Genomic DNA, 57671 nt, shown 5'->3' with positions numbered 1-57671 from the left:
GATTACCAGCGCTGGGTGGCCACGTTCGACCGTGCCATGGCCACGCCGCAGTTTGCCCAGTGGCGCACGCAGGCAGGCATGTATCCGTTCGCGCTGACGGGCGACAAATTGACGCAGTACGTGAACCAGGCGGTCGAACGCTACTCCAGGCAGGCGGCCGAATTGGGCCTGATGCGCTGAATCCAATAGCCAACCATACAACAATCACAGACGGAGACAAACCATGCAAACCAAGACCATTCTCGCCATCGCCCTGGCCGCCGCTTTCGCCGGTACCACCGGCGCCGCTCTCGCCCAGGTACCGGCAGGTTATCCGGCCGATTACCAGAAGATCATCGACGCGGCCAAGAAGGAAGGCAAGGTGGTGATCTACAGCGCCACCGACAGCAAGGCCGCCGCGCCGCTGATCAAGGATTTCAGCGCCCTGTATCCCGGCATCTCGGTCGAATACAACGACATGAATTCCACCGAAGTGTACAACCGCTTCATTTCCGAAGTGGCCGCCGGCGGCAACACGGCCGACGTGATGTGGTCGTCGGCGATGGACTTGCAGATGCGCCTGGCCTCGGACGGCTATGCGCTCAAGTACAAATCCGTGGAAGCGTCCAAGATCCCCGGCTGGGCCATGTGGGACGACCAGGCGTACGGCACCACGTTCGAGCCGGCCGCCATCGTCTACAACAAGCGTTTGCTCGATCCGAAGGAAGTGCCGAAGAACCACGACGACTTCGCCAAGCTGATCGCCACGCCGAAGTTCAAGGACAAGGTCACCACCTACGACATTGAAAAGTCGGGCGTGGGTTTCATGTTCATGTCGCAGGACGCCAAGGAGTATCCGAAATTCCTGGCGCTGCAAAACGCGTTTGGCGTGGCCAAGGTGCGCGTGCAGTCGTCGACGGGCACCATGATGGAGCGCATTTCGTCGGGTGAAAACCTGATCGGCTATAACGTGCTGGGTTCCTACGCCCTGGTGCGCGCCAAGACCGACCCGTCGATCGGCGTGGTGCTGCCCAAGGACTACACCCTGATCCTGTCGCGCGTGCAGTTCATCAACAAGAACGCGAAGAACGTCAACGCCAGCAAGCTGTGGCTCGACTACATCCTGTCGCACCGTGGCCAGACCATCATCGCCAATGGCGCCAAGCTGTACGCGATTCGCGCCGATGTCACGGGCGAGACCACCTCGGCGGACCTGATCAAGGAAATCGGCGCGGCCAACGTCAAGCCGATTCCCGTGCATCCGATCATCCTGCAATTTTTGGGGCCTGCCAAGCGCATGGCCTTCTTAAAGCAGTGGAAAGAAACAGCCGGCAAAAAATAGGAACATCCGAAAAACCTACTGCGCGTCGCGATTTGCGGCCTCCGATGCTCACTGTGCATTCGCACAGCTCCGCTTCTCAGCCACAACTCACTGCCGCTCGCTACGGTTTTATCGGAGTTCCTTGGCCAGCCGCGGGCGTTCGCCGGCGGCTGGATGCCGCACCCTTCATTCATTGGATTCATCATGCAAACTGCTATCTTGCCGCTGCCTGCACGGTCGCGCTCTCCCTTGTCGCGCCTGAACTGGTCGCGCGGCGTGGTCGTGGCGATTACCCTGGTCGCCATCTTCCTGCCGCTGTTCCTGATTTTTTACCAGAGCTTTTTGAACGCGCCCTTCTTCATGCCGGTGCGCGAATTCGGCTTTGACTCCTACCGTTTCATCTTTGATGATCCCGATTTCTCGATGGCCTTCAAGAATGGCCTGATGCTGGCCTGCGGCCTGACCGTGATCGCCGTGCCGCTGGGCGGCATGCTGGCCTTCCTGATGGTGCGCACGGATTTGCCGGGCCGCGGCTGGGTGGCGCCCATGCTGCTGGTGCCGATCTTTGTGTCGCCGATGGTGATGGGCTTTGGCTACGTTGTGTCGATGGGGCCCGTGGGCTTCTATTCGATCTGGGCCAAGGAGCTGTTCGGCTTCGTGCCCTGGAATATCTATTCCTTCACCAGCATCGTCATCATCGCCGGCCTGACGCACGTGCCGCACGTCTACCTGTATGCCTCGTCGGCCCTGAAAAGCCTGGGCTCGGACGTGGAAGAAGCGGCCCGCGTGGCCGGCGCTTCGCCGATCCAGGTGATGCTGAACGTGTCGCTGCCGATGATCATGCCGGCGCTCGCATATGCGGGCGTGCTGGTGTTCTTCCTCGGCTTCGAAGTGTTCGGCCTGGTGCTGGTGCTCGGCGATCCGGAAGGCCACCTGGTGCTGCCGACCTATCTGTACAAGCTGACGAACAAACTGGGCACGCCGTCGTACCACCTGATGGCCGCCGTCGCCGTCTGCCTGGTGATGGTGACCATGCCGCTGGTGATGATACAGCGCTGGCTGCTCAAGTCCGCCAACAAGTATGTGTCGATCAAGGGCAAGGGCGCGCGCAGCAAGGCCATGCCGCTGGGCCGCTGGAAGTGGCTGGCGTTTGCCTTGCTGGCCGGCTGGCTGATCTTCACCATCATCCTGCCGTTGACAGGCATCGTGCTGCGCTCCTTCGTGCAGTACTGGGGCGAAGGCGTGCACCTGGCCGACGTGCTGACCCTGCAGCATTTCCGCGACATTTTTGACCAGCCATCGCTGGTGCGCGGCATCGTCAACACCATCCTGATCGGCGTCGTCGGCGGCGCGCTGGCCGTGGGCTGCTACAGCTTCATCGCGCTGGCCATGCACCGCAAGCAGGACGGCATCACGCGCCTGCTCGATTACAGCGTGCTGGTGCCGCGCGCCGTGCCGGGTCTGCTGGCCGGCCTGTCGTTCCTGTGGGTGTTCCTGTTCGTGCCGGCCTGGCTCGACGGCATATTGAAAGGCATGGACAACGGCGTGGCCTTGTGGCTGAGCGGCCATGTGATTCCCGTGCTGCGTGAAGTGCGCTCGACGATCTTCGCCCTGTGGCTCGCGTATTCGGTGGTGTGGATGGCTTACGGCATGCGCCTCATTTCCACGGCGCTGCTGCAAGTGGGACCGGAGCTGGAAGAGGCGGCGCGCGCCGTCGGCGCCAGCCGCGGCCAGGTGACGCGCGATGTGACCCTGCCGCTGATCAAATACGGCTTGCTGGGCGCCTGGCTGATGGTGTTCCTGATCTTCGAGCGCGAATATTCGACGGGCGTGTACCTGCTCTCGCCGGGCACGGAAGTGATCGGCGCGATGCTGGTATCGCTGTGGGCTGGCGGCTCGACCGACCTGGTGGCGGCGCTGTCCTTCATCAATATCACCCTGGTAGCCATCGGCCTGGGCATCGCGCTGCGCTTCGGCGTGAAGTTACACAACTGAGTTGCATAACTAAATACAAGAACTGAGACCACATCATGAATGAATTGACCGTCAATGAGCTGTACCTGGACTACGGCACCGGCGCCGCCGCCAACCAGATCCTGAAGGGTGTCTCGATGCACCTGAAAAAAGGCGAAGTGGTCGCCTTGCTGGGGCCTTCGGGCAGCGGCAAGACCACCTTGCTGCGCGCCGTCGCCGGCCTGGAAAGCCCGAAGGCGGGCACCATCCAGATCGGCGAGCGCAATGTCTTCGACGGCGCGCAGCATTTCGAGATGCCGGCCGAACATCGCAACCTGGGACTGGTGTTCCAGTCGTATGCGCTGTGGCCGCACAAGACCGTATTCGACAACGTCGCCTACGGCCTCAAATTGCGCAAGATGGGCAGCACGGAGATCGCCGCGCGCATCAAGGAAGTGCTGACGCAGCTGGGCCTGGGCCACCTGGGCGAGCGCTATCCGCATCAGCTGTCCGGCGGCCAGCAGCAGCGCGTGGCGATCGCCCGTGCGCTGGTGTACAACCCGCCCGTGATCCTGCTCGACGAACCGCTGTCGAACCTGGACGCCAAGCTGCGCGAGGAAGCGCGGGCCTTCCTGCGCGAACTGATCGTGCGCCTGGGCCTGTCGGCCCTGATGGTGACGCATGACCAGGGCGAGGCGATGGCCATTTCCGACCGCATCCTGCTGCTCAATAACGGCAAGATCGAGCAGCAGGGCACGCCGCAAAGCATGTATGAAACGCCGGACACCCTGTTTACGGCCGAATTCATGGGCAGTAACAATCGCCTGCCCGGCAAGGTGTTGCAGCGCGAAGGCAATCAGGTGCGCCTGCTGGTCGATGGCGCGTCCATGCAGGGCGTGGCGCGCGGCGCCAACGTGGGCACGGAAGTGACCACCATGATCCGCGTCGAGGAAGTGAAGATCAGCGCCACGCAGGTCGACAACGCCATCGAGCTGCCGCTGCTGACGTGCATGTACCTGGGCGACCGCTGGGAATGCCTGTTCGAGCGCGGTGGCGCCGAGAACATCAGCCTGCGCGCGTACTCGCGCCACAAGCTCGAGGCGGGCAAGTACTGGCTGCACATGCCGGCTGATAAGCTCTGGGTGTTTTAACGGTGACGAGGTGGCCATGCTGGCCACCTCATCCGTGCTGCCGCGTCCTTAATTCCCCCGCACGACGATTTCCTGCACCTTCGGTTCGCGCTGGCGCATGAAGCGCACGATGGAGTCGACGGTGACGACATCGATCTGGCGCGTCATGCGGCGTTCGAACGGGTGATCGTCAAAAGCGATATTGGCGCGGAACATGCGCGCGCCCAGGCGCGTGGCGGCGGGTATGCTGAGCGTTTGCGGCGCGTAGCTGGCGCTGCGCAGCCAGCCTTGCGCTTCGGCGCGCGTTTCGATCTTGCCCGGCTCGTTGCTGGCGGCGGCCAGGGTTTCCAGTACCCACTGATTCGAATTCTGGTACTTGGTGGAAAAAGGGTAGGCCAGCATATTGTAGTGCGGCTCATGCAGACGCTTGGGCGTGTTCGACGTCAGCAGGCGCACCAGTTGCTGCTGCGTATCCTGGCCGGGAATCAGGATCAGGGTTTCATACATGAACACATCATCCATGAAGAAATTGCCCAAGCCTTCGTTGTACAGCGACGATTGCGCCGTGCCGCATTCATTGAGTTCATGCACCACCAGCCAGCGGCCTTTCGGGTGGTCGCGCCAGGCCAGCGCCATGTGCGAATAGCGCAAATTGTACTTCGACAGGTCTTGCCCGGCGCGCGCCACCAGCGCCACCTGCGCGCCCGAGCCATCGAGCGCCTGCAGGGTCTTTTGCGCCAGGTCCATCGATTTGACGAGGGTGCTCGCATCCGTTTGCTTTTCCTCGCACGAGCGTCCCGCATGGGCGGCGCCGGCCAGGGCCAGGCTGATGACAATCACGGTCAGACGTTTCATGGGGTTTACGCTTTCGAATGGTAGAGGATGGCCTGGCCGGCGGCGTTCGGCACATAGGCGATGGTCTTGCCCGACAGCACCAGCATGTGGCCCGTCGAGACGGCCACCACGTTGACGACCGTGCCGGCCGCCAGCGACAGGCCTTGCATGGCCTTCTGGCTCAGCTTGACGGACGCCGTGGCCGCCTGCGAGGCGCCCTTGGCCGTGCTTTTCAGTACGAGGACGCTGCCGTCGGCCACGTCTTCCACCTTGTCGATGACAATTTCACCGGCGGCGGCCAGCACCGACATGGAGCCGACCAGCACGATGGCCGACGCCATGCTGGCGTTGTCGGACGCGTTGGTGGTGTCGGAATTGGCGGCCTGGGCCAGCGGCGCCATGGCGGCGCACAGCAAGGCGGTGGCGAGCAACTGTTTCATGGGATGTCCGTTCTTCATTGGTACTTACACTTTGGAGTGGTGCAGCAGCGCCTTGCCCAGTTCATTCGGGATGAAGGCGATGGCCTTGCCAGACATGACCAGCATGTGGCCGGTGGACAGCGCCACCACGTTGACCACGGTGCCGGCCGCCAGCGACAGGCCCTTGGCCGCTTGCGTGCTCATCTGGATGGATGCGCCGCCAGCCTCAGAGGCGCCTTTCAGCACGATGACGATGCCTTCGCCTACCGTTTCCACGCTGGCGACGACCACCTGTCCGGAGGCGACCAGCATCGACATGGAACCCGCGACGACCACGGCGGAACCCTGGCTGAGGTTTTGCGAGCCTTTCGACAGGTTCTCGGAGGCGGCGGCGTGAACCAGGCCGGGAGCGGCCACGGAGAGCGTCAACAGCGACAGGGACAGGCAGAGGGGCAGCAGGCGTTTCATGTGTTTCTCCTTCAAGTGTGCCAAGTGGCAACGCCATCATTGTAGACTGTGGGCAATTGGTCAATGAAAACGCTACTCGTAGCGGGCAGGCATACCGCAGGTAGCGTATTGCGCTACTTTTTTGCCGCTGGAACCGATGCTATTTATATAAAGGAAGTGCATGCCGCAAACCCACGCCTTGATCGAAGCCTTGAAACGCCTGTTGAAAGCGCGTTCCGTCACGTATGCCGAGCTGGCCCAGCGCATCGGCGTATCCGAAGCCAGCGTCAAGCGGATGTTTTCGCAGAAGCAATTTACCCTGCAGCGGCTGGATCAGATCCTGGTGGCCATCGGCAGCGATTTCCAGCAGCTGGCGCTGGCCGTGCAGTCAGCCCAGGCCGCGCCCACCCTGATCACGGGGCTGACGTATGCGCAGGAAAAGGAAATCATCGAGGATACCCGGCTGTTCGTGGTGGCCGTGTCCGCCCTGAATCTGTTGCCGCTGGAACAGATCGTTGCCATCTACGACATCAGCGAAGCGCAAGCCGTGAAATACCTGCTGCGCCTCGACAAGATCGGTTTTCTGGAACTGCTGCCGAATAACCGGGTCAAACTGTTGGTGGCGCGCACGTTTGCGTGGATACCGAACGGTCCCATCCATACGTATTTCAAAAAGGAAGCCTATGGCGACTATTTGAATTCGCAATTCGATGGCGAAACGGAATTGCTGCGCCTGGTGAACGTGATGCTGTCGAAAAAGTCCACGGCGGCCTTGCTGGAGCGCCTGAAGCAAGTCGCGGTGGAATTCTCGCAGCAGCACCAGGAAGACGCGCGCTTGCCTGGTGAGGAGCGCCTGGCCATCAGCTTCATGCTGGCGGCGCGGCCGTGGATGCCGCAGACGTTCAAGGCGCTGCTGCGGCAATAAGGCAGCGATATCGCGGCCAACCGGCTAATGTTGCTGCTTGTCGGTACTGCCTTGTTCCTCTTTCATCTGCGTCAGCAAACGCCAGGCAAAAAAGCCCAGCACGCCTACGCCCAGCAGCAGGGCCGCCCATAGCGCGGCCAGGCGCCATGGCGCACTGGTGCCAGCCGGTGCCGGCGCGGCGTCGCTTGCGCCAGCGCGCGCCGTCAACGCACCCAATGTGGCGATCGGCAGCGCCTGCAGTTCGCCGTCGCGATAGCCTGGTGCCACCTGCGCCAGCGGCTGCGCCACCGGTTGCGCGTCGGCTTTGCCGAACACCAGATGATATGGTCCCTTTCCGCCGGCCAGGAAAACCAGCGTTTCCGGCGTCCAGCCAAGACGCAACAGCGGCGCGCTGGTCGGCATCGCCGTACTTTGCGACTCGGGCCGCAGCACCCATTGCGTGGTCTGCACCACGGGCATTGCCAGGTCGCCGGAGACGCGTTCCTTGCCAGCCTCGCTGATGCGGTAAAAACTGGTGGTCAGCAGCGGCTCAAAATATTCGCCATTTGCCGGTCGTGTTTGCCGGTGCAGGGACAGGCGGCGCTGCGGCACATAATGACTTTGGCGATACACGCCCAGCGTGACGGGCAGCACCACATTGCGCTCCTTGAATTGCAGCGCAATGCTGTCGGCGGGAATCGCGATCGGCGTGGCATATGCCCAATCGCCAGCAAGTTTGCCTGGCGCACCTCGCAGCACGATGTTCGCGCGTGGCGGCGCCGCCTCGGTTTCGCTGACGGCTTGCGCCGCAATCGATGCAAACACCAGCGGCTGGCCTTCCTGCCAGCTCAGGCGCGCGTAGCGGAAAGCGCGCGGCGCAAAGGCGATGCTGTCGTTGGCCAGGGTTTGCGTGTCACTGTTGCTGAGCCAATTCAAGGTGGTGGTGCCGATGGCATCCCATTGCTTCAGGTCGTCGCTCACTTCCAGCAGTACTTGCGCACTGTAATTTTGAATGCGCTCCGGTGGCGTGAAGCGCAAGGCGGCGATGCGCCTGTCTTGCGTCTGCTTGCCCAGGTCGAGTATCAGCGCTTGCAGCGCCGCCGTGGCCGCTGCCGTGCCGGCGCGGGTGCTGACCGACAGCAAGCGGCCATCGTCCGCCGTGCGGATGTCGATGCCTTGCAAACCGTCGCCAGTTGCCGGCGCGCCCGTCACGGGGAAAATGCGGACGGGAATGGCTGTCCGCTGCGTCGCCGATTGGGCGGGCGGCGCGCCGATGGCATAGGCCAGGCGCTTGCCGTCGGCATCGAACAGCCGCACGTCGGCCAGGCTGGCCGAGCTGGCGTGCAGGTAGACTTCTCTGGGCAATGCCAGCTTGACGATGCCCGCGCCGGCCGGCGCGGTCACCGGCATGCTCCAGCCGTAGTCCTGTGGCCTGTCCTGGCCAGGGGCGGCCAGCGCGGCGCCTGCCAGCAGCAGGCTGCAGCAGATCAATGAGTGTTTCATGCTGCTCCTTGTTGCGGTTCGGCCGGCGCTGGCGCGGCAGCTTTGGGGAAGGGCGCCAGGTAGCCGATCAAGACCATCAGCAAGCCGACACCGACAAAGGAGATGATGCGTTCGATGCCGCCCACGTTCGACAGATCGATCAGGAACAGTTTCAAGACAACCAGTCCCAACAGCACAGCGCCCATGCTCCATTGCTGGCGCCGTTGATGGCGCGCCGCGTGGCGCATCAGCAGCAGGGCCGTGATGCTCCATACCAGCGACAGCATCGCTTGCACGAATTGCGAGGCCAGCATGGCGTCAAAGGTATACGGCACGCCGACATAGTGCGATACCGTGCGCAGCAGCATCAGGTTGAACCACACATACACGCAGCAGGCGGCCACGGCAGGCAGACGTGCTTGCCACAGGGCAGGCAGGGGCAACTGCTTCGCCGGCAGCAGGCGGTAGCTGGCAATGGCCAGCAGGATGGCAAAGCCCGTGCTCAAGTCCAGCGGATTGAGCAGCGGCAAGTAGGGCAGCGGTGCCATGGCGCCATCGTCGAAGATATTCCAGGCGGCAATCAGCAGCAGCGACCAGAGTGCGCCCAGCGGTATCAGGGTGCGCTGGTACCACTCTGCAATCGGCGCCACCGGCCAGGCGCCCGCGCGGCAGCGGCGGATCAGCAAGGCCAGCACCAGCATCATGGCCCAGGCCGGCAAGTAGCGGGCCCAGGCCGGGCTGACGCGGTCTTCATGCTGTGCCAGCCAGGCGTTGACATGCATGGCGCCGACCGGCCACAGCATCAGCCATGGCGCGGCAGTGCGCAGCGTATGCAGCAGGCGCTGTGCCCGCAGGCCGAGTTGCCAGCCCGCTTGCGGCCAGGCCAGCAGCAGGTATTCGCCGGCCGCCAGGGCGCTGGCCAGCGCCAGCCAGCTCAAGCCGGTCGGCAGGTAATCGCGCAGGTACAGCGCCAGCAGCATGTTGGCGCTCCACAAGCCCAGACCGAGCCAGGTAGCGACGGTGAACCAGCGCAGCTGCGGCCAATCGAGGCGCCGCGCCAGGATGGCGAACGCGGGCGTCGTGACGCACACGGCGATCAGGTACAGCGCCAGCCAGTGTTCGCCCGCGTGCGGCTGCAGCTCCAGGTCGCCGTCGATCAGGCGCAGCAGCCAGCTGACGAGCGGCACGAGGATGGCGGCAAACCACAGCAAGCCGCTCCAGACCAGCAGGGGGCGTGCTGCCAGAGCCAGCAGTTCGTCGCCGCCGCGCGCGCGCAGCGCAAGGAAACGGGCGCTGGCAAAGGCGGCGGCGCCCAGCAGCAGCGCGCTGAGGAAGGAACCGTCGAACAGGCTGGCCGGGTGCTGGTCCCAGGCCCAGCTGGCGCGGCTGAGCATGACCATGCCGGCCAGCACCTGCACGGCCAGCAGCAGCGCGCGCGGTGCATGCCATTGTTCGCGCCGCGCCAGCACCGCCAGCAAGGCGGCCACAGCCAGCGCGCTGACGGTGAGCAGGTTCAATTGCGTGGTGGCATCCGTGCGCAGCAGGATTTCGCTCCAGATGCCGCCCAGCAGCCAGGCTGCGGCGGCCGTCAGGAAGAGCACGGACAGGCTGCTCATGAACTCCGGATGCAAATGGCTGGCGTGGCGGCGGAAATTGTAGGCCATCACCAGCGCGGCGGCGGCCAGCAGCGCGCAGCCGAGCCAGATGTTGGCGTGCATGGCCGCGGCCGTATCGAGTTCCTGCATGGCGATCAGGAAGGCAATCCAGGCGGCCCCCTGCACCAGCAGGCCGAAGGCCCAGGCCAGTGTCTGGCGCTGGCGCAAGCCGACCCAGACGATGCCCGCGCCTTCCAGCGCCCAGGCGGCGGACGTCCACCGGCCATCGAGGGCGAACGGGATGGCCAGGGTGCCGAAGACGATGCCCAGCGCGAGGAAGGCTTCGGCCAGCAGTTTGAAACCTGCGCGGCGCCACAGTGCCACGGCCAATCCCGTGTAGCCCAGGCCGGCAATCAGCGCGGAAAAGGCCAGGCCGAAGTGAAAGTGCTGGACCAGGCCGTATTGCAAGCCCATGGCCGCCAGCGGCGTGCCAAAGACGAGGGTGCCATCCACGTAATGCTTGAGGCGCGGCGCCTGGCGCGCGCAGTAGGCGATGGCGATGCCGATATAGAACAGCACGAAGAGGATCAAGAACAGCTGCGTCGACAGGTAGTGCTCGGGCGTGTAGCGCAGCAGGCCCCAGGTGGTGGCGACGACGAAGGTAAAGCCAAAGCTCAGCACATTCAGGACGCGCCAGGCGCGTTTCAGGGCGATGGCGAAGACGCCCGCATTGAGCAGCGCGTAATAGCTGAACAGGCCGATATGGTTGCCGCTGCCCGTCGACACGAGCAGGGGCACGGCAAAGCCGCCGACGATGCCGAACACGGCCAGCCAGACGGCGTTTTGCAGCACGGCCAGCAGACACGTGAACGCCGTCAGCACGAACAGCACGGCAAATGCCAGGCCGGCCGGGATCAGTTCATACAGGCGGAAGGCGCCAAACGTCACCAGCATCAATATCGCCAGCGCCGTGCCCTGCAGCGGCAGACTGATGCCGGGACGGCTGAGGCGGATGCGCCAGGCCCAGGCCAGCAGGGCGATATCGGCCAGCACGATGCCGGCCAGGCGCAGTTCGATGGGCAGCGTGACCTGCGCCGACACATATTTGAGCAGGAAGCTGACGCCGAGGAAGAGGATCAGCAAGCCCAGCTTGGCGACCAGGTTGCCCGTGAATAGCCAGTTCTTTGCCTTGGCAACGAGACCGTCCGGGTGCGCGATCCAGGAAGGGGTGTTGGGGACGGCAGGAGCGGGCCGGGCTGGAATCGGCGGGGCTGGTTTTGGCGGCACGGGCGCGGCGGGTGCGGGAGCTGCTGCCGGCGCGGCCTGCGCCACTTCGGCCACCTTGAGTGCGGCCGCTTGCGGCACGGGGGCGGGCGTGGGCGGTGGCATGGGTGCCGGCACTGCCACCGGCGCCACGCTAGCGGGCTCGGCGGGTGCTACGGCAACGACGGACGTAGCCGCGGGCGCTTCGGCCTGGCCTTCCAGCGCCCGCAGGCGCTGCTGGATACTGTCGACTTCCTTGCGCAAGCGCGCCGTCAGCAACTCCAGATCCGCTACTTTCCTGCGGTGCTGCAGCACCAGCACGAAGGCGGTGACCAGCAAGGCCAGGATGGTCAATGATGTGAATCCAGACATGGAGGCAGCTTTCCGGAAGGGGCGGGCAGGGGCGCCAGCGGTATGCGCACATTACCTTATTATCAAGAAACAAGCGATTTCTGTTGTGTCAGGGTAAGTGCCAGCCAGCGCATGGAGCGGCAAGGCGAGCATGACGCGGCATGCCGTTTTCCATATTGACGCCAAGCAAGATGTCGACATTCAGATTGTCGTGCGCAAGATAGTGCTGTATTTTAGCAATTCCTTAATTGCCAGTTCCCCATGCCATGAGTCAAAGCAGCCAGTTTTCCTTATTGTCGCAGCGCCGTTTCGGGCCCTTCTTCTGGACCCAGTTCTTTGGCGCCTTCAACGACAATCTGTTCAAGACGGCCTTGATGGTGATCCTCGCCTACGATGCGCTGAGCTGGACCACGCTCGATCCGTCCACCATCACCAACCTGATTCCCGGCCTGTTCATCCTGCCCTACGTCGTGTTTTCAGCCACGGCGGGCCAGCTGGCCGACAAGTTTGAAAAGGCGGGCCTGGCCCGTTTCGTGAAATGGATGGAACTGGCCATCATGGCCGTGGCCGCCGCTGGGTGGATGACGCATACGCTGTGGCTGCTGGTGGCGGCCGTGGTGGGCATGGGCGTGCATTCGACCCTGTTCGGCCCCGTCAAGTATGCGTACCTGCCGCAGCAGCTCAAACCGGAAGAGTTGGTTGGCGGCAATGGCCTGATCGAGATGGGGACGTTTGTCGGCATTTTGCTGGGTGAAATCCTCGGTGCCGTCCTGATCGTGCACAAGCCGCTGGGCGTGGAACTGGTGGCTGGCGCCACCATCGCTGTGGCTGTGTTCGGCCTGGTCGCCAGCTACCGCGTGCCGCGCACGCCAGCGCCCGAGCCGGACTTGAAGGTGAGTTTGAACTTTGTTGCCGAATCGTTCCGCAACCTGAATTTTTCGCGCAAGAACCGTCCCGTCTTCCTGGCCATGCTGGGCAATTCCTGGTTCTGGTTCTATGGCGCCCTGATCCTGGCGCAGTTCCCCGTGTACTCGAAGGATTTCCTGCATGGCGACCACAGCGTGTTCGTGCTGCTGCTGACCGTGTTTTCCGTCGGCATCGGCACGGGTTCCTTGCTGTGCGAACGCCTGTCCGGCCACAAGATCGAGATTGGCCTGGTGCCGTTCGGCTCCATCGGCCTGTCGCTGTTCGGCATCGACCTGTATTTCGCCAGCAATGCGTATGCGAATACGCAAGTGGTCGATGCGCTGGCGTTCGTCAGCCAGGCGGGCGTGCCGCGCATTTTGATCGACATCGTCATGATCGGCGTCTTCGGCGGCTTCTTCATCGTGCCCTTGTTCGCCCTGATCCAGACGCGCTGCGACCCGAAACACATTTCGCGCACGATCGCCGGCATGAATATCCTCAACGCGCTGTTCATGGTGGCGGCGGCCGGCGTGGCCATCGTGCTGCTGGGACAAGGATTTACGATTCCGCAGCTGTTCCTCGTCACGGCCATCCTGAACGCGCTGGTGGCCGCCTACATCTTTTCGCTGGTGCCGGAATTCCTCATGCGTTTCCTCGCGTGGATACTCATCCAGACCGTGCACCGCGTCAAAGTGGTCGATGGCGAACGCATCCCGACGGAAGGGGCTGCCGTTCTGGTATGCAACCACGTCAGCTATGTGGACGCCATCGTCATCATGGCGGCCAGTCCGCGCCCCATCCGTTTCGTCATGGACCACCGCATCTTCAAGATGCCGCTGATGGGCTGGATCTTCCGCACGGCCAAGGCCATCCCCATCGCGCCGGCCAAGGAAGACCCGTTCCTCATGGAAAAGGCTTTCATCGATATCGCGCAAGCGCTGCACGAAGGCGAGCTGGTGTGCATCTTCCCGGAAGGCAAGCTGACGCGCACGGGCCAGATCAGCGAATTCAAGGGCGGCATCGCGAAAATCGTCGAGCGCAGCAAGGTACCCGTGATTCCGCTGGCGCTGCGCGGCTTGTGGGGGCATCTGCTGAGCCATCGCAATGGCCATTTGTTCGAGCGCGCTTTCAAGGCGGGCTTGCGCTCGCGTTTGTCGCTGGCCGTGGGCATGCCCGTGGCGCCCGAGGCCGCCACGCCGGAATTGCTGCAGCAAAAGGTACAGGAATTGCGCGGCAAGTGGAAATAAACGCTATTTTGTCCGCGTAGCTGTCCCCGTCCGCCGCGCCAGGTGCTGTTCCAGCAGGGCGGCGATGGCGGCGAAATCCACCGGTTTCGTCAGATGATGGTCGAAACCGGCTTGTTCCGTGCGTGAGCGCGCCTCGCCCTGGCCCCAGCCCGTCAGGGCGATCAGCAGCACTTCGCGTCCCTGCGCACGCTGGCGTATCTGGCGTGCCGCTTCATAGCCATCCATGTCCGGCATGCCCAGGTCCATCACGATCAGTTGTGGCCAGGCCATATCGACGGCCGCCAGCGCCTGTACGCCGCCATACGCGACCTTGGCGGCATAACCTTCGAGCTGGAACAAGCTTTGCAAGGAATCGGCCGCATCGAGGTTGTCATCCACCACCAGCACTTGCACGGGCGGGTCCGCGCCGGTGGGTGCCTCGCTGCCGGCCGCCGCCGGGGTGGCTGTCTGGGCGTCGCCGGCGCTGGCCGGCAAGGTGACGATGAAGCGGCTGCCGCGGCCGGGGCCGTCGCTGTACGCGTCGATGCTGCCGCCATGCATCTCGGCAAATTGGCGCGCCAGGCTCAAGCCGATGCCCAGGCCGCTGGCCATCTGGCCTGCCACCGTGCGCCCCTGTTCGAACATGGAAAAGATGCGCGGGATGGCATCGGGCTCGATGCCGATGCCATTGTCTTCGACCGTCACCTGCAGCTGCCCTTGCGCCAGGCACGCCGTGATGTGGATACGGCCGCCCTCCGGCGTGAACTTCACGGCATTCAAAACAATATTGGCAAAGATCTGCACCACCCTGGCATAGTCGGCGTGCAGCGTGATGGCAAGCGGCGGCAACGCCTGCGTGATGCTGATGTGCCGGCTGTCAGCAGCGGGCTGGCACAGTTCGATCACATGGTCGAGTACTTGCTGTAATTCAATATTTTCGCGCTGCAGCAGTACCTTGCCGCTGGTGATGCGCGCCACGTTGAGCAAGTCATCCACCAGCCGCGTCAGATGCGTCACCTGGCGCTCGATCACGCCGCTGACCTTGCTGACCTGCTCCGAGGCCGGATACAGGTGCTTGAGCAGGGCCACCGAAGTCTTGATGGGCGCCAGCGGATTGCGCAGTTCATGCCCGAGGCTGGCAAGAAATTCGTCCTTGCGCCACTGCGTCTCGCGCACCTGATACTGGCGCTGGCGTGCGCGCAGCATGGCGTGGGCCGAGGTGATCAGGGTCAATATGTGCACGGGGCGTTCCAGCAGGGTCAGGTTGCCCAGGGTGGCGACGGCTTGCCGCAAGGGCAAGGAGTCGAGTCCCGCATGCGTCAGCAGGATGATGGGCAAATCGGACCAGTCCGGCTGCTGGCGGGTGTAGGTGTCGAGTACGGCGTAGACGCCTGCATGCAAGGCCTCGTCCACCGTCAGCACGCCGCCGGCGCCCAGCACCAGCTGCTCGGCCAGCTCGCCGGCGGAGCGGCAGGCGTGGCTGGCGATGGCTACGCTGGCGAGTACCCTGGAAGTCAGGGAGGCGTCCTGGCCGCCAGGCGCGTAGATCAGGATACGCTGCTCCATGGCATTCCTAGGGGAAGGGCGTGCCGCCGACGGTGGGCAAACCGGACAGGATGCCGTGAAAGCCGGCCAGGGCCGGGCCGATGCGGATGCCCTGCGGGCTGATCTCGAAGCGGCGGATGCTGCGCTCGTGCGCGCTGCCGCGCTTCTTGAAGACGGAAATGGCTTGCCGCACCTCGCCTTCCGTTTCGTAATAGCGCAGCATGATGACGCCGTCGGCCAGGTAGCTGGCGTCGGCCGAGGTCGTCATTGCGGTGCCCAGCATGTTTTGTTGCACACCGACGAGCAGGGTGGCCACGCCGCGCTGGCCCAGGTAATTGAGCAGTTCATGCAGGTAGGTGCTCTGGAAGCGCTCGTCGGGCACCGCGTGCATGTAGCCGTTCAGGCTATCGATGACGATGACCCGGGCGCCCCGTTCTGCCGCGTCGACCACGGCCTGGGCGAACTCTCCCGGGGTCAGCTCGGCCGGATCGATCTGCTGTGCGCTCAGCAGGCCGGAGTCGAGCGCCGCCTGCAGACGCATGCCCACGTTGTCGGCCCGGTTCAGCAGCTTGCTGCGCGCTTCCTCGAACAGGAACATGGCGCACGGTTCGCCGCGCGCCGTGGCCGCGTGCACGAATTGCGCCGCCAGGGTGGACTTGCCGCTGCCGGCCGGGCCGGAAATGAGCGTGCTCATGCCTTCTTCCAGGCCGCCCCCTATCATGGTGTCGAGTTCGGGCACGCCGCTCGACAGGCGCCGATGGTCGCCATCGCGGCGCGTGTCGGCCGCCACCAGGCGCGGAAAGACGAGCAGGCCGCCATGGGCGATCTTGTAGTCGTGGGTGCCGCTGCGAAACGGCACGCCCCGGTATTTCACCACCCGCACGCGGCGCCGGTCATTGCCATAATCCTGGTTTTGCAGCTCCAGGGAAATGACGCAGTGGGCCACGCTACGCACTTGCAAGCCGTCGTCCACTGCGGAACGGTCATCGATCAGCAGGGTGGTGCAGTGCCGGCTGGCCAGGTATTGTTTCAATGCCACGACCTGGCGCCGGTAGCGCAGGGGATTTTCCGCCAGTAGTTGCAGTTCGGACAGCGAGTCGAGCACCAGGCGGGCAGGGCGGTGCTTTTCGATGGCGGCGAGGATGCGCTGGTTGGTCGATGCCAGTTCGATTTCCGACGGGTGGAAGATGGTGTACTGGCGCTCGGGGTCGAGGATGTCGTCGTTGGGCGCCACTTCTTCGATGGCGATGCCGGCCAGGTCCCAGCCATGCGACAGGGCTGCGGCGCGCAGTTCGATTTCGGATTCCGCCAGGGCGATATACAGCACGGGCACGCCGCTGCGCGCGCCTTCGGCCAGAAATTGCAGCGCCAGGGTGGTCTTGCCCGTGCCGGGAACGCCTTCGACCAGATACAGGCGCTCGGCCAGCAAGCCGCCCGAGAGGATGGCATCGAGGCCGTCGACGCCGGTCGACAGCAGTGGCGGCTTGTCCGGGCCGCTGGCGCCATCCTGCCGCCGTGTTTTTCGCGCCTGTGATGTCATCGTTGCGCCCCCGCTTTGCCACGCTGTGGAGACTATACTAGCGCGTTCGCCGCGGCATGTCTTTTCGATACCATTGGTAAATATTCATGGCGGCCGGCGGCCGCGCGTGGGGCAGTGTTGCGCGCGCGATCAAGGCTTCAGCAAAAAACGCATTACCCTGCTACAGTATTAATTCAATCCAACTTTCCCGCATTGCCGTTTTGCCGCCGTCCGCCAGCTCCCTGTTCCAATTGGCTGACGTGCAGACGCTGTCGCTGTCCTCATTTTATTGCATCATTGATAATTTAATTCGCTTGATAGTTACTATGTTTCAATTGTAACGATGCTTGACGATTTTAGAATGATCGTTCATTCTTTGATCTGCGTTAATAAATTTAGTCATTTCTAACGACACTAGCCAGCTTCTTTTTCAGAAAGTCCAAGATGCAACCAACTTTTTCCCTGACGTCGCCGCGTACGAGCGGCGCTATTGCCGTTCTGTGCGCCACTGTAATCATGGCCGGCTGCAGTAAAAAACAGGAAGCACCTCACGCGCAGCAAGCGCCACAGGTGGTCGTGTTTACTGTTAATCCGGCCGCGTTGCCGATGAGCGCCGAACTGCCCGGCCGCACGAATGCCTACCAGGTCGCCGATGTGCGCCCGCAAGTCGGTGGTTTGATCCAGAAGCGCCTGTTCGTCGAAGGCAGCGATGTGAAAGCAGGCACGGCCCTGTACCAGATCGATTCCGCCACCTACCAGGCGGCCTACAATTCGGCCAAGGCGGCCTTGTCGAAAGCTAAGGCCAATCTGCTGACGGCTGGTCCGAAAGCGTCGCGCTACAAGGAACTGGTCGCCATCGAAGGCGTGAGCCGCCAGGAATACGATGACGCCGTCGCGGCGTTCGAGCAAGCCAAGGCAGACGTCGAGTCCGCCACAGCGGCGCTGGAATCGGCGAATATCAACCTGAAATACAGCACCGTGACGGCGCCGATCAGCGGCCGCACCAGCCGCTCGACCGTGACGGCCGGCGCGCTGGTCACGGCGGGCCAGGCGGAAGCCCTGACCACCGTGCAGCAACTCGATCCGATCTATGTCGACGTGACACAGTCGAGCACGGATCTGCTGCGCCTGAAGCGCCAGATGGCCGACGGTTCGCTGAAAAAAGTGGGCGAAGGCCAGGCCAAGGTCGATCTGATCTTGCCGGATGGCAGCAAGTACAGCGAACCGGGCAAGCTGCAGTTCGCTGGCGTGACGGTCGATCCGACCACCGGCAACGTGGTCTTGCGCGCGCTGTTCCCGAACCCGAAAGGCGAATTGCTGCCAGGCATGTACGTACGTGCCCAGCTGGAAACGGGCGTCGATGAAAAAGCCATCACCGTGCCGCAAGTGGGCGTGACGCGCAACCAGAAGGGCCAGGCAACGGCCCTGATCCTGAACAAGGAAAACAAGGTCGAGCAACGCGTGCTGACCACCAGCGGTACGGTCGGCAACGACTGGCTGGTGACGTCCGGCCTGGCCGCAGGCGATCGCGTGATCGTGGAAGGCTTGCAAAAAGTCAAGCCAGGCGCACCAGCCGTTGCCGTGCCGGCCAAGGCGCCTGCCGCGCCTGCCGCTGCCGCCTCTGCCGCAGCATCGGCTGCCAGCGCCCACTAATTCAGGAGAATATTAATGGCCCGTTTTTTCATTGACCGCCCGATTTTTGCCTGGGTGGTCGCGATCGTCATCATGCTTGCCGGCGTGATTTCGATCCTCAGCCTGCCGATCGCGCAGTACCCGAGTATTGCTCCGCCGTCGATTTCGATCAGCGGCTCCTATCCTGGCGCCTCCGCCAAGACCGTGGAAGACGCCGTCACCCAGGTCATCGAACAAAAGATGAAGGGTATCGACGGCTTGCGCTACATGGCTTCGTCGAGCGACGCCACTGGCGGCATCAGCATTACGCTGACGTTTACCAGCGGCACCAATCCCGACATCGCCCAGGTGCAGGTACAGAACAAGCTGCAGCTGGCCACGCCACTGCTGCCGACGGCTGTCACGCAACAGGGTCTCGTCGTGTCGAAGGCCACCAAGAACTTCCTGATGGTGTTCGGCTTCATTTCCGAAAACGGCAAGATGGACCAGACCGACTTGAGCGACTATGTGGCCGCCAACGTCGTCGACCCATTGAGCCGTGTTGCCGGCGTGGGCGATGTGACGCTGTTCGGTTCGCAGTACGCCATGCGTATCTGGCTCAATCCGGCCAAGCTGCAAAGTTTCAACCTGACCCCGGCGGACGTGATCACGGCCGTGCAGGCGCAGAATGCGGAAGTGTCTGCCGGTGAACTGGGCGGCACGCCGTCCATCAAGGGCCAGCAGCTGAACGCTACCGTGTCGGCGCAAAGCCGTTTGCAAACGGTGGAGCAGTTCGGTGCCATCTTGCTGAAAACCACGACCGACGGCGCCATGGTGCACCTGAAGGATGTGGCCACCATGGAGCTGGGCCGCGAGAACTACAACACCGTGGCCCGCTACAACGGCCATGCGGCAACCGGCGTGGCGATCAAGCTGGCGACGGGCGCCAACGCGCTCGATACGGCCAATGCGGCGAAAGCCATGCTGGGCAACCTGAGCAAGCAATTCCCTGAAGGCATGAGCTACCAGGTGGCGTTCGACACGACCCCGTTCGTGAAACTGTCCATCGAAGAAGTGGTCAAAACCCTGGTCGAAGCGGTGATCCTGGTCTTCCTGGTGATGTATCTGTTCCTGCAGAACTTCCGCGCTACCCTGATCCCGACCATGGCCGTGCCGGTCGTGCTGCTGGGTACCTTCGGCATCCTGAATGCATTCGGTTACTCGATCAATACCCTCACCATGTTCGCCATGGTGCTGGCCATCGGCTTGCTGGTCGATGATGCGATCGTGGTGGTGGAAAACGTCGAGCGCGTGATGAGCGAAGAGGGCTTGTCGCCGCTGGAAGCGACGCGCAAGTCCATGACGCAGATCACGGGCGCGCTGGTCGGTATCGCCATGGTGCTGTCGGCCGTGTTCGTGCCGATGGCCTTCTTTGGCGGTTCGACGGGCGTGATTTACCGCCAGTTCTCGATCACGATCGTCTCGTCGATGGTGCTGTCCGTCGTTGTCGCGCTGGTGTTTACGCCAGCCTTGTGCGCCACCTTGCTGAAACCGGTCGAAAAGGGCCATCACGCGACCAACAAGGGTTTCTTCGGCTGGTTCAACCGCAGCTTCGATAGCAGCAGTAACAAGTACCAGGGCATGGTTGGCGCCATGATCACGCACCGCGCGCGCTCGATGCTGCTGTATGTGCTGTTGCTGGCCGGCCTGGTGTTCATCTTCATGCGCTTGCCAACGTCGTTCCTGCCGGAAGAAGACCAGGGCATCCTGTTTACGCAGATTCAATTGCCGACGGGCGCCACGCAAGAGCGCACCCTGAAAGTGATCGAACAGGTCGAAGACCACTTCATGAACAGCGAGAAAGATAACGTCGCTTCCGTGTTTGCCGTGGCCGGTTTCAGCTTCGGCGGTAACGGCCAGAATACGGGTATCGCCTTCGTGCGCCTGAAAGACTGGTCGCTGCGCAAGGACGTGGCGCAAAAAGCGCCGGCAGTGGCGGGCCGCGCCATGGGCAAGTTGTTGCAGATCAAGGATGCGATGGTGTTTACGTTTGCACCGCCTGCCGTGCTGGAGCTGGGTAACGCCACCGGTTTCGACATGCAGCTGCAGGATATCGGCGGTGTCGGCCATGACGCCCTGATGGCGGCGCGTAACCAGTTGCTGGGCATGGCGTCGCAGAATCCGGCCATGGTCGGCGTGCGCCCGAACGGCCAGGAAGATACGCCGCAGTACAAGATCGAAATCGACCAGCAGAAGGCAACGGCGCTGGGCTTGCAGATATCGGAAATCAACCGCGTGCTGAGCGTCGGCTGGGGTAGTTCGTATGTGAACGACTTCCTCGACCGTGGCCGCGTGAAGAAAGTGTTCATCCAGGGTGACGCCAGTTCGCGCATGCTGCCGGAAGACTTGAACAAGTGGTTCGTGCGCAATACCGCTGGCCAGATGGTGCCGTTCTCGGCCTTCGCCACCGGCAAGTGGATTTACGCGTCGCCACGCCTGGAACGCTACAACGGCTTGCCGTCGGTAGAGATCCTGGGTACGCCGGCGCCGGGCCAAAGCACGGGTGCCGCCATGAACGCGATGGAAGAAATGGTGGCCAAGCTGCCGCCTGGCATCGGCTTCAGCTGGACCGGCGTGTCGCTGGAAGAGCGCGAATCCGGTTCGCAGACGCCGCAGCTGTACGCGCTGTCCCTGCTGATCGTCTTCCTGTGCCTGGCCGCGCTGTATGAAAGCTGGTCGATTCCATTCTCCGTGCTGCTGGTGGTACCGCTGGGCGTGATCGGCGCCGTGCTCGGTACGTGGATGTTCGGCCTGTCGAACGACGTGTACTTCCAGGTGGGCTTGCTCACGGTGGTGGGCCTGTCGGCGAAGAATGCGATTCTGATCGTTGAGTTTGCCAAGGAAATGCAGGAATCGGGCATGTCGCTGCTGGACGCGACCTTGCATGCGGTGCGTCTGCGTCTGCGTCCGATCCTGATGACCTCGATTGCCTTCGGTCTGGGCGTGTTGCCACTGGCCATTTCCAGCGGAGCCGGTTCCGGCAGCCAGAACGCCATCGGTATCGGCGTGCTGGGCGGTATGTTGACGGCCACGTTCCTCGGTATCTTCTTCGTGCCGGTGTTCTTCGTGCTGGTGCGCGGCTTCTTCTCGAAGCCGGACGCGCCAACCACGCCGGCGACGCCTGGTTCGCCAGCCGTCACGCTTTCCAAGGATGCACATTAATATGAAAAAATCGCTACTCTCCATGGCGGCACTGGCCTTGCTGGCCGGTTGCAGCCTGGCCCCTACGTATGAGCGTCCGGCAGCGCCGGCGCCCACAAGCTGGCCGACCGGTCCTTCCTACAAGGCCGACACGGCCGCCGCCGACGCCAAGCCGGTGGCGGACGTCGCCTGGCGCGAGTTCTTTGCCGATGCGCGCCTGCGCCAGGTACTGGAACTGGCGCTGGCCAACAACCGCGACCTGCGCGTCTCGATCCTCAACATCGAGAAGGCGCGCGCCACCTACGGCATCGAACGCGCCGCGCTGATCCCGACCCTGTCGGCGTCCGGCGGCCAGTCGGCCAGCCGCGTGCCGAAGAACGCCAGCGCCAACGGCGAAGCGTCCATCAACCGCCAGTACACGGCGAACTTGGGCGTGTCGGCGTACGAGCTGGACTTCTTCGGCCGCGTGCGCAGCCTGTCCGACAGTGCGCTGGAACAATACCTGGGCACGGAAGAAGCACGCCGTGCACAGCAGATCAGCCTGGTGGCCGAAGTGGCCAGCACCTATCTGAACCTGGTGGCCGACCAGCAGCGCCTGCGCGTGGCGCAAGATACCTTGAAGAGCCAGCAGTCGTCGTATGACCTGGCCGTGCGCCGCTTCAGTGCCGGCGCCACTTCCGGCCTGGACAAGTACGATGCCCAGACCAGCGTCGAGTCGGCCCGTTCCGACGTGGCTGTCTACACGAGCCAGGTTGCGCTGGATCAGAACGCGCTGGTCTTGCTGGTGGGCGGCCCCGTGCCGGCCGACCTGCTGCCGCAAGGCGAGTTCGGCGCCGTCACGGCCCTGGCGGACATTCCGTCCGGCGTGCCGTCGGACGTGCTGCAACGCCGTCCCGACGTGCTGGCGGCCGAGCGCACCTTGCGCGCGGCCAATGCCAACATCGGCGCGGCGCGCGCGGCCTTCTTCCCGCGCATTTCGCTGACGGCCACGGCCGGTTCGCTGAGCGACAACCTGTCGGGCCTGTTCAAGGCGGGCAGCGGCACGTGGAGCTTCATTCCGCAGATCAGCTTGCCGATCTTCGATGGCGGCGTGAACCGCGCCAACCTCGATATCGCCAAGGTGCAGCGTGAAATCTCCGTGGCGCAATACGAAAAGGCGATCCAGGTCGCCTTCCGTGAAGTGTCCGATGCGCTGGCCCAGCGCGGCACCATCGACGAGCGCCTGCAATCGCAGGTCTCGCTGGTCGAGGCGTCGACGAAGAGCTACACCATCCACGACGCGCGCTACAAGCAGGGCGCCGAGTCCTACCTGAACGCCCTGGTGGCCCAGCGCGCGCTGTACACGGCGCAGCAGAGCCTGATCACGGCGCGCCTGGCCAAATCGACCAACCTGGTGACCTTGTACAAGGTGCTGGGCGGCGGTTGGCAGCCTGAGCAGACAGCCGTCGCGGCGGCTGGCGGCGCCCAATAATCACGGGGACGCCGACGCCGGCCTTGCCCGCAAGGGCAGGGCCGGCGCGCTACTGGAAAATCATGAACCAAGTTGAAAAGAAGCATCCGGATCCCGAGCGCGCCAACACGCGGCGCAAGCAGGTGCTCGATGCGGCCGAAAGCTGTTTCAGCCGCCGCGGCTTCCACGGCGCCAGCATGGCCGAGATCTCGAAAGCGGCCGGCATGAGCGCGGGCCACATCTATAATTATTTTGACAGCAAGGATGCGATCATCGCCGCCTTCGTCATGCAGAATACGGAGCGGGTGTCGAATCTGATGCAGGACCTGGCGCAGCGCGAAGACCCGCTGCAGGCCGTGATCGACAATGCGGGCGAGCATGTGCTCGAAGCGCTGGACCCGAAAACGTGGATGATGCCGCTGGAAATTTTTGCGGAAGCCTCACGCAATCCGGTGATCGCGGAAATGCTGCAATGCTCGGACCAGCGTTCGCGCCAGTTGTTTCTCTCCATCATCCGCGATGCGCGCATCAAGCGCGGCTTGCCGGCCGATGAAGAGATGCTGGAAGGCCGCCTGAATGCCCTCGTCGCCATTTACCAGGGCTTGCCCGTGCGCCTCATTCACAATCCGGACGTGAAAGTCGAGCCGTTGATCGCGGGCTTCCGCATCGTCCTGACGGCGCTGCTGCTGAACGAATAGGCCGCTTGCCAGGGCCATGCAAAAAAGTTTGTGCAGTTCGATATGAATCACGCGCAAAGCATGGCAAAAACCTAAAAGGCTCTGTTATAATTCCCACCTCGTCGGGGCGTAGCGCAGCCTGGTAGCGTACATGCATGGGGTGCATGGGGTCGGAAGTTCGAATCTTCTCGCCCCGACCATTAGATTCAAGGACTTAGGCCACTCTTCGGAGTGGCCTTTTTCTTTGGTGAGAGTTTTTATCCCTGCATTTACCCCTACGAAAACATGGGCTTGTTTGCAATCATTTGGCATGGATTGAAACAGGTTTTTCCTCCTGACGATTCTTTCCCAGGCCTGAGCATGTTTGTTTGCTGGCCGAATTGACCAGGCCTACTTGACGCCCCTTCATGTCCTCGCGAACGCCGCGACCCTGTCGTAAGCCCCCCATCGAACCCCAACTCTTTTAAGTCCTCGTGGAGTCCAGCCTTTCGGCGCATCCTGGTTCATGTCACCGGCGAGTGAGATTTCGTGTATTTTCCAGCTAGACACTGAGCCCTCCTATGCGGAGCGGCGATCAATTAGCGGATTAGACAAATACTCGGTGCAGCTATTCGGGTGGCTCAAGGCCGAGACGACTAAGCCGCGTAAGCAGCGGCGCAATTTGAAGCAGATCCATGAAGACCTGAAAGAGCTGGGCTACGTAGGGTCATACGACCGCGTGGCAGCGTTTGCCAAGCAGTGGAAGGCGGGTCAAACAGAGTGGGTCAATTCTGCGAGCAAACGAACACTGCGCTCGTCAGTCTTCGTTGGGAATCAGCATCAGCAGGTCGGTGGCGCCGATGTCGATGCTGCTTTGCGACAGGAGGGTGGTGGCCTGGCCCCGGTGATGCGTCTGATGATTGAAAAAATGCATGATCAGGCTCGAATAGCGTTTGCGCGACACCATGCCTTTCATGTTGGCGTAGCCGAGCGGCTGTTCCAGGTCGTCTGGCGTCAGGTCGGCGGCCCAGCGCTGTATGGTCTGGTCCAGCGTATGGCGCAGCTTGAGCAGGCCCGTCAGGTCTTCGGCCTGCGGCTGGTTCAGCGCCGCCGGAGCGGCCGCCGCGCGGATGGCGTCGAGCGCCGGCTGGCGTGCCGGATGTCCGCAGAAACGCTTGAGCCAGATCGTATCGGCGACGACAAGGTGGTTCATCGTGCCGAAGAGGGAGCCAAAAAAAGCCTTGCGGTCGGCAAAGAGCTCCTCCTGAGATAGTTGCCCAGCTGCACTATACAGTTTCTCATTCATTACTTCATTGTAGGCGGCCATTCGGACGATATGGTCACATGTGCTCATGAGTGCTCTCTCCATGTCAGGGCTGAATTACTGCACGTAAATAGTGTATGGTTTTGCAAGAATTGGCAAGCGTGCTACGTCCGCTCGGGTCGCGCCATCGTGCCAGCGTCTTGCGCTTGCTCAATTCTTGCCTCCGGCATTTCATTCCCCGCTACAGGCATTCTGTTCCCCCGTTTTCTGATTTGGTCATTGTGATCAGCCTGGCAACAGCCGTTTGGCCTATGATGGCCTGGCACATGCACGTGTGAAGTTTCCCTTCATTCATCAACCATGAGGTGTCCATGATCCGTTATGCCCTGCCTGCCCTGTTGTTTGCCGCCGCCCTGCCGGCGCACGCCCAAGCCCCTGCCAATGACACGCCGCTGATCGAGCGGGCGAAGATTTTTGGCAATCCCAGCAAGTCCGGCGGGCGCATCAGCCCGGATGGCAAGTGGCTGTCGTGGATCGCGCCGCGCGACGGCGTGCTCAATGTGTGGGTGGCGCCGGCCAGCGACCTGGCGCAAGCACGCCCGTTGACGGAAGAAAAGGTGCGGCCCATCCGCAGCAGTTTCTGGTCGCCCGATTCGAAAACCCTGCTGTTCATCCAGGACAAGGGCGGCGATGAAAACTTCCTGCTGTACGGCGTGAATGTGGCGAGCGGCAAGCAGATCAACTACACGCCTTTCGAGAAGACCCGCGTGCGGATAGTCCAGATCAGCAGCAAGGTGAAGGACCGCATCCTCGTCGGCATCAATAACCGCGATGCGCGCTGGCACGACGTGTACAGCCTGGACCTGGCCAGCGGCAAGCTGACCCTGGTGCAGCAGAATGATGGCTATGGCGGCTATGTCGCCGATGAACTGCTCAACTTGCGCATCGCCAGCAAGGCGCGCGCCGATGGCGGCATGACGTATTTCCGCCTGGCCGATGGCAAGGTCGAGAGCACGCCGCTGGCCGAAGTGGGCCTGGAAGATGCGCAGACCACGTCGCCGCTGGCGTTCACGGTCGATGGCAAGACCCTGTACTGGAACGATTCGCGCGGCCGCAATACCTCGGCGCTGCTGGCGCAGGACGTAGCCAGCGGCAAGAGCACGGTGGTGGCGCAAGACCCGCGCACGGATATTGCCGATGCGCTGTACGACACGCGCACGGGCCGCGTGCAAGCCTACACGGTCAATTTTCTGCAGCAGGAGTATCTGCCGCTGACGAACGACCTGAAAGCCGACCTGGCCTTCCTGAAAAAAAGTACCCAGGGCCAGTTCACGGTAACGTCGCGCACGGATGCCGACGATAAATGGCTGGTGGCCGTCGATGCCGTCACGGCGCCGCCATCGAGCTGGCTGTACGAACGCAAGACCAGGAAGCTCACGCGGCTGTACGTGACGCGTCCGGAACTGGAAGGCGCACCGCTGGTGCCCATGTATCCGCAGCAAATCAAGGCGCGCGACGGCCTGAACCTGGTGTCGTATCTGACCCTGCCGCAAGCATCGAAGGCGAGCGCCGGCGGCACGCCATCGCAGGCGGTGCCGATGGTGCTGCTGGTGCACGGCGGCCCGTGGGCGCGCGATACGTATGGCTACAACGGCTATCACCAGTGGCTGGCCAACCGCGGCTACGCCGTGCTGTCGGTGAACTTCCGCGGCTCGACGGGCTTCGGCAAGCAATTCATCTCGGCCGGCGACCTGCAGTGGGGCCGCAAGATGCATGACGACTTGCTCGACGCGGTGCAATGGGCGGTGAAAAGCGGCGTGACCACGGCCGACAAGGTGGCCATCATGGGCGGCTCGTATGGCGGTTATGCCACCCTGGCCGGCATGGCGTTCACGCCGACGACATTTGCCTGCGGCGTCGACATCGTCGGCCCGTCTAACCTGTTTACCTTGCTGCAAACCATACCGCCGTATTGGGAAGCGGGCAAGCAGCAGTTCTACAAGCGCATGGGCGACCCGACCACGGAAGAGGGCAAGGCGCTGCTGAAGGAGCGTTCGCCGCTGAACTTTGCGCAGAATATCCAGCGCCCGCTGCTGATCGGCCAGGGCGCGAACGACCCGCGCGTCAACGTGGCTGAATCGGACCAGATCGTGGCGGCCATGGCGGCCAAGAACATCCCCGTCACGTATGTGCTGTTCCCCGACGAGGGCCATGGCTTTGCCCGGCCCGTGAACAACATCGCCTTCAATGCGGTGACGGAAAACTTCCTGGGGCAATGCCTGGCTGGCCGCGCCGAGCCCATCGGCGCCACCCTGAAGGCGTCCACCGCGCAGGTCAAGCACGGTGCCGGGTTTGCTCCCGGGCTGGAGGAGGCGATGCGGTAGGCGAGGAAAGCAGTGCGGCAGGCTCTGCACAGGCGGCCGGGACGGATGACCCTTGCTGCCGCGTGCAGGGGGGGGGAAGACTTTCATGTCAAAAACTGTGTAAAAGCAGCAATGCTTCCATTAGAATAAATCATTGTTTCAATCACACAGCCCATGAAATGGAATGCCTGCAATGATGAATGTATTGACCCTGGAACACTTTGCCGCGCGCGTCAACGACACGTTTATCTCGGTCGGCGACGGGGGGGGCGCTTTCATCCTGAAGGAAGCGCGCCCGTTGCCATCGGCCACATTGGAAGGCCTGTTGCGGGCGCCGTTCAGCTTGTTATTCCATAACAGTTCCCCCATCCTCTTCAGCCAGAAAATCTTTCAGTTGCAGCATGATGCGTTTGGCGAGGTGGGTATCTTCCTGGTGCCGGTGGCGCGTGACAACCACGGCTTCTTGTATCAAGCGGTGTTCAACTGAGAATGCTGCTGAGGCGGGGCAGGCAGGGGCAGGCGGAGCCCGATGGCGCCGCCTGCCCGGAGCGTTCAAGCCTCAATCAAACGCGGGAAACTCGCCCTGCAGGGCGATGCAGAAATTTACCGCCAGCAAGGGCTGGCGATTTTCATGTGCCTGGCCGCCACCCGCGCTGCCGATGGTCAGTGGCGACAAGGTGGTGTTCGGCGTTGTCGCCGGCACGAATGCGTTCGTGCCGGTGATGCTGGTCAGGCCATCACCATTTTGCGGCACGTTGCGCTGCAGGGTGGCATTGGTCTGGCGGCTCAAGGTCAGTTGATGGGTGTGGTTGGGAATCTGCGTGATATTCAGCTGGACAGTATTGCTGCCGAACGTTTCGCCCATCACGCGCTGCGTCAAGCCTGGCCCCTGGCCCTGGCTGCAGGGCGCGCGTCCTGTGAAGTTGGGCAACTGGAAGGTGTTGACGCCATCGCCGCCATATTGCGTGCCGATTAGTGAAAACAGGGCGGTATATTGCCGGATTTGCAGGGTGGCGCCATTGCAGCTGGCCCATCCGTAGGGTGTGAAATTGAAGCCAAAGACTTGTATCTCGCCAAGATATGGTGATGTCACGGTAGGTTCTCCTGATCGATTTTATGGGCTGCGCTTGCGTGCTGGCTGTTATTGTTGGGATGGGTAAATGCCTGCCCATGCGATGCAAAACGAGGCGGTCAGGGTGGGCATGGTGTTGTCATGCGGCAAGCCGCTGCCTGCAGTGCCCGTTGCTGCGGGTGCCATGTCATAGGTCGTGAGGCCAGCCAGGCTGCTCGTGTACATCTTGTCGTTATTGACCGGGGCCGCCAGCTGTGCGCTGGTGCCAGGCGTGTTGATCGTCGCCAGTGTGCTGATCGCACTGAATACGTGCGTATGCGCAGGCATCTGGGTCGGCAGCAAGGTCACCGTTTCGCTGCCCCCCTTTTGTCCCATGGCCCGGGGTGTGAGGCTAGGGCCGGTGCCCTGATGCAAGGGCACCTGCCCGCGCAGGTCGGGTACACCGAATGTATTGACGCCGTCGCCGCCGTAGGTGGTGCCCAGCAGGGTATATAGCACCTCGTTATTGGCGATAGACTTCAGGCTGCCGTCGCAGGCAAACCAGCCTTGCGGTATGCGGGGAAAGGAAAACAGGCGGATCTCGCCGACATAAGGTGTAGTCATGACTCTGCTCCGTGGGAAGTGGCTGGCATGTTAGTTGCGCGATGGGAAGACGCCGTTCAGGGCGATACTGAAATTGAGTACCTGGAATGGCTGCATATTGCTATGCGGCAGGCTGCCGCCTGTCTGGGCCAGTACCAGGTTATTCAAGGGCACTTGCGGGCCTGCCGTGCCATAGATGGCTTCCGTGCCGCTGCCGCCATACAGGGTGTTGGTGGGATTCTTGGTGGTGCCCGGCGTGGTCAGCGCATTGGCCGCGTGCGTATGCGGTGGAATCTGACTCAGTGTCAAAGTGATAGCTTCCGCACCGTTACGAGCACCGACCTGGTAGGGGGCGGGTTGCCAGGAACCGTCCACTGAACTGCCTGAGCCGACAGGGGTGCTGCCTTGCAAGTTTGGCAAGGCAAAGTTGGTCGTGCCGTTCCCGCCGTAAAAGGTACCCAACAGGGCAAACAGCGCCTGATTCTGCGTAATTGGCAGCAATTGCCCGTTACATGCCGCAAATCCACGCGGCGCAAACCCAAATCCGCTCATCATGATTTGTCCCAAATACACTTCAGCCATCATCGTTCTCCCGCGGTTGGAATGTTATTAAATGCTAAAGGAATAATATTTTCCATTTGCAATCAATATTGTTTTTTGAAAAACCCTTTTTGTTATAGTTACTTTATTGAAATCTCGAGGTAGCATACGTTGTCGTATGGCAAGCGTCAACATCTGTTGGCTCTATGGAAGAGCCCGGAATAGGGACCGCTTGCAGCCTGAATCCATGGTTCTTTTTGTCTAAAAAACTCTGTATTGGAGAAATCATGTTGCGTATTTGCAACGATATCGTCGCCCGCCCGGCACATTTTTTGTTCCTTGCTTTTATCGCAGGAACTCGTAGGCGGGCAGCGGCTCGCCGGGTTGGCCTGGCGCCAGCGTTTGGCCGTTTCCTGCATTGCTGCGTTACGCTGTGCCTGCTGATGCTGGCGCTTGGCGCAGGCCCGGCGCAGGCAGCCAACGGTGATCCGAGCACGAAATGTATTCCCAATCAGAGGAGTTTTACCGTCGCATCAGGCGGTTCGTACGTCGTTGATTTGTCGTCGTGTAGCTTATTTGGCCTGACGGACAATGGCGCGACGGCCTTGCACGGCACGATTACCGGTCTCGTCAACAACGGTACCGGTATTGCGACCTACATCAATAACGGCGACGGGGCGCTGTCCGACAGCTTTGTCCTGTGGGATGAGGACAGCAAGGCGGTGACTTTTACGGTGACCGTGCTGCCCCCTGCGGCTGCCTTCACCGTGACACCGGGCAGCATATCGGCACCCGTGATCGGCGTGCCGTACAGCCAGGCGATGTTGTCGACCGGCGGTGTCGAGCCTTACAACTACGTACTTGTATCTGGCGCTTTGCCTCCTGGCATCACTGTGTCGTCGACCGGCGTCATTTCCGGCACCGTGAAGGCGACCGGCGCCTATGTGTTCGGCATCAAGGTGACCGACTCGACCGCAGGCACGCCACTGACCGTCACCAAGAATTACTCCGTGTCGATCGCCGTGCCCACCCTGAGCATCACGCCCACCGTGCTGGCGGCAGGCGGGTTGTCGGTGCCCTACAGCCAACAGATGTCTACCGCGAATGGTACCGATCCCTTTGCGTATGTGGTGGAATCGGGCAACCTGCCGGCGGGCATGACCCTGTCAAGCAGCGGCTTGCTCTCGGGCACACCCGGTGCCTTGGGCACCTACAACTTTGTGATGAAATCGACGGACAGCACGGGCGGCAACGGACCATACAACACGTCCAGAAGCTATTCCCTGGTGATCAACGCCCAGCCGCCGCCGACCATCACGGGGGTCTCGCCGGCGCTCGGTCCGCTTGGCGGCGGCACCGCCGTCAACATTACCGGCACCGGCTTTACCGGCGCAACGGCACTCAAATTCGGCAGCAACAATGGCCTCAGCGTTACCGTGGTCAATGCCACGAGCATCACCGCCACGTCGCCACCCGGTACCGGTGTCGTGAACGTATTCGTCACTACGCCAGGCGGCACCAACATCGCCGATGCGGCAAACCGGTTCACCTATGTTCCGGCGCCAGCGATCACGAGTATTTCGCCGACAGCGGGTCCCTTGGGTGGCGGCACCACGGTCACCATCAATGGCTCGGACTTGACCGGCGCGACAGCGGTGACCTTCGGCGGCGTGGCGGCGACCGGTTACACGATCGACGGCGCTTCGCAGATCACGGCGACGGCGCCCCCCGGTACGGGCACGGTGGATGTGCGCGTGACCACGGCCGGCGGCACCAGCGCCATCGTCGCGGCGGACAAATTCACGTATGCCGCAGTACCTGTGGTGAGCGGCATTTCGCCGACGGCGGGTCCCTTGGGGGGCGGCACCACGGTCACCATCAACGGCTCGAACTTGACCGGCGCGACAGCGGTGACCTTCGGCGGCGTGGCGGCGACCGGTTACACGGTCAACAACGCCTCGCAGATCACGGCGACGGCGCCCCCCGGTACGGGCACGGTGGATGTGCTCGTGACCACGGCGGGCGGCACCAGTGTCATCGCCGGGGCGGACAAATTCACGTATGCGGCAGTACCCGTGGTGAGCGGCATTTCGCCAAGCTCCGGATCCGTCGCAGGCGGCACCAGCGTCATCATCACCGGTTTGAATTTCAGCGGCGTCACGGCAGTGAAGTTTGGCGCCAACAATGCCAGCGGCTTTACGTTCAACAACGCCACGCAGATCACGGCGACGGCACCCTCGGGCATTGCAGGCACGGTGGACGTGACGGTCACCACGGCTGGCGGCACCAGCGTCACCAGTTTGGCGGATCAGTTTACTTTTGTGGCCTTACCAATTGCCGGCAATACCAGCGCGACGGTGGCGTATGGCAGCGGCGCCACCGTAATCCCCCTGAACCTGAGCGGCGGAGCGCCGACCTCGGTTGCCGTGGCAAGCGTTCCCTCGAACGGCACGGCGACAGCCAACGGCACCAGCATCAGCTATACGCCGACGGCAGGTTTCGGCGGCAACGACAGCTTTACCTATACGGCCAGCAACGGCGTCGGCACCTCGACGGTGGCCACCGTGACGATCACGGTCAGCCCACCGACCGTGACGCTGGCACCGACCAGCGTGGCAGCAGCAACGGTCGGCACGGCATATAGCCAGACCGTGACGGCCTCGGGCGGCAAGGATACCTATACCTATGAGATCCTTGCCGGCGGTACCTTGCCTGCCGGCGTGAGCCTGTCCAGCGGCGGCATTCTGTCGGGAACGCCGACGGCGGCCGGCACCTTCAATTTCACCGTGCGTGCCAAGGATAGCTCGACGGGCAGCGGCCCGTATTATGGCTCGCAAGCCTATACGCTGACGGTGGCGGCACCGACGATCGTCGTCGCGCCGACAGCCCTGTCGGCGATGGTGGTCGGCGTTGCCTTCAACCAGAGCATCACCGCCACTGGCGGGACGGCCACGTATGGCTTCGTCGCCAGCGGCACCGTACCTGCGGGCTTGACGCTGGCGGCGAACGGCACCTTGTCCGGCACGCCTACCACGGCAGGCGCGTACAATTTCACCGTCACGGCTACCGACAGCAGCATAGGTGCAAGCGCTCCTTTTACAGGTACGCATACGTATTCCGGCACGGTGGCACCGGGTGCGCCAGTTGCCGGCAATACCAGCGCGACGGTGGCGTATGGCAGCGGCGCCACCGTAATCCCCCTGAACCTGAGCGGCGGAGCGCCGACCTCGGTTGCCGTGGCAAGCGTTCCCTTGAACGGCACGGCGACAGCCAACGGCACCAGCATCAGCTATACGCCGACGGCAGGTTTCGGCGGCAACGACAGCTTTACCTATACGGCCAGCAACGGCGTCGGCACCTCGACGGCGGCCACCGTGACGATCACGGTCAGCGCACCGACCGTGACGCTGGCACCGACCAGCGTGGCAGCAGCAAAGGTTGGCACGGCATATAGCCAGACTGTGACGGCCTCGGGCGGCAAGGATACCTATACCTACGAGATCGTTGCCGGCGGTACCTTGCCGGCCGGCGTGAGTCTGTCCAGCGGCGGCATTCTGTCGGGCACGCCGACGGCGGCCGGCACCTTCAATTTCACCGTGCGTGCCAAGGATAGCTCGACGGGCAGCGGCCCGTATTATGGCTCGCAAGCCTATTCGCTGACGGTGGCGGCGCCGACGATCGTCGTCGCGCCGACAGCCCTGTCGGCGATGGTGGTCGGCGTTGCCTTCAACGAGAGCATCACCGCCACTGGCGGGACGGCCACGTATGGCTTCGTCGCCAGCGGCACCGTACCTGCGGGCTTGACGCTGGCGGCGAACGGCACCCTGTCCGGCACTCCTACCACGGCAGGCGCATACAATTTCACCGTCACGGCTACCGACAGCAGCACCGGGACAGGTACTCCCTTCAATGCCCAGATAAATTATTCGGGCACTGTAGCTGTTGCTGTGCCCATTGCTGGCAACGTCAGTGTCAACGTGCCGTATGGCAGTGGCGCCACCGCGATTCCCCTGAACTTGAGCGGCGGTGCGGCGGCTTCGGTCGCGGTGGCGACCGGCGCGGCGCACGGCACGGCGACAGCCAACGGCACCAGCATCAGCTATACGCCGACGGCAGGTTACGCTGGTCCAGACAGCTTCACCTATACGGCCACGAATACCAGTGGCACGTCAGCGTCGGCTAGCGTGGCGGTGGTGGTGGGCACTCCCATTGTCACCCTGACACCTGCCAGCCTGGCCAATCCGACGGCGGAGGCGGCCTACACTGCAACCTTGACGGCGGCGGGCGGCACGGCGCCGTACACCTTCAGCGTCAGCAGCGGTACCTTGCCCGTGGGCCTGAGCCTGAATGCGGCCACGGGCGTGCTGTCCGGTACGACCAATGTGGCTGGCAGCGTCTCTATCACCATCAAGGTCACCGATAGCAGCACGGGGACGGGGGCGCCGTTCAGCGCCAGCAACAGCTATACCTTGAGCGTCGCCGCGCCCGTAATCTCGGTCACTCCAGGCACCTTGCCAGCGGCGACAGTGGCCACGGCGTACAGCCAGCAACTGTCGGCCGCCGGCGGCGTCGCTCCATATGCCTACACGGTGTCGAGCGGCAATTTGCCTGCCGGTCTCACTTTGAACGGTAGTGGTTTGCTCAGTGGTACGCCGACGGCGGCCGGCAATTTCACCGTGAGCGTGCGGGCGGCCGATGCGCACCAGTTCACCGGCACGCAAAGCTATTCCTTGAACGTGTCGTCGGCCAACATTAGTCTGACGCCAGCAGCGCTGCCCAATGCGACGGCGGAAGCAGCCTACACTGCGACCCTGGCGGCGACGGGCGGCACGGCGCCGTATACCTACAGCGTGACCAGCGGCACCTTGCCCGTCGGCCTGAGCCTGAATGCGGCCACCGGCGTGTTGTCCGGTACGACCAATGTGGCCGGCAGCTTCCCTGTCAGCATCAAGGTCGCGGACAGCAGCACGGGCGCGGGGGCACCGTTCAGCGCTAGCAACAGCTATACCTTGATAGTGGTTGCCCCCGTAATCTCGGTGACGCCAGGTTCGCTGGCGGCGCCGAAAGTGGCCACGGCGTATAGCCAGCAATTGACGGCCAGCGGCGGCGTCGCTCCCTATGCCTACACGGTGTCGGCTGGCAGCCTGCCTGCGGGCCTGACGCTGAGCAGCAGTGGTCTGCTGAGCGGTACCCCAACGGCGGGCGGCAGTTTCACCGCGACCGTGCAGGCGGCCGATGCGCACCAGTTCACCGGCACGCAAAGCTATACCCTGGTGGTGTCCTCGGCCACGGTCAGCCTGACGCCGGCCACCTTGCCGAATCCAACGGCGGAAGCGGTCTACACTACGACGCTGACGGCAGCGGGCGGCACGGCGCCGTACACCTTCAGCGTCAGCAGCGGTACCTTGCCCGCTGGCCTGAGCCTGAATGCGGCCACGGGCGTGCTGTCCGGCACGACGAATGTGACCGGCAGCTTTACCTTCAGCCTGCGCGCCAGCGACAGCAGCACGGGCGCGGGCGCGCCATTCAGCGCCACCAGCAGTTATACCTTGACCGTCGGCGCGCCGACGATCACGCTCACGCCAGCCACCTTGCCGGCGGCGACAGTGGCCACGGCGTACAGCCAGCCACTGTCGGCCAGCGGCGGTGTCGCTCCCTATGCCTACACGGTGTCGGGCGGCAGCCTGCCAGCTGGCCTCACCTTGAGCAGCAGCGGCTTGCTGAGCGGCACGCCAACGGCCGCCGGCAGTTTTACCTTGACCGTGCAGGCGGCCGATGCGCACCAGTTCACCGGCACGCAAAGCTATACGCTGGTGGTGTCTTCGGCGACGGTCAGCCTGACGCCAGCCACCTTGTCCAATCCGACGGCGGAAGCGGCCTACAGCGCGACCCTCTCGGCGACGGGTGGCACGGCGCCATACAGCTATGCCGTGGTGGGTACTTTGCCCGCTGGCCTGAGCCTGAACGGGGCCACGGGCGTACTGTCCGGCACGACGAATGTGGCGGGCAGCTTCCCGTTCAGCATCAAGGTCACTGACAGCAGCACGGGCGTGGGCGCGCCATTCAGCGCGAGCAACAGCTATACCCTGGCAGTGGCGGCACCGGTCCTGACACTGACGCCGGCCAGCCTGGCGGCAATCCGTGCCGGCGATGCCTACAGCCAGACATTCACGGCGGCCGGCGGCATCGCGCCGTATGCGTACTCCGTGAGCGGCGGCGCCTTGCCAAGCGGCCTGGTGCTCAATGCGGCGACCGGCATCGTCAGCGGCACGCCAACGGTGGCGGGCAGCTACAACTTCACCTTGCAAGCGAAGGACGCGCACCAGTTCACGGTGCAGCAAGCGTTGACCCTGCAGGTGAACCAGGCGCCGCCGCCGGTGCCGAATGAAGCGGCGACCACCTCGGCCAACCAGGAGGTGAGCCTGACCATCGCTTCCACGGATGGCAGCCCGATCACGGATGTGACCATCGTCACTCCGCCGCAGCATGGGCGCGTCACGGTGGTGGCGAGCGGCGCGGCGGGGGGCGGCAGCGGCCGCTCCTTCAAGGTGACGTATGTGCCGAATGCGAACTACTTCGGTCCTGACGCCTTCAGCTACACGGCGACCGGGCCGGGCGGCACGTCCGCGCCCGCGACGGTCAGTGTGACGGTGGCGCCGCAGCCGGTGCCGGTACCTGTCGCCAAGACGGTCACGGTATTGGCGGGCACGCCGGTGACCCTGCCCGTGACGCAAGGCGCCACGGGTGGCCCGTTCACGGCCGTGGCCATCACGACGCAGCCGGCCAGTGGCACGGCAGTGGTCAATGGCATGGACATCGTCTACACGCCGGGCATCAATACCAGCGGCCAGATCAGCATCGGCTACACCGTGTCGAACGTGTTCGGCACTTCGGCGCCGGTGACGTCGACGATTTCCGTCAATCCGATGCCGCAGGTGGCCAGCCAGAGCGCCACGGTGGTGGCCGGCCTGACGGTCAATGTGGACCTGACGGCGGGCGCCACGGGCGGTCCGTTCACGGCGGCGAATGTGCTGAGCGTGGCGCCGGCGGAGGCGGGCAAGGCGGTGGTGCGCGACGTGGGCACGGCGGGCAAGCCGTCGTACCAGCTGAGCTTTGCGGCCTCGGGCAAGTTTGCCGGCGCCGCCGTGGTCAGCTACACCCTGAGCAATGCCTTTGCCACCTCGAAGCCGGGCGTGGTCAACGTGACGGTGACGGCGCGCCGCGATCCGTCGGTCGATCCGGAAGTGATCGGCTTGCAGGCGGCGCAAGCCGATGCGGCGCGGCGTTTCGCCAGCGCGCAGCTGTCGAATTTCACGCAGCGCCTGGAAAGCCTGCATGGCGACGGCTGGGGACGTTCCAGCTTTGGCCTGAGCCTGACGCCGCCGAACGACAGCGGCAACCCGACGGCGGCGCTGGCGCGCTGGCAGGCGGACGAAGCGGACCGCGTGTTCGGCACGGCCGTGAAACCGTTTATGCGCAAGGCGTCCCTGCGCCAGCCCGATGCCGGTTTCAGCAGCGAGCGGCAACAGGTGGATGTCAGCGGCGCCACGAATGGCTTGCCGGATATGCCGCAAAAGCCGGACACGCAGAAGCAGGCCCTGGCGCTGTGGCTCGGTGGTGCCGTGGACTTCGGCCAGCACTATGTGAATGGCCGTGACACGGGCTTCCGTTTCCGCACCAACGGCGTGAGCGTGGGTGGCGATTACCGCATCAGCGACCTGGCGACCCTGGGCGTGGGCGCCGGTTTCAGCCATGACCGCAGCGACGTGGGCCAGAACGGCAGCCGCAGCACGGCCGACAGCGCCGTGGCGGCCGTGTATGGCAGCTTGCGTCCGAGCAAGGGCGTCTTCCTTGACGGCGTGCTTGGCTACGGTACCTTGCAATACGATGCGTCGCGCTACCTCACCGATGGCAGCGGTTTCGCCACTGGTGAACGCGACGGCAAGCAAGTGTTCGGCGCGCTGGTGGGCGGCATCGAAATGCGCCAGGAAACGTGGATGTGGTCGCCGTATGGCCGGGTGGAACTGATGTCGGCCAAGCTCGATCCGTACACGGAGAAGGCGGCGGGCATCAACGCGCTGAGCTACTTCAAGCAGACGGTGCGTTCGCGCATCGGCGCGCTGGGCGTGCGGGCCGAGGGCATCTATGTGGGTGGCCTGGGCACGTGGTTCCCGCGGGCGCGGCTCGAGTACCGGCACCAGTTCCAGGGCGCCGACGATGCGCGCCTGGCCTATGCCGACCTGGCGGCCGACGGCCCCGTGTACGTGATCCGCACGGTGCCGCAGCAGACGGGCAACTGGACGGCGGGGCTGGGCGTCAAACTGCTGCTGTCGAACGGCATGACCATTACCCTGGACTACAACAGCAATCTGAACATGGATAGCGGGCGTAGCCAGTCGGTGATGTTCGGCATTGCCATGCCGCTCAAGTAATCAGTTAGCTTTCAGGCCAGCCCTGATCGCCGGCCCGGAGTCCATCCGGTCCGGCGATTTTTTTGGCTATGTCAGCGTGAGGAGCGGGGACTGTTCCATCGCCGCCACCACCTGCAGCAAGGTGTCGCCAAAGCCGCCGCGTGCCCTGGCATGGCGGCGGGCACTGGTCGTGACGCGCGGCGCGGCGCTCCAGGCGATGTGCGCACCGGATTCTTGCAGGGCCGCCACCATGGCCACGTCTTCGCTGCAAGCCAATGGCGCGAAGCCGCCGGCGCGCAGGTAGGCACTGGCGCGTACGCCGAAGTTGGCACCATGGATGTGGCGGTGGCCGTCGGCATCGGTGTAGGTGCGGGCGTAGTGTTCACGCAGCGCATCGGCGTTGGCCCCGTGCGGCGACCAGTCGTCCACGGCCACCGTGCCGCAGACGGCATCGGCGTTCAAGCCCAGCTGGGTACTCAGCCAGGAGGGCGAGACGCGCGTGTCCGCATCCGTAAATGCCAGCCAGCGTGCGCCTTGCTGCAGCAGCAGCTGTGCGCCGGCGGCGCGTGCGGCGCCCACGTTATGGGCATTGACGGCGATGCAGTCGAGGTGCCAGCGCAGGTCTGCCTGCATGGCGTGCGCCAGCACGATGCGCTGCGACTGGTCGCTGCAGGCATCGAGCACGATGACGATGCTGACGGCTTCGCCAGACAGCAGCGGGCAGGTGGCGGCAAAGCGCAGCGCCGCCAGGCAGTCGCCCAGGCACGCTTCCTCGTCATGTACGGGAACGACCACGCCTATCATGCGAAGCCCTCGCGTTGCGCCACCGAGCGCGCATCGTTGGACCAGATCTCCAGCAGGAAGTCGGTTTCCTCGTGGCGCAGCACCCGGTGCAGACCGTGCGCGTCCTGGAAGACCGCATGCACGCGCACGGTCGAGATGATGCGCTGCGCAAACGGCGCGCGCCAGTGGCAGGCGACGATGCTGCCGCCCGGCGCCAGGCTGGCGATGCTGTGTTCGACCACGCGCGCCAGTTCTTCCGGCGACAGGTAATAGGCGATCTCGCTGAAGACGATCAGGTCGAATTTCCCCGCACCAGGCGGGATGCGCGGCCAGTCCTGCGGCAGCCGGTGCTGTGCCAGGGTGACATGCGCATCCTGTTCCGCGTCCTGCAGGCGCTGGCGGGCCAGGCGCAACGCTTCGGCCGAGAGATCGGCCGCCAGCAGGCGCTCGCAGCGCCGTGCCAGTTCGACCGTCAATTCGCCGTTGCCGCAGCCCGGTTCATACGCGTGGCGGTAGCGCTGCTGCGGCAGGCTGGCCAGCAGCAGGGCCCGCTTGCGTTCCTCGTACCAGCGCTGGCGCACCAGCCACGGGTCGGCATCCTGGCGGTACAGCTGCTCGAAATAGCTGCCGCGCTGGTCGTCTGGCATGGACGAGGCATTCATAGAAAATACACTTCGCAGGCGTGCAGCAGGCGCTGCAAGGCATCGCCAGCCACGATGGCGGGACGGCCGGTAGACGGATCGGCATCCATCTGGCTGGCGAAGCAGCGCAGGGCGGCGCGCTTGCGCTGCAGGATCGGGTCCGGCAATGGCAGGCGATGCGCGCGGTGCCATGGTACGCGCGCATCGCCGGGCGCGGCCCAGTGCCAGCCCCAGACGGGCATTTCCACCAGGGTGGCGCCGCTGGCCGAGCACGCCGCAGCGCAGGACCAGCCACAGGCTTCATGGTCCGGGTGGCCATCCAGGCGCCAGGTGGTAAACACCGTGTCGCCGGGACGCAGCTGCGCTGCCAGGGTCGTGCTCAGCTGCGGCGTCATGGCTTCTCCACTGCCATCGGGCAGGTGCAGGCGCAGCCACGCGGGCGACGTCAGCCCCAGTACCTGCAGCGCCTGTGCGGATTCCTGCGGACGCACGCGGCGAAGGCGTTCCTGCGGCCAGAGTGGGGAGCCCGGGTGGCTGGCGTCGCCATCGGTGACGGCGACGAACAGCAGTTCGCTGCCCTGCGCCGCCAGCAGCTGCAGCAAGCCGCCGCAGGCGAGGATTTCATCGTCGGGATGGGGTGCGACGATGACGGCGCGCGATCCCGGCGGCACCAGTGTGTGGGCGCTGATGGCGGGGATGTCGTTCAACCCAGGCCAGGATAGCCAGACGTCGTCCGGCGTGCCGCGGCCTTCGATGCGGCGCGCATGCGTATCGGGAAGGGCGGGCATGTCAGAGCGCCCAGGGATGGTCTTCGGCACCGGCGACGATGCCGCCCAGCACGGCCTGGTCGCGTTCCGCGTGGCTTTGGCGCAGGAAGACGGGCAGGTCGGCCGCCAGGCGCGCGAAGCGGGCATCGCGGCACAGGGGGCCGGCGCCGAGGGCGCGTGTGGCCAGGTGCAGGACCAGGGTGGCGGCATCTTCCACCGCCAGGCGCAGGCGCAGCGCCAGGCCCATGACGTCGCGCTGCGGCTGTGCGTCGATTTCGGCAGCGCCTTCGCGCAGCAGGGCGCCGGCGGCGCGCAGCGCGCAATCGATTTTCCCCAGTTGCGCCAGGCGGACGGGATCGGGGGCTGCGTGCTGCGCGCGCGCATGCAGGTGGCTGGCGACGGCGCAGGCCGCGCCATACCAGGCGGCCGCGATGCCGGCGCCGCCATGCCAGAAACCGGGGCGCTGCAGATACGCGCCCGGCGCACCCACGGGAAAGGCGCGCGCGGCGGAAAAGGTCACGTCGACGCTGGCGCAGGCGAGCATGCCGACGGCTTGCCAGCCTTCGTCCGTGACGTGCACACCCGGCTGCGACAGGGCCACGGAGGCCAGGCAAGCCTGGCCGTCCTCATTCCAGCAGCTGATCAAGGCATGGCTGAGGCCATTCGCGCCGGAACACCATGCCTTGCGTCCATCGAGCACATAGCGGCCATCGGCTGCCTGCTGCAAGCGGACGCGCGCGCCCGGCATTTCCGCACACCAGACACCCCAGCTGCTGCCGGCCGGCACGCCGGGGCCATCGATTTCCGCCAGGATGGCGAGCGCATCGGTATGACCTTCATACAGCTTGAGCAGGGAGAGGTCGATGGCGGCGATGGCGGCCAGCATTTGCCAGCGCTGCAGAGTGGCGCCGTGGCCGGGCAGGGGCAGCTGGTCCAGTCCCGCCTCGCGCAAGCGGCGCAAGCCTTCGACGGGGGAGAAAGTGCTGTCGTGTGGCCGCAGCAAGGCGGTCAGCTCGGCGTGGGATGGCAGCGTAAAGGCGGTGGGCGACATGGCAAGCTCCTGTTTTTCAACAGAATAGCTTTCTATTTTCGCAATGTATGTTCGGTTCTACACATATGTTCGCTAACGGACCCGAGGCGCTGAAGCTGCGGGGCCACGGGCTCCGCAGCAAGTTACGCGCTTATTTTTTTACATACAGCATGTCGGGTTCATAAGCGGTGCCGTTATGCGAGAAGGTGTAGAGGTTGTTGTCGCGCAAGACGATGCCACCTTTGATGGTTTGCGCCGGGCGCATGCCTTCGTCGAGCAGGCAGGTGGAGCCGCCTTCATATTCGATGCACCATTGCTGTTTGCCATCTTTCTTCACGTATTGCACGCCAGGCCCCGTGACGTTGAATGCATAGGCGGGAATGGACAGGTTCAGCTTGTCGATGCGCACGTTGCTCGCGGCACCATTTTCCGTCAGTTTGACCAGAACGTCGACCACGCCATCCGGTGTCGCGCTGATCTTTGCCGTCATGGTTTCCGTCCCCAGCAAGGTGCCGCTGCAGCCGGTCTTGAGATAGGTTTCGGTGGTGGAGCTGAGTTCCATGGCGCCGCTGCCATCGGCTTTGGCTGCGACGACCATGATCTCGCGCTCATGTCCATCGCATGGCGCTTGCCAGGTACCGACATAGGGAGCCAGCGCCGATCCAGCATTGGAATTGCCTGCATCGCCGCTGCCGCCGCCACCGCCGCAACCTGCCAGCAGTGCGGTGCTTGATGCCAATAAGACTGCCACTATTTTTTTCATGCCCCATCCTTTTATTCCGGCAAGCATGCGTGCCGTGAGCGCGGCAACAGTATAAAAGGATGGATGAGGGGCAATTCTCACCGAATGTATTCGTGACTTGATTTAAATCAAGAGTAACTCGCTGCCGGCAGGAAAGGCCGGCTTAAAACTCTTCCCAGTCATCGCCTGCCGGCGTCTTGGCTTGCGTTCTTTCCGCTGGCGCCGGCTTGATCGAGGCGAGGCGCTTGCCTGGCGGCGGCGCCTTGACGGCTGGCGGCGTGCGCGGCGCAGCCACTGTCTTCACTGCCGGCACCGCCGCCTGTTGCTGCGCGCCCAGCTTGAACACGCTGACCACTTCGGCCAAATGGCTGGCCTGGTCTTGCAGGCTTTCGGCGGCCGCTGCCGCTTCCTCGACGAGGGCCGCGTTTTGCTGCGTCACGCCATCCATCTGCGCCAGCGCCTGGTTCACTTGCGCGATGCCGTCGCTTTGCTCGGTGGTGGCGACGCTGATGTCGGCCATGATGGCGGTCACCTTGCGTACGCTGTCGACCACTTGCTCCATGGTGGCGCCCGCCTCATCGACAAGCTTGCTGCCGACGGCCACCTTGCCCACGGAATCGTCGATCAGCAGCTTGATTTCCTTCGCTGCCGCCGCGGAGCGCTGCGCCAGGTTGCGCACTTCCGTGGCGACGACGGCGAAACCGCGCCCCTGTTCGCCCGCGCGCGCCGCTTCCACTGCCGCGTTCAGGGCCAGGATATTCGTCTGGAAGGCGATGCCGTCGATGACGCTGATGATGTCGACGATCTTGTTCGACGAATCATTGATCGAGGTCATCGTTTCGATCACCTTGCCGACCACTTCGCCGCTCTTTTGCGCCACGTCCGACGCCGAGGCGGCCAGCTGGTTCGCCTGGCGCGCATGGTCGGCGTTTTCCTTGACGGTGCCCGTCAGCTCTTCCACCGAGGCGGCCGTCTCTTCCAGCGAACTGGCTTGCTGTTCCGTGCGGGCCGACAGGTCATTATTGCCTTGCGCAATTTCCGCGCTGGCACGGGCCACGTTGTCGGCGCTGGCTTGCACTTGCAGCAGCACGGCGTGGATCTTTTCCACGAAGGCGTTGAAACCCTTGCCGATGACGGCCAGCTCGTCGGTGCCCTTGACTTCCAGCTTGACGCGCAGGTCGGCGTCGCCGCTCGACAAATCCGTCATGGTGCGGCCCAGGGTGCGCAATGGACGCGTCAGCTGGTTGACGACGAGGATCAAAATGCCGGCCGTGGCCGCCGCGCACAGCAGGGCGACGATCAGGGTGTAGATCATCAGGTCGCGCGCCGAGGCCGTGGCCACGCTTTTCGGGAAGTTCAGTTCCACGCTCCACGGGGCGATATCGGGGTGGATCTGCAGCGGCTGCAGCAAGTGGATGTAGCCCTTGTCGTCCTCGTATTCATATGGCTGGCCCTGGCGCACCTTTTCCAGGCCGGCGGCCGGCACGTCGTCCGCCTTCTTGCCCAGGCGTTCGGGCACGGGGTGGCTGGCGTACAGGCCGCCATTCGAGATCAGGGCCAGTTTGCCGCCCTCGATCACTTTCAGGTCGGCAAGGATTTTCGCCAGGCGCGTGAGCATGAAGTCGGCACTCGCCGTGCCCTTGAAGCTGCCGTCGATCATGATGGGCGCCACCAGCGAAGCCATCAGCACGTTCTTGCCATCGACGGGGTAGATATACGGTTCCGTGAAAAACGTCTTGCCGGTGCGCTTGGGCACGTCGTACCAGTCGTTGGCGCCAGGTTTCGGGTCGAAGACGATGGGTTCGACTTGCAGCTTGCCGCCGGCGCCGCGCGTCCAGTAGGGCATGAAGCGGCCGCTGACGTCGTAGTACGGCTTCTGGTTGGCGAAATCCGCATCCTTGCCGTCGAGCGCGTTCGGCTCCCACGTCACGGCCGAACCGAGCAAGTCTTCCGAACTGGTCAGGGTCGCCTTGGTCAGCTCATTGATCTGCTCGCGCTGCAGGGGCAGGCTGGCGCTTTTGGTGCCGCGCATGGCGCCGGCCAGGCTGGACACGCTGGACAGGTTGCTGGCGATGCGCGCCTGCAGCGCGCCGGCCACTTCGCGCGCCGACGTGCGCGCCAGGTCCAGCGCGGCCGCTTCGGCGCTGGCGCTGCTCTTGTAGCCGATCACGGCCGCCGTGACGCCCAGGCTGAGGACGGCGAGCGCGGTGGCGGCGACGCAGATTTTACTGTTCAGTGAGAGTTGCATAAGGCTGTTCCTTGATGGGGATGGATATCGGTGTCATGGGCGTCGCGGGTAGCGCGCCTAGAACGTCTTGCTGACGGCCAGCACGACGGTGGCCGCGGCGGGATTCGATGTGTCGAACTGGCCGGACGCATTCGGGATGCCCAGGGTGTAATGGTCGTAGGCATCGGTGGCGCCCCAGGCGCGCGTGATGGCGGCGCTGGCGTTCCAGCCGCCGTCGAAGGCCCTGGTGACGCCGATCTTGGCGTCGCGCCAGTTCCAGATGGCATTGCCCGTGCCCGCCACCCGGCCATTGCCGGCGTGCAGGTTCAACGTCCAGGCATTGCCCAGGTCAACATTCGCGCCCACGTCGAGATAACCCGTGCCGCGCGCATGCGTGATGCCAAAGAAGTCGCGCGTGACGGTATGGTTGTATTTGGCGTACAGCATCTTGTAGCTGAGGCCCAGCGACAGTTCGCCATAGTCGTACTTGACACCCGTGGCGCGGTAGACGGCGCCCGGATACTTGTAGTAATACGCGAGCAGGCTGTAGCCCAGTTCTCCCACCGTGCCGCTGTAGCCGCCGTACAGGTCCCATTCGATGGTCGCATCCTCGATATAGCGGTCGCTGACGGTGGAAGCCCAGGTGCCCAGCGACCAGCCGCTCGGGTGCGCGTAGTCGGCACCCGCCTGCAGGGCGGGTTTGCCCCAGGTCTGGCGAAAGCCGCGCGAAATGTATTGCGAAGTGAGGCTGGCGTTGGCGCTGAAGGTGGCGGCAGGGCTGTCCGTCGTCTGCGCCTGTACGGGCAGGGCGGCCAGCAGGAGGAGGCAGCCGAGCAAGGGTGTTGCAGGAAAATGGTGGTGCGATGGCATGGCAGTCAGCTCCGTATTTGCTGGCAGCGGCCGTCCAGGCGCGTTGCCCTGATGGTTGCAATAAAAATGCGGAATGGACTTTTGTGGGGGCAAGGCGGCTTGCGGGCATGCTCGCATGAACATGCACACATTCTCACCAAACGTAACTGAAAGGATAGGGGCTGGGGCTAGTGGAAGTCAACAAAGTTGCGCTGCGGAAAGCGTAAGTTGTTGTTTCCTGGCACTTTTTCATGCTCCTGTCACATTTCCGGCCTGCCCCGGCTGGCGGCCTGTTGCAAGCCGGCCAGCAAGCCTGGCAGGGCCGCATGCAAGGCTTGCAGGCTGTCGGCGTCCAGCCCGGCCTGCATTTCCACCCGGCCCGAGGGCTGGCCCCAGACGACCTGTGCGCTGAGCCGGGCGCCGGCGTCGAGTCCCGTGACGCTGACCAGCAGCGCGACTTCTTCCGGGGCATCGTCGGGCATGTCCTCGAGCAGGCAGGAAATGCCGAAGTGATAATCCTGGAAAGCGCTGGCCGTACCGCTGGAAAAGGCGAAGACGGAGGCGAGCGCCCGGGGCACGGCGGCCGCGAGTGGCGGCAGGGCGGCGCGGAACAGGGGCAGCAAGTCGTTTTCCAGCTGGAGCACCAGCGGGTGGGTGTGGACGAGGACGGTCATGGCAGGATGGATCAGGTGGCGGCGCGCGATAGTAGCAGTTTTTGCGGCCACTGTGCTCATCTACTGGTCCTACCAGTGGCCTCAATCGTCGTCGCTGGTGACGCGCGTGCGCACGAAATCGATGTGGCTTTGCATGGCCGTGCGCGCTTCCTCGGGCTGGCTGGCGCAGATGGCCTCGCACAGGGTGCGGTGCTGCGACAGCAGGTGCAGCGACGTGGCGTCGTCCTGCTGGCGCAAGCCCGTGCCATTGATGGTGATGTGTTCGCGCAGCATGCCGATGATGCTGGTGTGCAGGTGCAAAAACATGGTGTTGTGCGACGCTTGCGCGATGACTTCATGCAGCCGTGCATCGGCCTGCGCCTCGCCGTGCTTGTCATCGCTGGCGCGCGCCTGTTCCAGCTCGGCCAGCAGCGCCATGATCTGCGCGCGTTCGTCCCCGCTGGCCCGCTGCGCCGCAAAGTAGGCCGTCGCCCCTTCCAGCACGCGGCGAAATTCCAGGATGTCGTCGCGCAGGGCAGGGTGGTCCGCCACCAGCTGGCTCCACGGCGAAGCCATGCCCGTGCGCAACTGATCCGTCACGAACACGCCCGCGCCGCGCCGGCTGCGCACCAGTCCCCGCGCCGCCAGCCGCTGCACCGCTTCGCGCACGGTATTGCGCGAGACCCCATATTGCAGCGCCAGCAGGCGTTCTGCCGGCAACTGTGCACCCGCCGGCAAGCTGCCGTCCAGCAGGGCCGTCTCCAGCCTGCGCATCACCATCTCGACCCTGCCCCGCGTTTGCATGCCTGTCGCCATCGCTGTCTTCCGGTGTTGTTTTAAAGTGGTCCGAGCAATTTGAAGTGGCTTGCGGAAGCTGGAATTATGCGTGAACCGGTCATTCTTAACAACACACAGCGGCGCCGCAGCAACACACAGAGCGCCGGGGAGACACACTCATGCAGCCAGACCCGCGCCAGCCGCGCCACGCTCCACGCCACTACCCACATGCGCCGCTCCAGGTGTACCTGTTCGCCACCTGCCTGGTCGACCTGTTCGTGCCGCAGGCGGGGCTCGACGCGGTGCGCCTGCTGGAACGGGAAGGCTTGCTGGTGCATTATCCGCGTGGCCAGAGCTGCTGCGGCCAGCCCGCCTACAGCAGCGGCAACCCGGAGCAGGCGCGCGCCGTGGCCCGCGCGCAGCTGGACCTGTTTGCGCAGCCGTGGCCCGTGATCGTGCCATCCGGCTCCTGCGCCGGCATGATGCGCCACCACTGGCCGCAGCTGTTCCAGGACGACCCGGTGGCCGGTCCCAAGGCTGCCGAACTGGCCGAACGCGTGTATGAACTGAGCGAATTTCTCGTCTGCGTGCTGCAGCTCGACCTGGCCGGCCTGGCCCTGGCCAATCCCGGGCAAGCGGAGGAAAACGTGGTGCTGCATACCTCGTGCGGGGCGCGCCGCGAGATGGGCACGCGGGTGCACGGCGTGGCCTTGCTCGACGCCTTGCCCGGCGTGACGCGCATCGAACACCAGCGCGAATCGGAATGCTGCGGCTTTGGCGGCACGTTTTCATTGAAACACCCGGATATTTCCGGCGCCATGGTCAGCGACAAGATCGCCTCGGCCTGCGCCACGGGCTGCGACCGGCTCGTCTCGGCCGACTGCGGCTGCCTGCTCAACATCGGCCACGCCGCGCAGCATCAGGGCGCGCCGCTGCCCGTCGAACACCTGGCCAGCTTCTTGTGGCGCCGCACGGGAGGCGCGGCATGAGCGCGATCTTGACCGCCCGCGAACGCATGCTGGGACGCCTGCGCGCCGCCGCGCCTTCCGCGCCCGAATCGGTGGAGGCCATCGATGCCGCCATCGACAAGCACTACGCGGCGCGCCGCGCGCAAGCGCCGCTGTCGCCACGGGGCCGGATCGCCGCCATACAGGCAGCCTTGCGCGCCGCGCATGCGGAAGTCGACTGCGTGAGCAGCGATGCCTGGCCAGCCTTGCTGGCGCAGCGCCTGGGCGCGCAGCAGGTGCGCCGCCTGCTGATGGATGCCGGCAGCGCCGAAGGGCGGGCCTTGTGCGCCGCCTTGCCGGAAGGCGTGGAAGCGCTGTCTTTCGAGCGTCCGCTGGCGCAGTGGAAGGGCGAATTGTTCGATACCGTCGATGCCGGTTTTACCGTCGCCCGTTCCGGCATTGCCGCCACGGGTACCCTGGTCATCGCGCCCGACGCGGCCACGCCGCGCACGGTATCGCTGGCGCCGCCCCTGCATGTCTGCCTCGTGTATGCCAGCACCCTGCACGTGGACTTGCATGCGGCGGCGCGCGCCGAGCGCTGGGCCGACGGCATGCCGGCCAACCTGGTGCTCGTGTCGGGTCCTTCGAAAACGTCCGACATCCAGCAAACCCTCGCCTATGGCGCGCACGGTCCGCGCTGGCTGTGGGTGCTGATCATCGATGACTTGCCAGTCCAGGAAGGAGGCCAGCCATGAACGCCAAGCCACTGCAATTCGTCAAGCCGGCCGACTTCCATGCGCGCGCCCGCGCCGCGCTGGACGACCCGAAGCTGCGCCAGAGCTTTCGCGGCGCCATGGATTTTTTACAGGACAAGCGCAGCGCCCAGTTCCCCGACGGCGACGAACTGGAACGCCTGCGCGACATCGGCGAAGCCGTGCGCCAGCACGCGCTGGCGCGCCTGCCCGAATTGCTGGTGCAGCTGGAAGACAAGCTGACGGCGGCCGGCGTGCAGGTGCACTGGGCCGAGGATGGCGAACAGGCCAATGCCATCATCCACGCCATCGCGGAAAGGAGCCGGGCGACGCGCTTCATCAAGGGCAAGTCGATGGCCAGCGAGGAGATCGAGCTCAATCACTACCTGGAAGCGCGCGGCATGACGTGCCTGGAGTCGGACATGGGCGAGTACATCGTGCAGCTGGCCGGCGAAAAGCCGTCGCACATCGTCATGCCGGCGATTCACAAGACGAAAGCCGATATCGCCGGCCTGTTCGCCGAGCATATTCCCGACGCGCCCTACACGGAAGACGTCGACAGCCTGATCCAGACGGGGCGGCGCGCCCTGCGCCAGGCGTTTGTCGAGGCGGACATCGGCCTGTCCGGCGTGAACTTCGCGGCAGCCGACACGGGCACCCTGTGGCTGGTGGAAAACGAGGGCAATGGCCGGCTGACGACGTCCGTGCCGGAGGTCCACATCGCCATCATGGGCATGGAAAAAGTGGTGGCCAAGCTGGAACATATCGTGCCGCTGGCCAGCTTGCTGACGCGTTCTGCCACGGGCCAGGCCGTCACCACGTATTTCAACCTGATTTCCGGCCCGCGCCGCGCCGGTGAACAGGATGGGCCGCGCGAAGTGCACCTGGTCTTGCTCGACAACGGCCGCAGCCAGGCCTACGCGGACGAGCAACTGCGCGCCACTCTGCAATGCATCCGCTGCGGCGCCTGCATGAACCACTGTCCCGTCTACACCCGCATCGGCGGCCATGCCTACGGCACCACGTATCCAGGGCCGATCGGCAAGATCATCTCGCCCCACTTGCTGGGCCTAGCTGCGACGGCGGACCTGGCCACCGCATCGAGCCTGTGCGGCGCCTGCGGCGAAGTGTGCCCCGTGCGCATCCCGATTCCGCAACTGCTGGTGCGCCTGCGCACGGAGGCCAATCGCAATCCCGGCGAGCAGGTGGCGCATCCGCTGCGTGGGCAGGGCGCCAAGTTCAGCCGCGGCGAAAGCCTGATCTGGCGCTTCTGGAGCGGCGCCTTCGCGCGCCCTGCCAGCTACCGTCTGTTCCGCTGGGCCGCCACGCGCCTGCGGATGCTGACGCCACGCGCGCAACTGGGCTGGACGCAGCATCGCAAGCCGTTGATGCCGGCGCCGCGCAGCCTGGCCGACCTGCTCAATGCGCGGGGCCAGGAAGAGTAGCGCCGGCATCCACAGAAAAATACGCCGCAAAAAAATACAGCAAAGCCGTTTTTTCACTTAACCCGCATCCACCGGAGGAGACCCGACATGCAAACCTGGACCCAACTTTATACACCGCTCGGCAGCTTGTGGCTGTCGTCGCTGGCGGCAGCCGTTCCCATCATTTTCTTCTTCATCGCCCTGGCCGCGCTGCGCATCAAGGGACACGTGGCGGCCGCCGTCACCCTGGCGCTGGCGCTGGCCGTCGCCATCTTCGCGTATGGCATGCCCGTGCCGCAGGCGCTGGCGGCGGCCGGCTACGGCTTCGCGTATGGCTTGTGGCCCATCGCCTGGATCATCGTCACGGCCGTCTTCCTGTACAAGATCGTCGTCAAGTCGGGACAGATCGAGATCATCCGCGCCTCCGTGCTGTCGGTGACGGATGACCAGCGCTTGCAGGTGCTGCTGATCGGCTTTGCCTTCGGCGCCTTCCTGGAAGGCGCGGCCGGTTTCGGCGCGCCCGTGGCCATCACCTCGGCGTTGCTGGTGGGCCTGGGCTTCAACCCGCTGTATGCGGCGGGCCTGTGCCTGATCGCCAATACGGCGCCCGTGGCCTTTGGCGCCATGGGCATCCCCATCATCGTGGCGGGCCAGGTGACGGGCATCGACCCCTTCCTGATCGGCGCCATGGCGGGCCGCCAGTTGCCGCTGCTGTCGCTGGCCGTGCCATTCTGGCTGGTGTTCATGATGGATGGCGCGCGCGGCGTGCGCGAAGTGTGGCCGGCCGCCCTGGTGACGGGCGCCAGCTTTGCCGTCACCCAGTACTTCACGTCCAACCATATCGGGCCGGAGCTGCCGGACATCACCTCGGCCCTCGTCAGCCTCGTGTCACTGACCCTGTTCCTGAAAGTGTGGCAGCCGAAGAATGCCAAGGTGGTCAACGCCGTCGGCGGCGGCGCCGCTGCGCTGTCCGGTTTTGGCGGCGCAGGCAGTGCGGACTTGCGCGGCAGCGGCAGCCGCGCCGCCTCGCCCTATACCTTGGCGCAAACGGCGCGCGCCTGGGCGCCGTTCGGCCTGCTGACGGCCATCGTCACCGTCTGGAGCCTGCCCGGCTTCAAGTCCCTGTTCGCCGCCGGCGGCGCGTTATCCAGCCTGGTCGTGAAGATCCACGTGCCTTACCTGGACCAGCTGGTGATCAAGACGATGCCCATCGTCGCCGCGCCGAAAGCGTATGACGCCGTCTTCAAGCTCGACCTGCTGTCAGCCGTGGGCACGGCGATCTTGCTGACGGCCGTGCTGTCGATGTGGATGCTGCGCATGAAGCCGCGCGATGGCATCAAGGCCTTCGTGGAAACGCTCGTGGAATTGCGCCGTCCCGTGCTGTCGATCGGCCTGGTGCTGGCGTTTGCCTTCGTTGCCAACTATTCTGGCATGTCGTCCACCCTGGCCCTGCTGCTGGCTGGCAGCGGCGCAGCCTTCCCGTTCTTCTCGCCGTTCTTGGGCTGGCTGGGCGTGTTCCTGACGGGGTCCGATACGTCGTCGAATGCCTTGTTCTGCTCCCTGCAAAACACCACGGCGCACCAGATCGGCGTGTCCGATACCTTGCTGGTGGCGGCCAATACGACGGGCGGCGTGACGGGCAAGATGATTTCACCCCAGTCGATCGCCGTCGCCTGCGCCGCCACTGGCCTGGTGGGCAAGGAATCGGACCTGTTCCGCTTTACCTTGAAGCACAGCCTGCTGTTTGCCGTGATCATCGGCATCATCACCATGCTGCAGGCGTACGTGTTCACCGGCATGATCCCGCACTGAGCGATCCGTAGAAGTACGTAGTAAAACTAGATGAAATGATAGTAAAACGTGCAGAAGGTCATGAAAATGACCTGATGCACTGCAACATATCGAGGATGGCCCGGCGCAATGCCGGGTCCGCGGCGATACCCTCCGCATCGAGACCCGACCCCAGCAGGGGCAGGCTGATGCAGGCTTCGTCGATCAGCCGCGCCGACATGGTGCGTACCGTTTCGCGCAAGGCCGCCTGCGCATGCGTGGCGCGCGGCGAGGCGTTCAGCAGCACCAGCGGCTTGTCGATGAACGATTCATTTCCCACCATCCAGTCCAGCCCATTTTTCATGGGGCCGCTCACGCCGTGCGCATATTCGGGGCTGGCCAGCATCAGCACGTCGGCCGCCAGGATGGCGTCGCGCAGGGCCGTCACGGCCGGCAGGCTGTCGGCGTCGAGGTCGGGATTGAACAGGGGTAATTCACCGAGTCCGGGATAGATGCGGATCTCGAATGGCGCTGGGGCAAGCCCTGCGATGGCGTGCAGCAGGGCGGTGTTCAGCGAGGCGGCGCGCAGGCTGCCAGCGATGGCGAGGATGGTAATGGGCGTTTGCATCCCGCCTGTATAGCCCATCCTGTGCTCAAGCGCAAGGCGAGCAGGATGGCGCTATCGTTGTTGCTACAGCCGGTGATGGGCTGCGTGCTGCAGTACTGATTAACGGCTCAGGCCGCTCATCCAGCTGGGCTGCGGGTTGGCGCGGGCCAGTTCGCGCATGCGGTATTCCAGGTCGTAGCGGTCGGTCGATTCGGCCAGATAGGCTTCTTCGTAAGCGCGCTCGCGGCGGTCGCTGCTTTGGTTCAGCCAGGCGCCCACGCGCTTGGCGGCGTGAACGAGGGTGGCGACGATATTGCTGTTTTGCGTGGTGTGGTAAGTAAATGCGGTAGACATGGCAGACTCCTTGTGTGGCGTGCCGCGTTGTGCTGCACTGCAATATAAGTATAGCGATTCCAAGTTATAAGGCTACTTTTGATTTCAAATGTCAGCTATTCATTTTTTAAATAACAGGCGGGAAAGCTGCGCAATACGGGGCTTTAAGGCATAATGCCGGCGCAGTATCGTAGTTTTACTACAAGACGTTTTTGTCCTGGATGTTGTTTTCAGACGCAGCCCGCAGGCGTGCCGCGCCCACAAGACATCGTTCTGACGAGAAACGGTCGGCCGTGCGCCTGCCGCGCGCGAGACGTGTCATGCCTGCCCCTCTATCGTTGATGGCAGTCATGGCCCACGCTGATATCTGCGTGGCGCTTGCGCGTCCTGGCGCTGCCCGGGTGGAAACGCTTCCATGCCTGGCGCGATCAACTTGGAATTGAAAAATGGAGAAGGTATGGAATACGTAAAGCAAGGCCAGGGCGTACCGTCCGCACGGGCCGGCACGCAAAACAATACAGGCGCCCTGATCATTGTCACGGTGCTGTTTTTCATGTGGGGATTGCTGACATCGCTCAATGATGTGCTGATTCCCCATCTGCGCTCGATCTACACCTTGACCTATGTCCAGGCGATGCTGGTGCAGTTCTGCTTCTTTGGCGCCTACGCCATCGTCTCGCTGCCGGCCGGCATGCTGATCAAGAAGATCGGCTACCAGCGCGGCGTCGTCGCCGGCTTGCTGATCGCGGCCGCCGGCTGCGCCATGTTCTACCCGGCGTCCACCGGCAGCTATGCGCTGTTCCTCTTGTCCTTCTTCATCCTGGCGGCCGGCATCACCGTGCTGCAGGTGGCGGCCAATCCGTATGTGACGGAACTGGGCGACCCGCAGACGGCGTCGAGCCGCCTGACCCTGACGCAGGCGTTCAACGCGCTGGGCACCACCGTGGCGCCGGCCCTGGGCGGCATGCTGATTTTGTCGGGCACCGTGCTGACGGTGCAGCAGTTCGACCTGCTGCCGGCAGCCGAGCAACTGGCTTACCGCGCCAAGGAAGCGGCCTCCGTGCAAGGTCCCTACCTGGTGCTGGCCGCCACCCTGGTGATACTGGCCGTGCTGTTCGCGCTGGCCAAACTGCCGAAGATTTCGCACGCGGATGATGCGGCTGCCGTGGCGCAGGATGGCCACAAGGTCTCGATCTGGTCGCACCGCCACCTGGTGCTGGGCGCGCTGGCCATCTTCCTGTATGTGGGCGGTGAAGTCAGCATCGGCAGCTTCCTGATCAACTTCCTCGGCGAGAGCCATATCGCTGGCCTCAGCCACGCCGATGCCGCCTATTTCGTCAGCTATTACTGGGGTGGCGCCATGCTGGGCCGTTTCGTCGGCTTTGCCGTGATGCGCTATGTCAGCCCGGGCAAGACCCTGGCCTTCAACGCCGCCGTCGTCATCGCGCTGATCCTCGTTGCCGTGTTCTCCAGCGGTCACACGGCCATGTGGGCATTGATCGCCGTCGGCCTGTTCAATTCCATCATGTTCCCGACCATCTTCAGCATGGCCCTGAACAAGCTGGGCGCGCAAACGGGTCAAGGTTCGGGCATCCTGTGCATGGCCATCGTCGGCGGCGCCATCGTGCCGTTCATCCAGGGTTTCCTGGCCGACCACATCAACCTGCAGCTGTCCTTCCTCGTGCCGGCCCTGTGCTACACCTTCATCCTGTACTTCGGCTGGAAATACGCCAGCATGTACAAGGACGATGCCGCCAAGTAAGCAAGGTGGAGCGATCAATCAAAAGGGTGGCCTCGGCCACCCTTTTTTTACGTCAGTGCGCGAACGGCGTGCCCAGCACGTCCTGGCATACCTCGAGCCAGGCGCGCGCCGCGTGCGACAGATAACGTCCGCTCCAGACATGCGCCACCTGCCATGCCACTTCCGGTTCGACGATGCGCACCGCCTCCAGCCGTTCGCCGGCCAGGCGGTGGATGAACGGCTCGGGCAGCAGGGCCACGCCCAGGCCCGCCGAGGCCATCGCCACCAGCCAGTCCCACTGGCCGCTCTGCGCGGCGATGGTCGGCGTGAATCCCGCTTGCGCGAAATGCTGGCGCAGGCTGCGCGTGAGGGCGAAATCATCCTTCAATAACACCAGCGGCAGTTCGGCCAGCGCCTTGAAGGGCAGTGTCGTGCGGTTTTTCTGGAACGTGCCCGGCTCGGCCAGGGCCCAGATCGGATAGTTGGCCACTTCCACTGCCACGAGATCGAGTTCCGGGTCGGCCGGCAGTACCGTCATGCCGATTTCCAGCTCGCCCCCCGCCACCTTGCGCTCGATCTGCTGGCCCGTGTCTTCCTGCAGGGTCAGGCTGATGTTCGGATGGCGCGCCCGAAAGGCTTTTAATACGGGCGTAAACAGCACGTTGATCATGGGCGGGATGCCGACCGCCAGGCTGCCGCGCTGCAAGGCCTGGGTATCGCGCACTTCCAGGGTCAGCTGGCGCATATTGGCCAGCATCTCCTGGCCGTGCTGGTAGACGATGCGGCCCGTGTCCGTCAGGGTCAGCTTGCGTCCGTCGCGCACCAGCAACTGGGCGCCCACCTCGTCTTCCAGCTGGCGCACCATCTTGCTGATGGTCGACTGGGTCAGGTGCAGCGACTCGGCCGCCTGCGTAAAGCTCGACAGGCGCACGGTTTCGACGAAATAGCGCAGGGAACGGATATCCAAGGGAGTGCTCAGTGTTGGCAGGGCATGAAAATATCGACTGGATGTGACGAAATTAATTCATGCCATGCATGTGGACGGGATTTTATACTGAAACCACTTATGGGGCTGGTGTATGACAGCCATCCAGTTTGAGAATATTAAGAATATCAGGAGCATCACGATGTACGAGGACCGTATCCGCCACCCAGGCTTGCTCAGTAAAATCATGAGCGCCGATGAGGCAGCCAAATTGTTCCACAACGGCATGCGTGTCGGCATGAGCGGCTTTACCCGTGCCGGCGATGCCAAGGCCTTGCCGCGCGCGCTGGCCGAACGCGCCCTGCAAGATCCATTGAGCCTGACCCTGATCACGGGCGCTTCGCTGGGCAATGGCAGCGATGGCCTGATGGCCGAGGCGGGCGTGCTGGCGCGCCGCATGCCGTTCCAGGTCGACCCCGTCTTGCGCGGCAAGATCAACAACGGTGAAGTCATGTTCATCGACCAGCACCTGTCGGAAACGGCCGAGCAGCTGCGTTCGGGCAACCTGGCCGCCGTCGACATCGCCGTCATCGAAGCGACGGCCATCACGGCCGCCGGCGCCATCATCCCGACCATGTCGGTGGGCAACTCCGCTGCCTTTGCCCAGCAGGCCACGCAAGTGATCATCGAAATCAACCTGTCCACGCCGCTGGCGCTGGAAGGCTTGCATGACATTTATATACCGCAAACCTTGCCGGGCCGCGAGCCGATACCGCTCACGCGCGTGGACCAGCGCCTGGGCAGCACGGCCATCGCCATCGACCCGGCCCGCATCGCCGCCATCGTCATCACGGACAGCCCCGACAGCCCGTCGAACGCCTTGCCGCCCGACGCGGAAACGCAGGCCATCGCCGGCCACGTGATCGCTTTTCTCGAAGGCGAAGTGGCGGCCGGGCGCATGGGCCCGGAACTGCTGCCTCTGCAGGCGGGCATCGGCACCATCGCCAACGCCGTGCTGCATGGCCTGATCGGCTCGCCCTTCCAGAACATGACGATGTATTCGGAAGTGCTGCAGGACAGCGCCATCGAGCTGCTCGATTCGGGCCAGCTGGCGTTTGCCTCGGCCTCGTCGATCACCCTGTCGGCCGCCGTGCACCAAAAGCTGATGGACAATATCGACCATTACCGCTCGAAAATCGTGCTGCGCCCGCAAGAGATCAGCAACCATCCCGAGATCGTGCGCCGCCTGGGCATCATCGCCCTGAACACGGCGCTCGAGTTCGATATCTACGGCAACGTCAATTCCACGCACGTGTGCGGCACGCACATGATGAACGGCATCGGCGGCTCTGGCGACTTTGCGCGCAATGGGCAAGTGTCGATGTTCGTGTCGAAATCGGCGGCCAAGGGCGGGCGCATTTCCAGCGTCGTGCCGATGGTCTCGCATGTCGACCATACGGAGCATGACGTCGACGTGCTGGTGACGGAGTGGGGTTTTGCGGACTTGCGCGGACTGGCGCCGCGCGAACGGGCGCCGCTGATCATCGAGCGCTGCACGCATCCCGATTACCGCGCGCAACTGCGTGCTTATTATGACGCGGCATGCCAGCGCGGCGGCCATACGCCGCACATCCTGGAGCAGGCGCTGTCGTGGCATGTGCGCTACCAGGAAACGCAGAGCATGCTGGCAGCGTAGCAGGCTTCGCTAACCTCAGGACAGGCAGGGCAGGGCAGGGCGGTGCTGCACCGCGCCTGCCTTTTTGTTTTTCCTCAGTACATATGCAGCGCCTTGGCGCCCAAGCCCAGCAGGGCAAACGTGGTGGTGGCCTGTATCCCCATGAACCACAGGAAGTGGGTGTGCATGTGCTTGCGGATGTCGCCCAGTTCCGTGCGCAAGGCGTGGCAGTCGCCGCGCAAGTCGCCGCGAAACTGCGTCAGGTCGGCGCGCAGCAACTGCGATTCGTCGCGCAACTCCGTACGCACATTGTCGAGGCCGTCGCCAAGACGCTGTTCCAGGGTCTTGAACCATAGCCGGCCATGTTCCCGGTCCGTTTCCAGTTTTGTCAGGCGCGCTTCCATGCGTACAGCATTGTGCGGGCCTTGCTGTTTGTCAAGCTGGTCCGTGGCATAGGCTTCGTTCATCTCGCCCTCCTTCGCGCGAGCCGCGCTGCACCAGCGCAGGCGGCTTCACTCCACTGTCCGCCTTTTCTGTCGGGACGGTTTGCGCTGGATCAAACGTCAGGAAGCCGGTGCAAAGCGTAAACGGATGCCTGCCGTGACCACGGCCAGCAAGTCGTCGATATGCGCGTTCATTTCCGGGTGCGGCGTCCATGGGTCGCCCGCATCCATGACGATGCGCAGCGAGACGAGGCCGTGCAGCGATTGCCAGAAGATTTGCGTCATCGTGTGCAGCGCCGGCTCGTCCTGGCGCACCAGGCCCGCCTGCGCCAGTTCGCCGAACAGGTGCAGCGCATAGGCGTACGGATCCTGCTCGATATTGCCGTGTTCGACTTCGACGGCGTCGAGCTCCGCATGCGGACGCAGCTCCATGAAGATCAGCGAATATTCGTCGGGATGCTGGAAGCCGTACTCGATGTAGGCGCGGCCGACCAGGCGGATGCGTTCCCACGGCTCAGTGCTGGCGGCGCAGGCCGTGCGCATGGCGCGCACCAGTTCCAG

The 57671-nt window shown here is 63.9% G+C and carries 44 protein-coding genes, 1 tRNA gene and 1 pseudogene (2 of these 46 cut by a window edge); 20 read left to right on the top strand and 26 right to left on the bottom strand.

Going from position 1 to position 57671, the window contains the following annotated elements:
• From O3297_RS14020 to O3297_RS14005, 4 genes are all read left to right on the top strand, one after another.
• Positions 1–180: the 3' end of a tripartite tricarboxylate transporter substrate binding protein gene (locus O3297_RS14020; RefSeq protein WP_305048956.1), read on the top strand. The gene continues 816 nt to the left of window position 1, outside the view; 180 of the gene's 996 nt are visible here — the last part of the coding sequence; the start codon falls outside the window, past its left edge; it ends in the stop codon at positions 178–180.
• A 43-nt stretch (positions 181–223) separates the two neighbouring features.
• On the top strand, positions 224–1321 hold the full coding sequence (locus O3297_RS14015; RefSeq protein ID WP_305048955.1) for an ABC transporter substrate-binding protein: 1098 nt from the start codon (positions 224–226) through the stop codon (positions 1319–1321).
• A gap of 183 nt (positions 1322–1504) precedes the next feature.
• Positions 1505–3295 carry an iron ABC transporter permease gene (locus tag O3297_RS14010; RefSeq protein WP_305048954.1) on the top strand — a complete coding sequence of 597 codons (1791 nt, stop codon included), beginning with the start codon at positions 1505–1507 and terminating at the stop codon, positions 3293–3295.
• A 35-nt stretch (positions 3296–3330) separates the two neighbouring features.
• A complete protein-coding gene (locus tag O3297_RS14005) occupies positions 3331–4404 on the top strand; it encodes an ABC transporter ATP-binding protein (protein WP_305048953.1) in 1074 nt (357 codons plus the stop codon).
• Between the two features lie 48 nt (positions 4405–4452).
• Here the strand turns inward: O3297_RS14005 and O3297_RS14000 are convergent, their stop codons facing one another.
• Genes O3297_RS14000 through O3297_RS13990 form a run of 3 tightly spaced genes read right to left on the bottom strand, consistent with a single transcriptional unit; the run spans position 4453 to position 6104 of the window.
• A complete protein-coding gene (locus O3297_RS14000) occupies positions 4453–5238 on the bottom strand; it encodes a DUF2145 domain-containing protein (protein WP_034785488.1) in 786 nt (261 codons plus the stop codon).
• A gap of 5 nt (positions 5239–5243) precedes the next feature.
• Positions 5244–5657, bottom strand: coding sequence for a hypothetical protein (locus O3297_RS13995; RefSeq protein WP_305048952.1), 414 nt, complete (start codon positions 5655–5657; stop codon positions 5244–5246).
• A 24-nt stretch (positions 5658–5681) separates the two neighbouring features.
• Positions 5682–6104, bottom strand: coding sequence for a hypothetical protein (locus tag O3297_RS13990; protein WP_305048951.1), 423 nt, complete (start codon positions 6102–6104; stop codon positions 5682–5684).
• 160 nt (positions 6105–6264) lie between these two features.
• Here O3297_RS13990 and O3297_RS13985 point away from each other — a divergent pair, with 160 nt between their 5' ends.
• Positions 6265–7008, top strand: a complete 744-nt coding sequence (locus O3297_RS13985) for a helix-turn-helix transcriptional regulator (protein ID WP_034785491.1) — start codon at positions 6265–6267, stop codon at positions 7006–7008.
• 24 nt (positions 7009–7032) lie between these two features.
• On the opposite strand, the gene O3297_RS13980 is transcribed toward O3297_RS13985, so the two are convergent.
• Positions 7033–8490, bottom strand: a complete 1458-nt coding sequence (locus tag O3297_RS13980) for a DUF3999 family protein (RefSeq protein ID WP_305048950.1) — start codon at positions 8488–8490, stop codon at positions 7033–7035.
• A complete protein-coding gene (locus O3297_RS13975; protein ID WP_305048949.1) occupies positions 8487–11699 on the bottom strand; it encodes a DUF2339 domain-containing protein in 3213 nt (1070 codons plus the stop codon). The genes O3297_RS13980 and O3297_RS13975 overlap by 4 nt, the downstream gene beginning before the upstream one ends.
• Positions 11700–11944: 245 nt before the next feature.
• On the opposite strand from O3297_RS13975, the gene O3297_RS13970 reads away from it, so the two are divergent.
• On the top strand, positions 11945–13831 hold the full coding sequence (locus tag O3297_RS13970) for an MFS transporter (RefSeq protein ID WP_034785493.1): 1887 nt from the start codon (positions 11945–11947) through the stop codon (positions 13829–13831).
• 3 nt (positions 13832–13834) lie between these two features.
• Here O3297_RS13970 and O3297_RS13965 read toward each other — a convergent pair whose 3' ends face one another.
• Positions 13835–15376: an ATP-binding protein gene (locus O3297_RS13965; protein ID WP_305048948.1), complete on the bottom strand. Its 1542-nt coding sequence runs from the start codon at positions 15374–15376 to the stop codon at positions 13835–13837.
• Between the two features lie 7 nt (positions 15377–15383).
• Positions 15384–16895 (bottom strand): ATPase domain-containing protein, encoded by a 1512-nt coding sequence (locus O3297_RS13960; protein ID WP_305048947.1) that lies wholly within the window; start codon positions 16893–16895, stop codon positions 15384–15386.
• 423 nt (positions 16896–17318) lie between these two features.
• On the opposite strand from O3297_RS13960, the gene O3297_RS13955 reads away from it, so the two are divergent.
• The 5 genes from O3297_RS13955 to O3297_RS13935 all read left to right on the top strand — a co-directional run bounded on the left by O3297_RS13955 (position 17319) and on the right by O3297_RS13935 (position 24013).
• Positions 17319–18527, top strand: a complete 1209-nt coding sequence (locus O3297_RS13955) for an efflux RND transporter periplasmic adaptor subunit (RefSeq protein ID WP_052140403.1) — start codon at positions 17319–17321, stop codon at positions 18525–18527.
• A gap of 15 nt (positions 18528–18542) precedes the next feature.
• Positions 18543–21707: an efflux RND transporter permease subunit gene (locus O3297_RS13950; RefSeq protein WP_305048946.1), complete on the top strand. Its 3165-nt coding sequence runs from the start codon at positions 18543–18545 to the stop codon at positions 21705–21707.
• A 1-nt stretch (position 21708) separates the two neighbouring features.
• Complete coding sequence (gene adeC, locus O3297_RS13945; RefSeq protein ID WP_305048945.1) at positions 21709–23157, top strand: AdeC/AdeK/OprM family multidrug efflux complex outer membrane factor; 1449 nt, start codon at positions 21709–21711, stop codon at positions 23155–23157.
• A 62-nt stretch (positions 23158–23219) separates the two neighbouring features.
• On the top strand, positions 23220–23834 hold the full coding sequence (locus O3297_RS13940) for a TetR/AcrR family transcriptional regulator (RefSeq protein WP_070282345.1): 615 nt from the start codon (positions 23220–23222) through the stop codon (positions 23832–23834).
• A gap of 102 nt (positions 23835–23936) precedes the next feature.
• Positions 23937–24013: transfer RNA gene (locus O3297_RS13935), tRNA-Pro, on the top strand.
• A gap of 596 nt (positions 24014–24609) precedes the next feature.
• On the opposite strand, the gene O3297_RS13925 is transcribed toward O3297_RS13935, so the two are convergent.
• A complete protein-coding gene (locus O3297_RS13925) occupies positions 24610–25119 on the bottom strand; it encodes a DinB family protein (protein ID WP_370385429.1) in 510 nt (169 codons plus the stop codon).
• Positions 25120–25427: 308 nt separating this feature from the next.
• Between O3297_RS13925 and O3297_RS13920 the strand changes: the two genes are divergently transcribed.
• Positions 25428–27440: a S9 family peptidase gene (locus O3297_RS13920; RefSeq protein WP_305048943.1), complete on the top strand. Its 2013-nt coding sequence runs from the start codon at positions 25428–25430 to the stop codon at positions 27438–27440.
• A 172-nt stretch (positions 27441–27612) separates the two neighbouring features.
• Positions 27613–27906: a hypothetical protein gene (locus O3297_RS13915; protein WP_305048942.1), complete on the top strand. Its 294-nt coding sequence runs from the start codon at positions 27613–27615 to the stop codon at positions 27904–27906.
• Positions 27907–27978: 72 nt separating this feature from the next.
• Here the strand turns inward: O3297_RS13915 and O3297_RS13910 are convergent, their stop codons facing one another.
• The 4 genes and pseudogenes from O3297_RS13910 to O3297_RS13895 form a co-directional block, all read right to left on the bottom strand.
• Entirely contained in the window at positions 27979–28512 is a 534-nt protein-coding gene (locus tag O3297_RS13910) for a phage tail protein (protein ID WP_305048941.1), read from the bottom strand.
• Positions 28513–28560: 48 nt separating this feature from the next.
• Positions 28561–29094, bottom strand: coding sequence for a phage tail protein (locus O3297_RS13905; RefSeq protein WP_151096587.1), 534 nt, complete (start codon positions 29092–29094; stop codon positions 28561–28563).
• Positions 29095–29124: 30 nt separating this feature from the next.
• A complete protein-coding gene (locus tag O3297_RS13900) occupies positions 29125–29382 on the bottom strand; it encodes a phage tail protein (protein ID WP_225317486.1) in 258 nt (85 codons plus the stop codon).
• Between the two features lie 96 nt (positions 29383–29478).
• Positions 29479–29625, bottom strand: a pseudogene (locus O3297_RS13895) (phage tail protein); the annotation flags it as partial.
• 593 nt (positions 29626–30218) lie between these two features.
• Between O3297_RS13895 and O3297_RS13890 the strand changes: the two are divergent.
• Positions 30219–38045 carry a putative Ig domain-containing protein gene (locus O3297_RS13890; protein WP_305048940.1) on the top strand — a complete coding sequence of 2609 codons (7827 nt, stop codon included), beginning with the start codon at positions 30219–30221 and terminating at the stop codon, positions 38043–38045.
• A gap of 66 nt (positions 38046–38111) precedes the next feature.
• Here the strand turns inward: O3297_RS13890 and O3297_RS13885 are convergent, their stop codons facing one another.
• The 9 genes from O3297_RS13885 to O3297_RS13845 all read right to left on the bottom strand — a co-directional run bounded on the left by O3297_RS13885 (position 38112) and on the right by O3297_RS13845 (position 46520).
• Complete coding sequence (locus tag O3297_RS13885; RefSeq protein ID WP_305048939.1) at positions 38112–38828, bottom strand: glycosyltransferase family 2 protein; 717 nt, start codon at positions 38826–38828, stop codon at positions 38112–38114.
• Positions 38825–39454 (bottom strand): class I SAM-dependent methyltransferase, encoded by a 630-nt coding sequence (locus O3297_RS13880; protein ID WP_070254110.1) that lies wholly within the window; start codon positions 39452–39454, stop codon positions 38825–38827. Before O3297_RS13880 ends, O3297_RS13885 begins: the two co-directional genes overlap by 4 nt.
• 11 nt (positions 39455–39465) lie before the next feature.
• Positions 39466–40236, bottom strand: coding sequence for a PIG-L deacetylase family protein (locus O3297_RS13875; protein WP_305048938.1), 771 nt, complete (start codon positions 40234–40236; stop codon positions 39466–39468).
• 1 nt (position 40237) lies between these two features.
• Positions 40238–41266, bottom strand: a complete 1029-nt coding sequence (locus tag O3297_RS13870) for an acyl-CoA dehydrogenase (RefSeq protein ID WP_305048937.1) — start codon at positions 41264–41266, stop codon at positions 40238–40240.
• Between the two features lie 130 nt (positions 41267–41396).
• A complete protein-coding gene (locus O3297_RS13865) occupies positions 41397–42008 on the bottom strand; it encodes a hypothetical protein (RefSeq protein WP_305048936.1) in 612 nt (203 codons plus the stop codon).
• A gap of 142 nt (positions 42009–42150) precedes the next feature.
• Positions 42151–44235 carry a methyl-accepting chemotaxis protein gene (locus O3297_RS13860; RefSeq protein ID WP_305048935.1) on the bottom strand — a complete coding sequence of 695 codons (2085 nt, stop codon included), beginning with the start codon at positions 44233–44235 and terminating at the stop codon, positions 42151–42153.
• 57 nt (positions 44236–44292) lie between these two features.
• Positions 44293–45084 (bottom strand): TorF family putative porin, encoded by a 792-nt coding sequence (locus O3297_RS13855; protein ID WP_305048934.1) that lies wholly within the window; start codon positions 45082–45084, stop codon positions 44293–44295.
• 239 nt (positions 45085–45323) lie between these two features.
• A complete protein-coding gene (locus tag O3297_RS13850; RefSeq protein WP_305048933.1) occupies positions 45324–45797 on the bottom strand; it encodes a hypothetical protein in 474 nt (157 codons plus the stop codon).
• 21 nt (positions 45798–45818) lie between these two features.
• Positions 45819–46520 carry a FadR/GntR family transcriptional regulator gene (locus tag O3297_RS13845; RefSeq protein ID WP_231958002.1) on the bottom strand — a complete coding sequence of 234 codons (702 nt, stop codon included), beginning with the start codon at positions 46518–46520 and terminating at the stop codon, positions 45819–45821.
• 152 nt (positions 46521–46672) lie between these two features.
• Here O3297_RS13845 and O3297_RS13840 point away from each other — a divergent pair, with 152 nt between their 5' ends.
• The 4 genes from O3297_RS13840 to O3297_RS13825 all read left to right on the top strand — a co-directional run bounded on the left by O3297_RS13840 (position 46673) and on the right by O3297_RS13825 (position 51428).
• Positions 46673–47482: a (Fe-S)-binding protein gene (locus O3297_RS13840; RefSeq protein ID WP_305048932.1), complete on the top strand. Its 810-nt coding sequence runs from the start codon at positions 46673–46675 to the stop codon at positions 47480–47482.
• Positions 47479–48195 carry an LUD domain-containing protein gene (locus tag O3297_RS13835; protein WP_305048931.1) on the top strand — a complete coding sequence of 239 codons (717 nt, stop codon included), beginning with the start codon at positions 47479–47481 and terminating at the stop codon, positions 48193–48195. Before O3297_RS13840 ends, O3297_RS13835 begins: the two co-directional genes overlap by 4 nt.
• Positions 48192–49637 carry a LutB/LldF family L-lactate oxidation iron-sulfur protein gene (locus tag O3297_RS13830; protein WP_305048930.1) on the top strand — a complete coding sequence of 482 codons (1446 nt, stop codon included), beginning with the start codon at positions 48192–48194 and terminating at the stop codon, positions 49635–49637. Before O3297_RS13835 ends, O3297_RS13830 begins: the two co-directional genes overlap by 4 nt.
• Positions 49638–49724: 87 nt before the next feature.
• Positions 49725–51428 carry a lactate permease LctP family transporter gene (locus tag O3297_RS13825; protein ID WP_305048929.1) on the top strand — a complete coding sequence of 568 codons (1704 nt, stop codon included), beginning with the start codon at positions 49725–49727 and terminating at the stop codon, positions 51426–51428.
• 58 nt (positions 51429–51486) lie between these two features.
• On the opposite strand, the gene O3297_RS13820 is transcribed toward O3297_RS13825, so the two are convergent.
• Positions 51487–52014, bottom strand: coding sequence for an NADPH-dependent FMN reductase (locus tag O3297_RS13820; protein ID WP_151096578.1), 528 nt, complete (start codon positions 52012–52014; stop codon positions 51487–51489).
• A gap of 99 nt (positions 52015–52113) precedes the next feature.
• Positions 52114–52347 carry a DUF3563 family protein gene (locus O3297_RS13815; RefSeq protein WP_080698581.1) on the bottom strand — a complete coding sequence of 78 codons (234 nt, stop codon included), beginning with the start codon at positions 52345–52347 and terminating at the stop codon, positions 52114–52116.
• A gap of 436 nt (positions 52348–52783) precedes the next feature.
• On the opposite strand from O3297_RS13815, the gene fucP reads away from it, so the two are divergent.
• The gene (gene fucP, locus O3297_RS13810) at positions 52784–54088 is read left to right on the top strand and encodes an L-fucose:H+ symporter permease (RefSeq protein ID WP_092607048.1); all 1305 of its coding nucleotides are present in this window, start codon (positions 52784–52786) and stop codon (positions 54086–54088) included.
• 52 nt (positions 54089–54140) lie between these two features.
• On the opposite strand, the gene O3297_RS13805 is transcribed toward fucP, so the two are convergent.
• On the bottom strand, positions 54141–55034 hold the full coding sequence (locus O3297_RS13805) for a LysR substrate-binding domain-containing protein (RefSeq protein ID WP_099388491.1): 894 nt from the start codon (positions 55032–55034) through the stop codon (positions 54141–54143).
• 160 nt (positions 55035–55194) lie between these two features.
• On the opposite strand from O3297_RS13805, the gene O3297_RS13800 reads away from it, so the two are divergent.
• On the top strand, positions 55195–56688 hold the full coding sequence (locus tag O3297_RS13800) for an acetyl-CoA hydrolase/transferase family protein (protein ID WP_099394705.1): 1494 nt from the start codon (positions 55195–55197) through the stop codon (positions 56686–56688).
• A gap of 74 nt (positions 56689–56762) precedes the next feature.
• Here the strand turns inward: O3297_RS13800 and O3297_RS13795 are convergent, their stop codons facing one another.
• Both O3297_RS13795 and O3297_RS13790 read right to left on the bottom strand, forming a co-directional pair.
• Positions 56763–57134, bottom strand: coding sequence for a hypothetical protein (locus O3297_RS13795; RefSeq protein ID WP_305048928.1), 372 nt, complete (start codon positions 57132–57134; stop codon positions 56763–56765).
• Between the two features lie 96 nt (positions 57135–57230).
• Positions 57231–57671, bottom strand: the 3' portion of a protein-coding gene (locus tag O3297_RS13790; protein WP_070282084.1) for a TetR/AcrR family transcriptional regulator. The gene runs 222 nt beyond the window's last position; the window shows 441 of its 663 coding nt (coding positions 223–663); its start codon lies off the right edge, out of view; it ends in the stop codon at positions 57231–57233.

The sequence above is a fragment of the Janthinobacterium sp. SUN128 genome (assembly GCF_030587275.1).
GTDB classification, from domain to species: Bacteria; Pseudomonadota; Gammaproteobacteria; order Burkholderiales; family Burkholderiaceae_D; genus Janthinobacterium; species Janthinobacterium lividum.
Note: the sequence above shows the minus strand (reverse complement) of the source record. Positions and strands in the feature narration are given on the sequence as shown.

Bases quoted from the DNA above. Each gene is read 5' to 3' on its own strand.
- O3297_RS14015 (WP_305048955.1), top strand. From the start codon at position 224: ATGCAAACCAAGACCATTCTCGCCATCGCCCTGGCCGCCGCTTTCGCC.
- O3297_RS14010 (WP_305048954.1), top strand. From the start codon at position 1,505: ATGCAAACTGCTATCTTGCCGCTGCCTGCACGGTCGCGCTCTCCCTTG.
- O3297_RS14005 (WP_305048953.1), top strand. From the start codon at position 3,331: ATGAATGAATTGACCGTCAATGAGCTGTACCTGGACTACGGCACCGGC.
- O3297_RS14000 (WP_034785488.1), bottom strand. From the start codon at position 5,238: ATGAAACGTCTGACCGTGATTGTCATCAGCCTGGCCCTGGCCGGCGCC.
- O3297_RS13995 (WP_305048952.1), bottom strand. From the start codon at position 5,657: ATGAAACAGTTGCTCGCCACCGCCTTGCTGTGCGCCGCCATGGCGCCG.
- O3297_RS13990 (WP_305048951.1), bottom strand. From the start codon at position 6,104: ATGAAACGCCTGCTGCCCCTCTGCCTGTCCCTGTCGCTGTTGACGCTC.
- O3297_RS13985 (WP_034785491.1), top strand. From the start codon at position 6,265: ATGCCGCAAACCCACGCCTTGATCGAAGCCTTGAAACGCCTGTTGAAA.
- O3297_RS13980 (WP_305048950.1), bottom strand. From the start codon at position 8,490: ATGAAACACTCATTGATCTGCTGCAGCCTGCTGCTGGCAGGCGCCGCG.
- O3297_RS13975 (WP_305048949.1), bottom strand. From the start codon at position 11,699: ATGTCTGGATTCACATCATTGACCATCCTGGCCTTGCTGGTCACCGCC.
- O3297_RS13970 (WP_034785493.1), top strand. From the start codon at position 11,945: ATGAGTCAAAGCAGCCAGTTTTCCTTATTGTCGCAGCGCCGTTTCGGG.
- O3297_RS13965 (WP_305048948.1), bottom strand. From the start codon at position 15,376: ATGGAGCAGCGTATCCTGATCTACGCGCCTGGCGGCCAGGACGCCTCC.
- O3297_RS13960 (WP_305048947.1), bottom strand. From the start codon at position 16,895: ATGACATCACAGGCGCGAAAAACACGGCGGCAGGATGGCGCCAGCGGC.
- O3297_RS13955 (WP_052140403.1), top strand. From the start codon at position 17,319: ATGCAACCAACTTTTTCCCTGACGTCGCCGCGTACGAGCGGCGCTATT.
- O3297_RS13950 (WP_305048946.1), top strand. From the start codon at position 18,543: ATGGCCCGTTTTTTCATTGACCGCCCGATTTTTGCCTGGGTGGTCGCG.
- adeC (WP_305048945.1), top strand. From the start codon at position 21,709: ATGAAAAAATCGCTACTCTCCATGGCGGCACTGGCCTTGCTGGCCGGT.
- O3297_RS13940 (WP_070282345.1), top strand. From the start codon at position 23,220: ATGAACCAAGTTGAAAAGAAGCATCCGGATCCCGAGCGCGCCAACACG.
- O3297_RS13925 (WP_370385429.1), bottom strand. From the start codon at position 25,119: ATGGCCGCCTACAATGAAGTAATGAATGAGAAACTGTATAGTGCAGCT.
- O3297_RS13920 (WP_305048943.1), top strand. From the start codon at position 25,428: ATGATCCGTTATGCCCTGCCTGCCCTGTTGTTTGCCGCCGCCCTGCCG.
- O3297_RS13915 (WP_305048942.1), top strand. From the start codon at position 27,613: ATGATGAATGTATTGACCCTGGAACACTTTGCCGCGCGCGTCAACGAC.
- O3297_RS13905 (WP_151096587.1), bottom strand. From the start codon at position 29,094: ATGACTACACCTTATGTCGGCGAGATCCGCCTGTTTTCCTTTCCCCGC.
- O3297_RS13885 (WP_305048939.1), bottom strand. From the start codon at position 38,828: ATGATAGGCGTGGTCGTTCCCGTACATGACGAGGAAGCGTGCCTGGGC.
- O3297_RS13880 (WP_070254110.1), bottom strand. From the start codon at position 39,454: ATGCCAGACGACCAGCGCGGCAGCTATTTCGAGCAGCTGTACCGCCAG.
- O3297_RS13875 (WP_305048938.1), bottom strand. From the start codon at position 40,236: ATGCCCGCCCTTCCCGATACGCATGCGCGCCGCATCGAAGGCCGCGGC.
- O3297_RS13870 (WP_305048937.1), bottom strand. From the start codon at position 41,266: ATGTCGCCCACCGCCTTTACGCTGCCATCCCACGCCGAGCTGACCGCC.
- O3297_RS13865 (WP_305048936.1), bottom strand. From the start codon at position 42,008: ATGAAAAAAATAGTGGCAGTCTTATTGGCATCAAGCACCGCACTGCTG.
- O3297_RS13860 (WP_305048935.1), bottom strand. From the start codon at position 44,235: ATGCAACTCTCACTGAACAGTAAAATCTGCGTCGCCGCCACCGCGCTC.
- O3297_RS13855 (WP_305048934.1), bottom strand. From the start codon at position 45,084: ATGCCATCGCACCACCATTTTCCTGCAACACCCTTGCTCGGCTGCCTC.
- O3297_RS13850 (WP_305048933.1), bottom strand. From the start codon at position 45,797: ATGAGCACAGTGGCCGCAAAAACTGCTACTATCGCGCGCCGCCACCTG.
- O3297_RS13845 (WP_231958002.1), bottom strand. From the start codon at position 46,520: ATGCAAACGCGGGGCAGGGTCGAGATGGTGATGCGCAGGCTGGAGACG.
- O3297_RS13840 (WP_305048932.1), top strand. From the start codon at position 46,673: ATGCAGCCAGACCCGCGCCAGCCGCGCCACGCTCCACGCCACTACCCA.
- O3297_RS13835 (WP_305048931.1), top strand. From the start codon at position 47,479: ATGAGCGCGATCTTGACCGCCCGCGAACGCATGCTGGGACGCCTGCGC.
- O3297_RS13830 (WP_305048930.1), top strand. From the start codon at position 48,192: ATGAACGCCAAGCCACTGCAATTCGTCAAGCCGGCCGACTTCCATGCG.
- O3297_RS13825 (WP_305048929.1), top strand. From the start codon at position 49,725: ATGCAAACCTGGACCCAACTTTATACACCGCTCGGCAGCTTGTGGCTG.
- O3297_RS13820 (WP_151096578.1), bottom strand. From the start codon at position 52,014: ATGCAAACGCCCATTACCATCCTCGCCATCGCTGGCAGCCTGCGCGCC.
- O3297_RS13815 (WP_080698581.1), bottom strand. From the start codon at position 52,347: ATGTCTACCGCATTTACTTACCACACCACGCAAAACAGCAATATCGTC.
- fucP (WP_092607048.1), top strand. From the start codon at position 52,784: ATGGAATACGTAAAGCAAGGCCAGGGCGTACCGTCCGCACGGGCCGGC.
- O3297_RS13800 (WP_099394705.1), top strand. From the start codon at position 55,195: ATGTACGAGGACCGTATCCGCCACCCAGGCTTGCTCAGTAAAATCATG.
- O3297_RS13795 (WP_305048928.1), bottom strand. From the start codon at position 57,134: ATGAACGAAGCCTATGCCACGGACCAGCTTGACAAACAGCAAGGCCCG.